General features: G+C 59.5%; 41 protein-coding genes, 2 tRNA genes, 1 pseudogene and 1 riboswitch. Of the genes and pseudogenes, 31 read left to right on the top strand and 13 right to left on the bottom strand.

What is annotated here, in order from left to right:
* Window positions 1-39: 39 nt before the first annotated feature.
* The gene (locus NTD86_RS22755; protein WP_262205633.1) at window positions 40-1,476 is read right to left on the bottom strand and encodes a TolC family outer membrane protein; all 1,437 of its coding nucleotides are present in this window, start codon (window positions 1,474-1,476) and stop codon (window positions 40-42) included.
* Window positions 1,477-1,671: 195 nt separating this feature from the next.
* Window positions 1,672-1,777, top strand: a riboswitch (TPP riboswitch).
* Between the two features lie 154 nt (window positions 1,778-1,931).
* On the opposite strand from NTD86_RS22755, the gene thiC reads away from it, so the two are divergent.
* Together thiC and cytX are read left to right on the top strand one after the other, a co-directional pair.
* Window positions 1,932-3,821, top strand: coding sequence for a phosphomethylpyrimidine synthase ThiC (thiC, locus tag NTD86_RS22750; protein ID WP_262205631.1), 1,890 nt, complete (start codon window positions 1,932-1,934; stop codon window positions 3,819-3,821).
* 104 nt (window positions 3,822-3,925) lie between these two features.
* A complete protein-coding gene (gene cytX, locus NTD86_RS22745) occupies window positions 3,926-5,191 on the top strand; it encodes a putative hydroxymethylpyrimidine transporter CytX (RefSeq protein WP_262205629.1) in 1,266 nt (421 codons plus the stop codon).
* An 88-nt stretch (window positions 5,192-5,279) separates the two neighbouring features.
* On the opposite strand, the gene NTD86_RS22740 is transcribed toward cytX, so the two are convergent.
* Window positions 5,280-6,017 (bottom strand): RsiV family protein, encoded by a 738-nt coding sequence (locus NTD86_RS22740; protein ID WP_262205627.1) that lies wholly within the window; start codon window positions 6,015-6,017, stop codon window positions 5,280-5,282.
* Window positions 6,018-6,240: 223 nt separating this feature from the next.
* On the opposite strand from NTD86_RS22740, the gene NTD86_RS22735 reads away from it, so the two are divergent.
* The 9 genes from NTD86_RS22735 to NTD86_RS22695 all read left to right on the top strand — a co-directional run bounded on the left by NTD86_RS22735 (window position 6,241) and on the right by NTD86_RS22695 (window position 15,575).
* Window positions 6,241-6,864: an NUDIX domain-containing protein gene (locus tag NTD86_RS22735; protein ID WP_262205625.1), complete on the top strand. Its 624-nt coding sequence runs from the start codon at window positions 6,241-6,243 to the stop codon at window positions 6,862-6,864.
* Window positions 6,855-7,307 carry a DUF1249 domain-containing protein gene (locus NTD86_RS22730; RefSeq protein WP_262205623.1) on the top strand — a complete coding sequence of 151 codons (453 nt, stop codon included), beginning with the start codon at window positions 6,855-6,857 and terminating at the stop codon, window positions 7,305-7,307. The genes NTD86_RS22735 and NTD86_RS22730 overlap by 10 nt, the downstream gene beginning before the upstream one ends.
* 126 nt (window positions 7,308-7,433) lie before the next feature.
* The gene (gene cpdA / locus NTD86_RS22725) at window positions 7,434-8,249 is read left to right on the top strand and encodes a 3',5'-cyclic-AMP phosphodiesterase (RefSeq protein WP_262205621.1); all 816 of its coding nucleotides are present in this window, start codon (window positions 7,434-7,436) and stop codon (window positions 8,247-8,249) included.
* A gap of 110 nt (window positions 8,250-8,359) precedes the next feature.
* Window positions 8,360-8,968, top strand: coding sequence for a YqiA/YcfP family alpha/beta fold hydrolase (locus NTD86_RS22720; protein ID WP_262205619.1), 609 nt, complete (start codon window positions 8,360-8,362; stop codon window positions 8,966-8,968).
* Window positions 8,969-9,019: 51 nt separating this feature from the next.
* Entirely contained in the window at window positions 9,020-10,924 is a 1,905-nt protein-coding gene (gene parE / locus NTD86_RS22715; RefSeq protein ID WP_262205617.1) for a DNA topoisomerase IV subunit B, read from the top strand.
* The gene (locus NTD86_RS22710; RefSeq protein WP_262205616.1) at window positions 10,924-11,904 is read left to right on the top strand and encodes an esterase-like activity of phytase family protein; all 981 of its coding nucleotides are present in this window, start codon (window positions 10,924-10,926) and stop codon (window positions 11,902-11,904) included. Before parE ends, NTD86_RS22710 begins: the two co-directional genes overlap by 1 nt.
* A complete protein-coding gene (locus NTD86_RS22705; RefSeq protein ID WP_262205615.1) occupies window positions 11,901-12,422 on the top strand; it encodes a TIGR02281 family clan AA aspartic protease in 522 nt (173 codons plus the stop codon). The genes NTD86_RS22710 and NTD86_RS22705 overlap by 4 nt, the downstream gene beginning before the upstream one ends.
* Before the next feature lie 11 nt (window positions 12,423-12,433).
* A complete protein-coding gene (gene parC, locus NTD86_RS22700) occupies window positions 12,434-14,698 on the top strand; it encodes a DNA topoisomerase IV subunit A (RefSeq protein WP_262205613.1) in 2,265 nt (754 codons plus the stop codon).
* A gap of 172 nt (window positions 14,699-14,870) precedes the next feature.
* Window positions 14,871-15,575 carry a membrane integrity-associated transporter subunit PqiC gene (locus NTD86_RS22695; RefSeq protein ID WP_262205611.1) on the top strand — a complete coding sequence of 235 codons (705 nt, stop codon included), beginning with the start codon at window positions 14,871-14,873 and terminating at the stop codon, window positions 15,573-15,575.
* Window positions 15,576-15,968: 393 nt separating this feature from the next.
* Here NTD86_RS22695 and NTD86_RS22690 read toward each other — a convergent pair whose 3' ends face one another.
* Window positions 15,969-17,507 (bottom strand): AhpA/YtjB family protein, encoded by a 1,539-nt coding sequence (locus NTD86_RS22690; protein ID WP_262205609.1) that lies wholly within the window; start codon window positions 17,505-17,507, stop codon window positions 15,969-15,971.
* 132 nt (window positions 17,508-17,639) lie between these two features.
* On the opposite strand from NTD86_RS22690, the gene serB reads away from it, so the two are divergent.
* The gene (gene serB, locus NTD86_RS22685) at window positions 17,640-18,854 is read left to right on the top strand and encodes a phosphoserine phosphatase SerB (RefSeq protein WP_262205608.1); all 1,215 of its coding nucleotides are present in this window, start codon (window positions 17,640-17,642) and stop codon (window positions 18,852-18,854) included.
* 96 nt (window positions 18,855-18,950) lie between these two features.
* Here the strand turns inward: serB and asd are convergent, their stop codons facing one another.
* From asd to NTD86_RS22670, 3 genes are read right to left on the bottom strand one after another with little or no spacing between them, the layout of a single operon-like run.
* Window positions 18,951-19,802, bottom strand: a complete 852-nt coding sequence (asd, locus tag NTD86_RS22680; protein ID WP_262205607.1) for an archaetidylserine decarboxylase — start codon at window positions 19,800-19,802, stop codon at window positions 18,951-18,953.
* Window positions 19,803-19,811: 9 nt separating this feature from the next.
* Entirely contained in the window at window positions 19,812-20,639 is an 828-nt protein-coding gene (locus NTD86_RS22675; RefSeq protein ID WP_262205606.1) for a rhodanese-like domain-containing protein, read from the bottom strand.
* Window positions 20,640-20,682: 43 nt separating this feature from the next.
* Window positions 20,683-22,221: an HDOD domain-containing protein gene (locus NTD86_RS22670; protein ID WP_262205604.1), complete on the bottom strand. Its 1,539-nt coding sequence runs from the start codon at window positions 22,219-22,221 to the stop codon at window positions 20,683-20,685.
* Between the two features lie 165 nt (window positions 22,222-22,386).
* Between NTD86_RS22670 and motA the strand changes: the two genes are divergently transcribed.
* Window positions 22,387-23,238, top strand: coding sequence for a flagellar motor stator protein MotA (motA, locus tag NTD86_RS22665; RefSeq protein ID WP_262205602.1), 852 nt, complete (start codon window positions 22,387-22,389; stop codon window positions 23,236-23,238).
* A gap of 3 nt (window positions 23,239-23,241) precedes the next feature.
* Window positions 23,242-24,246, top strand: coding sequence for a flagellar motor protein MotB (gene motB / locus NTD86_RS22660; protein WP_262205600.1), 1,005 nt, complete (start codon window positions 23,242-23,244; stop codon window positions 24,244-24,246).
* Window positions 24,247-24,357: 111 nt separating this feature from the next.
* Here motB and rsgA read toward each other — a convergent pair whose 3' ends face one another.
* Window positions 24,358-25,389, bottom strand: a complete 1,032-nt coding sequence (gene rsgA / locus NTD86_RS22655; RefSeq protein ID WP_262205598.1) for a small ribosomal subunit biogenesis GTPase RsgA — start codon at window positions 25,387-25,389, stop codon at window positions 24,358-24,360.
* Window positions 25,390-25,495: 106 nt separating this feature from the next.
* Here rsgA and orn point away from each other — a divergent pair, with 106 nt between their 5' ends.
* Together orn and NTD86_RS22645 are read left to right on the top strand one after the other, a co-directional pair.
* A complete protein-coding gene (orn, locus tag NTD86_RS22650; RefSeq protein ID WP_262205597.1) occupies window positions 25,496-26,038 on the top strand; it encodes an oligoribonuclease in 543 nt (180 codons plus the stop codon).
* 131 nt (window positions 26,039-26,169) lie between these two features.
* A complete protein-coding gene (locus NTD86_RS22645) occupies window positions 26,170-26,781 on the top strand; it encodes a trimeric intracellular cation channel family protein (protein ID WP_048366606.1) in 612 nt (203 codons plus the stop codon).
* A gap of 65 nt (window positions 26,782-26,846) precedes the next feature.
* Here the strand turns inward: NTD86_RS22645 and queG are convergent, their stop codons facing one another.
* Window positions 26,847-27,920 carry a tRNA epoxyqueuosine(34) reductase QueG gene (gene queG, locus NTD86_RS22640; RefSeq protein WP_262205596.1) on the bottom strand — a complete coding sequence of 358 codons (1,074 nt, stop codon included), beginning with the start codon at window positions 27,918-27,920 and terminating at the stop codon, window positions 26,847-26,849.
* 62 nt (window positions 27,921-27,982) lie between these two features.
* Here queG and NTD86_RS22635 point away from each other — a divergent pair, with 62 nt between their 5' ends.
* The 13 genes and pseudogenes from NTD86_RS22635 to NTD86_RS24410 all read left to right on the top strand — a co-directional run bounded on the left by NTD86_RS22635 (window position 27,983) and on the right by NTD86_RS24410 (window position 42,391).
* Entirely contained in the window at window positions 27,983-28,843 is an 861-nt protein-coding gene (locus tag NTD86_RS22635; RefSeq protein WP_262205595.1) for an NAD(P)H-hydrate dehydratase, read from the top strand.
* Window positions 28,831-29,301 (top strand): tRNA (adenosine(37)-N6)-threonylcarbamoyltransferase complex ATPase subunit type 1 TsaE, encoded by a 471-nt coding sequence (gene tsaE / locus NTD86_RS22630; RefSeq protein ID WP_262205594.1) that lies wholly within the window; start codon window positions 28,831-28,833, stop codon window positions 29,299-29,301. Before NTD86_RS22635 ends, tsaE begins: the two co-directional genes overlap by 13 nt.
* Window positions 29,302-29,303: 2 nt before the next feature.
* A complete protein-coding gene (locus NTD86_RS22625) occupies window positions 29,304-30,740 on the top strand; it encodes an N-acetylmuramoyl-L-alanine amidase (protein ID WP_262205637.1) in 1,437 nt (478 codons plus the stop codon).
* 11 nt (window positions 30,741-30,751) lie between these two features.
* The gene (gene mutL / locus NTD86_RS22620) at window positions 30,752-32,647 is read left to right on the top strand and encodes a DNA mismatch repair endonuclease MutL (protein ID WP_262205635.1); all 1,896 of its coding nucleotides are present in this window, start codon (window positions 30,752-30,754) and stop codon (window positions 32,645-32,647) included.
* On the top strand, window positions 32,647-33,627 hold the full coding sequence (gene miaA / locus NTD86_RS22615) for a tRNA (adenosine(37)-N6)-dimethylallyltransferase MiaA (protein ID WP_262205593.1): 981 nt from the start codon (window positions 32,647-32,649) through the stop codon (window positions 33,625-33,627). Before mutL ends, miaA begins: the two co-directional genes overlap by 1 nt.
* A gap of 89 nt (window positions 33,628-33,716) precedes the next feature.
* Window positions 33,717-33,977: an RNA chaperone Hfq gene (gene hfq / locus NTD86_RS22610; protein WP_048366600.1), complete on the top strand. Its 261-nt coding sequence runs from the start codon at window positions 33,717-33,719 to the stop codon at window positions 33,975-33,977.
* 12 nt (window positions 33,978-33,989) lie between these two features.
* Window positions 33,990-35,291: a ribosome rescue GTPase HflX gene (hflX, locus tag NTD86_RS22605; RefSeq protein ID WP_262205591.1), complete on the top strand. Its 1,302-nt coding sequence runs from the start codon at window positions 33,990-33,992 to the stop codon at window positions 35,289-35,291.
* Between the two features lie 96 nt (window positions 35,292-35,387).
* Window positions 35,388-36,569, top strand: coding sequence for an FtsH protease activity modulator HflK (gene hflK / locus NTD86_RS22600; RefSeq protein ID WP_262205590.1), 1,182 nt, complete (start codon window positions 35,388-35,390; stop codon window positions 36,567-36,569).
* The gene (hflC, locus tag NTD86_RS22595; protein WP_262205588.1) at window positions 36,569-37,441 is read left to right on the top strand and encodes a protease modulator HflC; all 873 of its coding nucleotides are present in this window, start codon (window positions 36,569-36,571) and stop codon (window positions 37,439-37,441) included. The genes hflK and hflC overlap by 1 nt, the downstream gene beginning before the upstream one ends.
* 343 nt (window positions 37,442-37,784) lie before the next feature.
* A complete protein-coding gene (locus NTD86_RS22590; protein ID WP_262205586.1) occupies window positions 37,785-38,972 on the top strand; it encodes an ATP phosphoribosyltransferase regulatory subunit in 1,188 nt (395 codons plus the stop codon).
* A 54-nt stretch (window positions 38,973-39,026) separates the two neighbouring features.
* A complete protein-coding gene (locus NTD86_RS22585; protein WP_262205585.1) occupies window positions 39,027-40,316 on the top strand; it encodes an adenylosuccinate synthase in 1,290 nt (429 codons plus the stop codon).
* 425 nt (window positions 40,317-40,741) lie between these two features.
* Window positions 40,742-41,485, top strand: a pseudogene (locus NTD86_RS24415) (methyl-accepting chemotaxis protein); the annotation flags it as partial.
* A gap of 21 nt (window positions 41,486-41,506) precedes the next feature.
* Entirely contained in the window at window positions 41,507-42,391 is an 885-nt protein-coding gene (locus NTD86_RS24410) for a methyl-accepting chemotaxis protein (RefSeq protein WP_410017011.1), read from the top strand.
* Between the two features lie 176 nt (window positions 42,392-42,567).
* Here NTD86_RS24410 and NTD86_RS22575 read toward each other — a convergent pair whose 3' ends face one another.
* The 5 genes from NTD86_RS22575 to NTD86_RS22555 form a co-directional block, all read right to left on the bottom strand.
* The gene (locus NTD86_RS22575; RefSeq protein ID WP_262205581.1) at window positions 42,568-42,825 is read right to left on the bottom strand and encodes a DUF3077 domain-containing protein; all 258 of its coding nucleotides are present in this window, start codon (window positions 42,823-42,825) and stop codon (window positions 42,568-42,570) included.
* A gap of 465 nt (window positions 42,826-43,290) precedes the next feature.
* Complete coding sequence (locus NTD86_RS22570) at window positions 43,291-44,844, bottom strand: ABC transporter permease (protein WP_262205580.1); 1,554 nt, start codon at window positions 44,842-44,844, stop codon at window positions 43,291-43,293.
* Window positions 44,844-45,866: an iron ABC transporter substrate-binding protein gene (locus NTD86_RS22565; protein WP_262205579.1), complete on the bottom strand. Its 1,023-nt coding sequence runs from the start codon at window positions 45,864-45,866 to the stop codon at window positions 44,844-44,846. Before NTD86_RS22565 ends, NTD86_RS22570 begins: the two co-directional genes overlap by 1 nt.
* A 216-nt stretch (window positions 45,867-46,082) precedes the next feature.
* A tRNA-Leu gene (locus tag NTD86_RS22560) sits at window positions 46,083-46,169 on the bottom strand.
* Window positions 46,170-46,343: 174 nt separating this feature from the next.
* Window positions 46,344-46,430 (bottom strand) — tRNA-Leu (locus NTD86_RS22555).
* Between the two features lie 223 nt (window positions 46,431-46,653).
* Here NTD86_RS22555 and rnr point away from each other — a divergent pair.
* Together rnr and rlmB are read left to right on the top strand one after the other, a co-directional pair.
* The gene (gene rnr, locus NTD86_RS22550) at window positions 46,654-49,317 is read left to right on the top strand and encodes a ribonuclease R (protein ID WP_262205577.1); all 2,664 of its coding nucleotides are present in this window, start codon (window positions 46,654-46,656) and stop codon (window positions 49,315-49,317) included.
* Entirely contained in the window at window positions 49,314-50,081 is a 768-nt protein-coding gene (rlmB, locus tag NTD86_RS22545) for a 23S rRNA (guanosine(2251)-2'-O)-methyltransferase RlmB (RefSeq protein ID WP_262205576.1), read from the top strand. Before rnr ends, rlmB begins: the two co-directional genes overlap by 4 nt.
* The last annotated feature ends 194 nt before the right edge of the window (window positions 50,082-50,275 follow it).

Here is a 50,275-nt window from a genome sequence, read left to right as displayed (position 1 = left end):
ACAAAGCCGCCCCGCCCACCCCCGCTCCTACAGAGTTTTTTACTTACCGGCGTTACGAATGTTGGCAGCAGCTTCCTGGGCCAGGTCTGGCGGCAGGAAGTCTTTGTCCGGGTTGTAATCGGCTTTCAGATAACGCGACAACGCATCCAGATCGCCTGGGTTCAAGGTGCCCGCCGCCTGTTTAAGGCGCAGGTTGTCGAGGATGTAGTCATAGCGGCTGTTGTTGTAGTCGCGCACCGAGTTGTACAGCTGACGCTGGGCGTCGAGCACGTCAACGATGTTGCGTGTTCCCACCTGATAACCGATTTCCGTGGCTTCCAGGGCGCTCTGGTTCGAGATGATCGACTGCTTGCGTGCTTTGACTTGCTCGACATCGGTATTCACCGCGCGGTGCAGGTTGCGGGTGTTTTCTACCACTTGGCGGCGCAGTTGCTCACGCTGTTGCTCGGTCTGGTCCAGTCGTGAATACGACTCGCGCACCTGTGAGCTGGTCAGGCCGCCGCTGTAGATCGGGATATTCAACTGAATGCCGATGCTGGTCTGGTTGACCGGGCCACCGTAGCGCTGGTTCAGGGCGTTCGGGTTGGTCAGGCCGAATGCGTCGTTGTCACCGGATTTGTATTGCGCCACGGCGTCTACTGTCGGTGCATGGCCGGCCTTGCGCTGCTTGAGGGTGTCTTGCGCGGCGTCCACCGCGTAGTTACTGGCCAACAAGTTAAGGTTCTGCTGCGCGGCGGTGTCGACCCAGGCTTTGGCGTCGTTCGGCGTCGGCGGCAAAATCGGCAGGCTGTGGCGCATGCCCTCAATGGCGTTGTACTGGCGGTTGGTCAGCGTGACCAGCGCTTCAAAGGCGTCTTCGACCTGGCGCTTGGCAAGCATGCGGTTCGCCCGCGCAGTGTCGTAGCTGGCCTGGGATTGAAGCACGTCAGTCTTGTCCGACAGACCCACATCAAAACGCTCGCGGGACTGGTCCAGTTGACGCTTGAACGCTGCTTCTTCGGCCTTGGTCGCGGCCAGGGTGTCCTGGGCACGCAACACCGAGAAGTAAGCATTGGCGCTTTGTAGAATCAGGTTTTGTTCAGTGGCCGAGAGTTGCAGCGCAGCCTGTTCATTGATCGACTCGGCGGCCTTGAGCTGGAACCAGCGGTCAATGCGGAACAGCGGCTGGGCCAATGTGGCCTGGTACACCACCGCGCTGCGGTTGGTGGTCATCGACGGCCTGTCGATGGAGGTGCGCACATTACTCGACTCGGCGCCGCCCGACAGATTAGGCAGCAAGCCGGCGCGGGCCTGGGGTACAACTTCCTTTTGTGCCGAGTAGCTGGCACGTGCTGCCGCGAGATCGGCGTTATTGTCGACAGCTTCCTGGTAAACACTGACCAAGCCGTTCTGGCTGGATAAAGGAGCGGGCGAGTCCACAGCCAAAGCGTTGGTCGCCCAAGACACGGCGATAGCCAGCGTGAGTTTGCGCAGCATGAGCGATCCCTAGTTCAATAGTGCGAAATTGATTAGCGAGGCCGTGTTCTGGCTCTCGTTCTTGCAAGACGTAGCGAGTGTAGTAGCTTTGGGTGCAGAGAGCAGCCGCAAGTTGCAAGCTATAAGCGGCAAGTCAGATCCACACCAAAATCTTCCCGCGTGTAGCTAAAAGCTTGCCGCTGACATATATTGGCCGTGTTCTTGTCGGGGTGCCTTGATATGAGGCTGAGATCGAATAATTTCGGATCCCGTTGAACCTGATCAGGTTAGCGCCTGCGTAGGGAACAAGATTTCTCGTCTCCCGGCGAGTCCTCTTGAGTGCCGTCCGGGATCGATTGTTCAAAAAATGATCAATCGTTCGAGGTCGCCACTCAGCACCCAGTCCTTGGGTGCGTCCGTGCTTTTTTCAGGTTCTCCCTCCGACAATCCACCTGGATGCAGTCTGGAGAGCCGTGATGAGTACAACACTAAAAAACGCGATCAATCTCAGTGATTCGGCCAAGGTCGATGAGCAGTCGGTCAAGCCGTTTACCCGCTCGCAAAAAGTTTACGTACAGGGTTCGCGCCCGGACATTCTGGTGCCGATGCGTGAAGTCAGTCTCGATGTCACGCCGACCGATTTTGGCGGTGAAATCAACGCCCCGGTATTGATCTACGACACCTCCGGCCCTTATACCGACCCATCCGTGCAGATTGACGTGCGCAAAGGGCTGGGCGATGTGCGTTCGGCCTGGATCAACGACCGTGGCGACACCGAGCGCCTGTCGGGCTTGAGCTCCAACTTCGGCCAAATGCGCCTTGAAGACCCGGAGCTGACCAAACTGCGCTTCGCCCATGTGAAGAATCCGCGTCGCGCCAAGGCCGGGGCCAACGTGACCCAGATGCACTACGCGCGCCAGGGCATCATCACCGCCGAGATGGAATACGTTGCCATCCGCGAAAACATGAAGCTGCAAGAGGCGCGTGCCGCGGGCCTGCTGGACCAGCAACACGCCGGTCACAGCTTCGGCGCCAACATCCCGAAAGAAATCACCCCGGAGTTCGTGCGCGAAGAAATCGCCCGGGGCCGCGCAATCATCCCGGCCAACATCAACCACGTTGAGCTGGAGCCGATGATCATTGGCCGTAACTTCCTGGTGAAGATCAACGGCAACATCGGCAACAGCGCGCTGGGCTCCTCCATTGAAGAAGAAGTGGCCAAGCTGACCTGGGGTATTCGCTGGGGTTCGGACACGGTCATGGACTTGTCCACCGGCAAACACATTCACGAAACCCGCGAGTGGATCATCCGTAACTCGCCAGTGCCCATCGGCACCGTGCCGATTTACCAGGCGCTGGAAAAGGTCAACGGCGTGGCCGAAGACCTGACCTGGGAATTGTTCCGCGACACCCTGATCGAGCAGGCAGAGCAGGGCGTGGACTACTTCACCATCCACGCCGGCGTCTTGCTGCGCTACGTACCACTGACCGCCAAACGCGTGACCGGCATTGTGTCGCGCGGTGGCTCGATCATGGCCAAGTGGTGCCTGGCGCATCACAAAGAGAACTTCCTCTACACCCATTTCGACGAAATTTGCGAAATCATGAAGGCCTACGACGTCAGCTTCTCGCTGGGCGACGGCCTGCGTCCGGGCTCGATTGCCGACGCCAACGACGCGGCGCAGTTTGGTGAACTGGAAACCCTCGGCGAATTGACCAAAATCGCCTGGAAGCACGATGTGCAGTGCATGATCGAAGGCCCTGGCCACGTGCCGATGCAGTTGATCAAAGAGAACATGGACAAGCAGCTGGAGTGCTGCGACGAGGCGCCGTTTTACACCCTCGGCCCGCTGACCACCGACATTGCGCCGGGCTACGACCACATCACCTCGGGCATTGGCGCGGCCATGATCGGCTGGTTCGGGTGCGCCATGCTTTGCTACGTAACGCCCAAGGAACACCTGGGTTTGCCGAACAAGGATGACGTGAAGACCGGGATCATCACCTACAAAATCGCCGCCCATGCTGCCGACTTGGCCAAAGGCCACCCCGGAGCGCAAATCCGCGACAACGCCTTGAGCAAGGCGCGTTTCGAGTTCCGTTGGGAAGACCAGTTCAACCTGGGTCTGGACCCGGACACCGCGCGTTCCTACCACGACGAAACCCTGCCCAAAGACTCGGCCAAGGTCGCGCACTTCTGCTCCATGTGCGGGCCGAAATTCTGCTCGATGAAAATCACCCAGGAAGTGCGTATCTACGCCGCCAACCAGCGCATTGAAGCGGTTGACGTCGACGTGGCCAAAGGCCTGGCGGAACAGGCCGAGCGCTTCAAGCAGGAAGGCAGCCAGTTGTATAAAAAAGTCTAGCGACAGGCTTTTAGCTGCAAGCGGCAAGTTAGAAGCCAAAGCAGGTCCCGCTTCTTCTTGCCGCTTGTGGCTTGTGGCTAACCACTCTTTTCGAGACTGCATCTTTGAACATACAGACTGATAGCTATTCCCCTGGTAAAGCGATACCCCTCGAAAAGCGCGTCTTCGGGGCCCGCGATCTGTTCTCCCTGTGGTTCTCCCTAGGCGTGGGGCTGATGGTGTTGCAGACCGGTGCCTTGCTGGCGCCGGGGCTGGGCCTGTCGGGTGGGTTGCTGGCGATTTTTCTCGGCACGCTGGTTGGCGTGGCGTTATTGGCCTCGGTCGGGGTGATTGGCAGCGATACGGGGCTGTCTTCCATGGCTGCTTTAAGCCTGAGCCTGGGCAGTCGTGGCGCCATGCTGCCCGCGCTGCTCAACGTATTGCAGCTGATTGGTTGGGGGGCGTTCGAAATTATCGTCATGCGTGACGCTGCCAGCCTGCTGGGTGCCCGCGCGTTCAGCGAAGGCAGCGCGTGGAGCAATCCCGTGCTCTGGACACTGGTCTTCGGCGCTTTGGCCACGTTGCTCGCGGTCAGCGGGCCGCTGGCGTTTGTGCGCAAGATCTTGCGCAAATGGGGCATTTGGCTGCTGTTGGCAGCATGTCTGTGGCTCACCTGGAACCTGTTTGCCAAGGCTGACTTGCCAGCGTTATGGGCGCAGAAAGGCGACGGATCGATGCCTTTCGCGGTGGGTTTTGACATCGCCATCGCCATGCCGCTGTCGTGGCTGCCATTGATCGCTGACTATTCTCGTTTCGGCAAACGCGCCAAAAGCGTATTCGGCGCTACAGCGCTGGGCTTTTTGATCGGTAACTTCTGGTTGATGAGCCTGGGCGTGGCCTACACCTTGGCATTCGCGCCGAACGGCGAGGTCAATGCGCTGCTGTTGGCGCTGGCAGGTGCGGGGCTGGGGATTCCGTTGCTGCTGATCCTGCTCGACGAATCTGAAAACGCCTTCGCCGATATTCATTCGGCAGCGGTCTCCAGCGGGTTTTTGCTGCGCTTGAAGGTTGAGCATCTGGCATTGGTGATTGGCATCATCTGCACCTTGATCGCCTTGCTGGCGCCGCTGGCGCAGTACCAGAACTTCTTGCTGTTGATAGGCTCGGTATTTGCGCCGTTGTTCGGCGTGGTGCTGGTGGACCACTTCATTGTGCGTAAACGCAGCGCCGACGTAACGCCGGGCCTGCTGCGCTGGCCGACCTTGCTGGCCTGGTTGGGCGGAGTGGCGACGTATCACCTGCTGGCCAACTTCTACCCGGATGTCGGCGCAACCTTGCCGGCATTGTTGCTGGCCGGGCTGCTGATGTGGATGTTGGGCCGAAAAGCCTGACTCACAACCCACTGTAGGAGCTTGCCTTGCGATCTTTTGATCTTTTTAAAAGATCGCGAGGCAAGCTCGCTCCTACAGACGTTTGAGGTTAGCCGCGGCCCGGCAACCACTCCGGCTTGATAATCCCGTTCAAGCGCGAATAAGGGATGCTCAGTTCAACGTTGCCTTCAGAGTACGGTGCAATGCTGTACACGTCGTACTTGAGCACAACTTTGTCTTTGAGCAGCGCCACATTCGGGGTTTTCTGGAATGGCCAGTCTTTGACAAATTGCGGGTCGTTGCCAAGGTGTGAGTTGATCAACCAGCTGTTGTGCGCCACTTTGGCCGCACCCCAGAAGGCGTTCTCCTGGCCCGGGAGGAGCATGTCCTGCAGGGTCACTGCTTTCTGGTCCTTGCGTGACCAGTTGATGAAGCCACGTCCCGGCATGCCGTGTGCGCCGCCGGTGTCCAGGTAGCTGATCAGTTCAATGATCACCAAGTCGTCATGCTGCTCACGTACCTTGGCCTGCAAGTACATGCTGTTGCGGGTGTCGGCGTTACGCAAGAACTGCTCACGGTAGGCACTCAGCGACGGCGCGAGCTTGTCGTCGGGCGAGTTGACGGTCATTTTCAGCAGACTTTGTTCGATCAGGGCGTCCAGCTTCGGGTCGGCCGCAAAGTGAACGGTTTCAATGTTGACCAGCGGGCAGTCATCCCCTTTGCAGCCGGCTTTGACCTGTTCGGAGGCATCGGGAGTAAACGCCAACGGCTTGGGTTGGAAAACACTCTGGCAAGCACCCAGCGCCAGGGCGATGCAAGTCAGGGAAGCCAGTTTTAACAGTGACATGGTCGTCCTTCATCAACGAAAGAAAGGTGAACGTAGGCTCGTTCGACTGCCAACGCGGGCGTCAGTTCGCCGCTAAGCTTTAAGGTGCCAATTAGAGTTGGTTTGCAGGCAATCCGTCTATCCCCACGTTATAAAAGGGGCTGCATCCAGAACCACAGGCGCGTTAGGATGCGCGATGCCGTGGGGGCCACCCCGGTGTGAATCTGCCAGCAAGAGGTTTTACATGACTGATATCACCAAGGCCACGCCCAGCGCTGTCGAGATCGTAAAGCGCGAGAACGGCTATCAGGGTTTTTACAAACTGGACCGGGTCTTCCTGCGCCATGAGCTGTTTGACGGTGGCATGAGCCGTGAGATCAGTCGTGAAGTGTTTGTACGTCATGATGCGGTATGCGTGTTGCCCTATGACCCGCAGCGCGACGAGGTGGTGCTGATTGAGCAATTTCGCGTCGGCGCCATGGGTAAGATCGAAAACCCGTGGTTGATCGAACTGGTGGCCGGTCTGATCGACAAAGAAGGCGAAGATGACCCTGAAGACATTGCCCGCCGCGAAGGCGAAGAAGAGGCCGGGCTGACGTTCTCGGCGTTGTGGCCGATTACCCGCTATTTCCCGTCACCCGGTGGCAGCACCGAGTTCGTGCATGTGTTCCTGGGGCGCTGCGACAGCTCTGACGCAGGCGGTATCCACGGCCTGGACGAAGAAGCCGAAGATATTCGAGTCACTAAATGGGCGTATGAAGATGCGCTTCAAGCAGTACGCGATGGACGTATTTCTAACGCGGCGAGCATTATTGCCCTGCAGTGGTTGGCGCTTAATCGCGCTGAAGTGAGGGGGTTATGGCTGTAAATGGGGTCCGTGAGCGTTACCGAGTTGACTTGATTGGCTTGCAGGCTGCCTGCGAGGCCAACTATGCGCGTTTGATGCGCTTGTTGCCCGATATGCGCGAGCAACCGAGCGCGCGACAGATTGCGGTCACTCAGGGCGAACAGATGCTCGGTGTCTTGACCCTTGAGGTGATGCTCGACTGCCCGTATACCAGCACTTTGCGCGTGCGCCAGGAACACAGCCTGCCGTGGCTGCCGGTGCCGGAACTGCAGGTGCAGGTGTACCACGATGCGCGCATGGCCGAAGTGATCGGCGCTGAGCATGCGCGGCGCTTTCGCAGCATCTATCCTTACCCGAATGATGCGATGCATCAGCCAGACGAAAAGGCCCAGCTCAATGTGTTTCTGGGTGAGTGGCTGAGCCATTGCCTGGCCTGCGGGCACGAGTACGCCGACGTCCGCTAGGGACCTTTATCTGTAGGAGCCTCGCGATCTTTTAAACGAACAAAAAGATCGCAAGGCAAGCTCGCTCCTACAGAGGGATAGGCAGTGGCATAATCGCGCCATTCATCGACCCACCGGGAGAACGCCTTGCCCAACGCTTCCACGCTGACCACCGAAGACCCGGTGTTGCTGGTGCAACTGACCGACAGCCATTTGTTTGCCGACGCAGACGGTTCGCTGCTGGGGCTAAACACTGCGCACAGTTTGCAACGGGTGGTCGACAAGGCGCGTGCCGAGCAGCCGCAGATCGATCTGCTGCTGGCCACCGGTGATTTGACCCAGGATGGCAGCGTTGCAGCGTATCGGCGGTTTCGGCAATTGAGTGAGCCGCTGTGCGCGAAAGCACGCTGGCTCCCCGGCAATCACGATTATCGACTGCATATGCACGAGGCGGCCGTGCAAACCCGTCTGCTGGACCCGGTACTCGATATCGGCAACTGGCGCATTATTCTGCTCAACTCGCTGGTTCCCGGCGAGACGCCCGGTTACCTGGAGAGCGATCAATTACAGTTGCTCGCCCAAGCGTTGAGCGAAGCCCCGCAGCGTCATCATCTGGTCTGTTTGCATCACCACCCGGTGCCGGTGGGCTGTGAGTGGATCGAACCCATCGGCCTGCGCAATGCCAAGGAATTCTGGGCTGTGCTGGACCGCTTCCCACAGGTCCGTGCCGTGCTCTGGGGGCATATTCACCAGCCGTTCGATCAACAGCGCAATGGGGTTCGCCTGCTGGCCACACCGTCAACCTGTGTTCAGTTCACCCCTGGCAGCAAAGACTTTGATGTGAGCGGCGAGGCGCCCGGCTATCGCTGGATTCGGCTTGAGCCAGAAGGCTCGCTGGACACCGGGGTGTCGCGGCTGGAAGACTTTGTGTTCACGCCCGATTACAGCGCGAACAATTATTGAGTGGCCCGGCCCGGAATCATCTTGAAACGCCAGCACGCCCTTGAGTCAGGCTAAACTGCACGTCTTTAGGGATACTGCGTTCGGCTAAATCTGTACTCGGGAGTAAATGCATGTCGGGTTCCATCTTGTATATCCATGGTTTCAATAGCGCTCCCGAGTCGAAAAAAGCCACCCAGCTCATCTCGGTGATGGAGCAACTGGGCTTGGGCGATCAATTGCGGGTGCCGGCCTTGCACCATCATCCGCGTGAGGCCATGGCCCAATTACAGGCGGCAATCAGCGAGCTGGGCCGTCCGCTGCTGGTCGGCAGCTCGCTCGGCGGCTACTATGCGACCTACTTGGCCGAACAGCACGGGCTCAAGGCCTTGCTGGTCAACCCGGCCGTCAGCCCGCATCGGATGTTCGACGGTTACCTGGGCACGCAAACCAACCTGTACAGCGGTGAAACCTGGGAGTTGACCCACGACCACGTGGTCACCCTGGGCACTCTTGAAGTGCCAGCGCCACAAGACCCGCAGCGTTATCAGGTATGGTTGCAAACCGGCGACGAAACCCTGGATTACCGCCATGCCGAAAAGTACTACGCAGCGTGTGCGTTGCGCATTGAGGGCGGTGGGGATCACAGTTACCAGGGCTTTGCCCGGCAACTGCCTGCATTGCTGAGTTTTGCCGGCATTGCTTCACATCAGTTTCAAGCCATCGACTTCGCAGCCCTTTAAGGCGGCGGTCAGATGGACCTTATTTTTATTGACGACTAACGACGAGACCCTATGGCCACTCCCAGCGCTAGCTCTTATAACGCAGACGCCATCGAAGTCCTCTCGGGCCTCGACCCGGTGCGCAAACGCCCCGGCATGTACACCGACACCAGCCGGCCCAACCACTTGGCCCAGGAAGTCATCGACAACAGCGTCGACGAAGCCCTGGCCGGTCACGCCAAATCGGTGCAAGTCATCTTGCACGCCGACCACTCGCTGGAAGTCAGCGACGACGGGCGCGGCATGCCGGTGGACATTCACCCGGAGGAAGGCGTTTCAGGTGTCGAACTGATCCTGACCAAGCTCCACGCGGGTGGCAAGTTTTCGAACAAGAACTACCAGTTCTCCGGCGGCCTGCACGGCGTTGGGATCTCGGTGGTGAACGCCTTGTCGACCCAGGTGCGGGTCAAGGTCAAGCGCGACGGCAACGAATACCAGATGACCTTCGCCGATGGCTTCAAGGCCACCGACCTCGAAGTGGTCGGCACGGTCGGCAAACGCAACACCGGGACCAGCGTGTACTTTGCGCCGGACCCCAAGTATTTCGATTCCCCCAAGTTTTCGGTCAGCCGTCTCAAGCACGTGCTCAAGGCCAAGGCAGTTTTGTGCCCGGGCCTGCTGGTCAGCTTTGAAGACAAAGGCGCCGGCGAAAAGGTTGAGTGGCACTACGAAGACGGCCTGCGTTCGTACCTGGTCGATGCGGTCAGCGAGTTCGAGCGCCTGCCGGACGAGCCGTTCTGCGGCAGCCTGGCGGGTAATAAAGAAGCCGTCGACTGGGCGCTGCTGTGGTTGCCGGAAGGCGGCGACAGCGTGCAGGAAAGCTACGTCAACTTGATCCCGACCGCTCAGGGCGGCACGCACGTCAACGGCCTGCGCCAAGGCTTGCTCGACGCCATGCGCGAGTTCTGCGAGTTCCGCAGCCTGCTGCCGCGAGGCGTCAAGCTGGCGCCCGAAGACGTGTGGGAACGCATTGCCTTTGTGCTGTCGATGAAAATGCAGGAACCGCAGTTCTCCGGCCAGACCAAAGAGCGCCTGTCGTCCCGTGAAGCGGCGGCGTTTGTTTCAGGTGTGGTCAAAGACGCATTCAGCCTGTGGCTCAACGCCAACCCCGAACTGGGCATGCAATTGGCGGAGCTGGCGATCAACAACGCCGGTCGTCGTCTCAAGGCCAGCAAAAAGGTCGAACGCAAGCGCATCACCCAAGGGCCGGCCTTGCCGGGCAAACTGGCCGATTGCGCCGGGCAGGACCCGATGCGCTCCGAGCTGTTCCTGGTGGAAGGTGACTCCGCAGGCGGTTCGGCCAAGCAAGCGCGGGACAAAGAGTTCCAGGCGATCCTGCCGTTGCGCGGCAAGATCCTCAACACCTGGGAAGTGGATGGCAGCGAAGTGCTGGCCAGCCAGGAAGTACACAACATTGCCGTGGCCATCGGTGTTGATCCCGGTGCGGCCGACATGAGCCAGTTGCGCTACGGCAAAATCTGCATCCTCGCCGACGCCGACTCCGACGGCCTGCACATTGCCACCTTGCTCTGCGCCCTGTTTGTGCAGCACTTCCGGCCACTGGTCGACGCCGGTCATGTGTACGTGGCCATGCCGCCGCTGTACCGGATCGACCTGGGCAAAGAGATTTTCTACGCCCTCGACGAAGCCGAGCGCGATGGCATTCTCGACCGCCTGGTGGCCGAAAAGAAACGCGGCAAGCCGCAGGTCACGCGATTCAAGGGGCTGGGCGAAATGAACCCGCCGCAACTGCGCGAAACCACCATGGACCCGAACACCCGGCGCCTGGTGCAGCTAACCCTGGAAGACTTTGCCGCGACCTCGGAAATGATGGACATGCTGCTGGCGAAGAAACGCGCCGGTGACCGCAAGTCCTGGCTGGAATCCAAAGGCGATCTGGCGCAGGTGCTGGCCTGATGCGCAGTGCCTTGTTGGCACTGCTGTGTGTGAGCGTGGCCCCGGCCATGGCTGACACATGGCCGGAGCTGGCATTGAAATCCGAGCATCCGGTCGACGGCATGCGCGGGGGCAACCTGTCCGGCCTGGCATTGTGCCAGGGCGAAGTCTGGGCGGTGTCGGATCGCGATGATGATCAGATTTACCGTCTGGACACCCGTAACACGCAATGGCAGGCCGAGGCGGTGGCCATTGACGTGCCGCCTGCGCCCGAAAGCGGCTTGCCGTGGGGCGTGCGCATGATGGGGAAGGTCGTCAGCTCGATGCGTGGTGGCCACCTGGATTTTGAAGGCATCACGTGTGATGACGCGGGTAACCGTTACGTGGTCAGTGAAGGCCATGCTGCGGTGCTGTTAGTGCCGCCGATAGGGGCGCCTTCGTGGCTGAAAATCGATCCGTCGCTGGTGCGTCAGGCCCGTGCCAGCGGCATGTTGCTGCACTTCAATGCCTTGTTTGAAGGCATTGTGGTCAACCCGCAGGGCAATCAGATCTGGCTGGCGGCCGAGCGCGAGCGCCGGGGGCTGCTGACCATTCGCAAAAAACAAAGCGTGTGGGACTGTGAAAACGGCTGCGTGTTGATGAGCGAAGGCGGGCCTGAACAACCGCCGCCGCAACTCAAGGCCAAACCCCAGCAGAAGGACTTTTCTGATCTGGCGCTGTTCGAGGGCAAGCTGTTCACCCTCGAGCGCATGGCTTACCGCGTGTGCCGTCGCACCCTGGACACCGGTGAAGTCGAGCGCTGCTGGTCGTTTGCCAACGACGCCCTGACCCCGGAGCGCTTGTACAAAAGCCCGTATGGCAACGCCGAAGCCTTGATCATCGATGCCCAAGGCGCCTGGATCGGCGTGGATAACGGCAACCATGTGCGGGCCGATGGGGAAAAACGGCCCATCGTTTGGCGCTTTGATGCGCCGCAAGGTGGCTGGAGCGCCAAGTCATGAGCCAGCAAGCTCCGGGCAAGGGCGTGGGGCGCGTCTTCATGATCGTGGCCTGGTGCGCTGGCCTGTACCTGGCCACCCAGTTTTTCGGGCGCTGGGAACAGCGCCAGCAAAACCCCAATAGCGAAGTCACTTCGCAGCAGGGCGAGGGTTATATCGAAGTGACCTTGCGTGGCAACGTGCAGGGGCATTTTGTCGCCAGCGGCCGTATCAACAACGTGCCGGTGGAGTTTTTACTGGATACCGGGGCCACCGATGTGGCGGTCCCGCAGGAACTGGCCAGGCAACTGGCCTTGCCCAAAGGTGTACCCGTGACCCTGAGCACCGCCAATGGCCGGGTTCAGGGCTACCGCACCCAGATCGACCGCCTGCAACTGGGCGCCATCGTGTTGCGCGACGTGCGTGCAGTGGCGGCCCCGGGGCTTGAAGGCGAGCAAGTGCTGCTGGGCATGAGCGCGTTGAACAAACTTGAATTTACCCAGCGCGACGGCACCATGCTGTTGCGCCAGACAACGAACTGAATGAGGTCCGCATGAGCGACTCCCTTGATCTCAGCCTGGACGGCGTAGAACGCCGGTCACTGGCCGACTTCACAGAACAGGCCTACCTCAACTACTCCATGTACGTGATCATGGACCGGGCCTTGCCGCACATCGGCGACGGCCTCAAGCCGGTACAGCGGCGTATCGTGTACGCCATGAGCGAGCTGGGGCTGGACGCCGACGCCAAGCACAAGAAATCGGCGCGTACCGTCGGTGACGTGCTCGGCAAGTTCCACCCGCACGGGGACTCGGCCTGCTACGAAGCCATGGTGCTGATGGCCCAGCCGTTCAGCTATCGCTACACGCTGGTTGACGGGCAGGGCAACTGGGGTGCGCCGGATGATCCCAAATCTTTCGCGGCCATGCGTTACACCGAGGCGCGGCTGTCGCGCTATTCCGAAGTGCTGCTCAGCGAACTGGGCCAGGGCACGGCGGATTGGGTCCCGAACTTTGACGGTACCCTCGACGAACCGGCGGTGTTGCCCGCACGTTTGCCGAATATTCTGCTCAATGGCACCACCGGCATCGCCGTGGGCATGGCCACTGACGTACCGCCGCACAACCTGCGCGAAGTCGCCAGCGCCTGTGTGCGTTTGCTCGACGAGCCCAAGGCTACGGTCGAGCAACTGTGCGAGCACATCAAGGGCCCAGACTACCCGACCGAAGCAGAAATCATCACCCCGCAGGCTGATCTGCTGAAGATCTACCAGACCGGCCGTGGCTCGGTGCGCATGCGTGCCGTGTACCACGTTGAAGACGGCGACATCGTTGTGACCGCCTTGCCGCACCAGGTCTCGGGCGCCAAGGTGCTGGAGCAGATCGCCGCGTTGATGCAGGCCAAGCCGACCAAGCTGGCGATGGTGACTGACCTGCGTGATGAGTCCGACCACGAAAACCCGTGCCGCATCGTGATCATCCCGCGCAGCAACAAGGTGGATGTCGACGAACTGATGCAGCACCTGTTCGCCGTGACCGATCTGGAGTCGACCTTCCGGGTCAACATCAACATCATCGGCCTGGACGGCAAACCGCAGCTGAAAAACCTGCGCTCCCTGCTGGTGGAGTGGCTGGAGTTCCGGGTGCAAACCGTGCGCCGCCGCCTGCAGTTTCGCCTCGATAAAGTCGAGCGCCGCCTGCACCTGTTGGACGGCTTGCTGACCGCTTACCTGAACCTCGACGAAGTGATCCACATCATTCGCACCGAGGAACACCCCAAGGCCGAGCTGATCGCCCGTTTTGACCTGTCTGAAACCCAGGCCGATTACATCCTCGACACGCGTTTGCGCCAATTGGCCCGCCTCGAAGAGATGAAACTGCGCGATGAACAAAACGCGCTGTTGAAAGAGCAAGCCAAACTGCAAACCTTGCTGGGCAGCGAAGCCAAGCTGAAAAAGCTGGTGCGCAGCGAACTGCTGGCCGACGCCGAAACCTATGGCGACGACCGTCGTTCACCGATCGTGGCCCGCGCAGAAGCCAAGGCCTTGTCGGAAAACGAACTGATTCCGACCGAAGCCGTTACGGTGGTGTTGTCTGAAAAAGGCTGGGTGCGTTGTGGTAAAGGTCACGACCTGGACGCGACCGGTTTGTCTTATAAAGCGGGCGACGGTTACAAGACTGCTGCGGCCGGGCGCTCCAATCAGTTTGCCGTGTTCATTGACTCCACCGGGCGTAGCTACTCGGTGGCAGCGCACACGCTGCCATCGGCCCGTGGTCAGGGCGAGCCACTGACTGGGCGTCTGACGCCGCCGCCAGGAGCTACCTTTGAATGCGTATTGCTGCCTGAAGATGACGCGCTGTATGTGATCGCCTCGGATGCCGGTTACGGTTTTGTGGTTAAAGGTGAAGACCTGCAAGCCAAGAACAAAGCCGGTAAAGCCTTGCTGACCCTGCCAAAAGGCGCGCAAGTGATGCTGCCGCGCCCGGTAGCTGATCGTGAAAACAACTGGCTGGCTGCGGTGACCACCGAAGGTCGGCTGTTGATCTTCAAAGTCAGCGACCTGCCGCAGTTGGGCAAGGGCAAAGGCAACAAGATCATTGGCATCCCGGGCGAGCGCGTGGCCAGTCGCGAAGAATACGTGACTGACCTTGCCGTGCTGCCGGGCAACGCCACGCTGGTGTTGCAGGCGGGCAAGCGCACCTTGTCGCTCAAGGCCGACGATCTTGAACACTACAAAGGCGAGCGTGGACGTCGCGGTAACAAGCTGCCGCGTGGCTTCCAGCGCGTGGACGCGTTGTTGGTAGAGACGCCTGCCTAAGCGCAGTGCGCCGATCTGCGTTTTTTCGCGCAGATCGGCGTTACGGTGCTGGAGTCATGCCCGATATTCACGGATGATATGGCGCTCTTTCGCACAGCTAATGGCGATTTGCCCTAATATTTTCTGAGAATGACACTGTGGCGTGCCGAGCGGCGGCCACCTGGATGGAATGATGAACGTTCTGCGCCTTCCTTTAATTGCGTTGCTGGCCGGTGTGCTTGGCCTGGCGGGGTGCAGCGTGCACCAGCCAGCGTCCCTGTACCAACTGGACAGCGGCAACCCTGGCCAGCCTAAGCAAAGTGCTGGCATGGCAGTACTGCTTGGCCCGGTGACCGTTGCGGACTACCTGCAGCGCGAAACCCTGTTACAGCGTCAAACCGATGGCAGCCTGAGCGCAGCGACCGATGGTCGTTGGGCGGGCAGTTTGTCATCAGACATTGACCAACTGCTGGTCCGCCAACTGGCATGGCGTTTGGACAGCCAGCGTGTAGTGTTGGCTCCGGCCACGGCGGGTTTTGCCCCGGACGTACAAGTGCTGCTGTCGATCACCCGGTTAGACTCTGGCAAAAGCCAGCCTGCGATCCTCGATGCACAATGGCGCTTGCTTGACCGTCGCGGCCAGGTGCGTGACAGCCGCATGGTGCACCTTGAGCAAAAGCACGATGGCAGCACGGCTGATCAGGTCCGCGCCCAGGGTGAGTTGTTGCAGCAACTGAGCGAGCAACTGACCGTGGCGCTCAAGCCGTTGGCCAACCAGCCGCCCTTGATCGAACCGCGCAAGCCCGAAGCCAAGCCAGCGCCCAAGCAGGATGTGAACAGGCCGAAAATCCCGACGGCTTCACCGATTCGCACCGACATGGAAGTGTTTCGCTTCTGAGGTGATGGCCAGAAAGCAAAAATCCCGCATGTGTGCGGGATTTTTTTTGTAGATCCAAAACCCCTCACCCCAACCCTCTCCCGGAGGGAGAGGGGGCTTTGCGAGGTGTTCTCAGGTTTAGCGCAAGAGCTTCAGGTTGCTGATGCCCTTCAGGGGCCGCCAATCAGTTCCTCGCCAGAGGGAAAGGGCTTTGCGAGGTGTTCTCAGGTTCGGCGCAAGAACTTGAGATTGCTGATGTCCTAGGGTCCGCCAATCAGTTCCTCGCCAGAGGGAGAGAGCTTTACCAAGGTGTTCTCGGGTTCGGCGCAAGAACTTGAGGTTGCCGATGTCCTTCAGTATCCCCCAATCAGTCCCCTCTCCCTCTGGGAGAGGGCTAGGGTGAGGGCTTTGGCTTTACACGCGGTTCTCATGCATCCGCGCCAGTTGGCGTTCAAGCATGGACGGATAAGGCTCCATCAAGCGCTCAACGCAGCAGGCGCCTTCAGGGCTGGCAATCGGGCGGATGCGGGCACGCTGGCGGATCAGCGCGTCGTCACTGATCTTGCGCTCTACCAACAACAGGTTGCGGCTGTGCTGCGACAACGCCAAGGCGTCTTGGGCCGTCTCTGTCAGCAGCAAGTCGATCTGGCTCATGCCGCTCAAGCCTTCGCCCAAGACCAGGCCTAACTGCAGTTGCAATGTTATGCCGCTGTCCGCGACTTCAATTTGCAAGGCATGGCCCAGCGCACGCAGCAATTCGCCGCAGCAAATGGCGTTGGTGAGGTAGTCTTCGCCGCTGTCGTCACTGTGAAATAGCATCAGCGTGCTGCCATCGTTCAGCGTGTGCAGTTCGCTCTGGTACAACGAGGCTGCCTGATTCAGGCAGTCGCGATAGCGCTCCAGCAGTTCCATCAGGCGGGCACGTGGCAGGCGGCGCAGTTGCTCTTGAGCGCCCAGTTGCACGGCCAGTACAGCGCTCGGCTGCGGTGCGACCGGCTTGGTCGGCTGCGGTTTGGCCACCACCGCCGGTGCATCCGGAGCGGTGTCGCGCAAGTCGGCAAACGGGTCTTCGTCGTCGTTTTCGTCTTCTTCAGCAGTGATGACCTGGCGTGGCGCAGCTTTGGGCGCCGGTGCAGGCGGGGTTTCATCAAAGCCCGGGTCACGCAGATTACGGACTTCAAACGCCGGCTCGTCTTCTTCGGCCTCTTCGTAGTCGTTCTCGTCGTATTCCGGTTCTGGCTCGGGTTCCGGCTCAGGCGCTGGCGGGGCCAGGCGCGTGTGCAACTGACGGGCGAGGTCGCCGATTTCATCCTGGCGGTTGATGGCCGGAGTGTAAGGGTCCGGCTCGCGCAGCCAGACACGCAGCTGCAACAATGGTGTCGTAATGTTTCTGCCCAAACGCAAGCTCAAGGCCAACGCCAGTGCCAGCAAAATGGCACTCAGGATGCCCATGCTCTGCAAGCTGATGGTCATCGGCTGTTCGAACTGGTGCATGTCCAGGCTGATACGCAAATGCCCGGCTGTCACATCCTGAAAGGTGATCTTGGTCTGATACACGCCTTCGGTTTCGCCCAGCAGACTGCTTTTTGGGCGTTGTCCGGCTTCGGCGAGGATGCGGTTGTCGACGCTATAAATGGCAGCGTGCGCGACCAGCGGGTTTTTGGTCAGGTTATTGAGCAGCACATTGAGGCTGAGGATGTCGTTGGACACCAACAGCTCTGTCGCCGAGGTGGCTGTTTGAGTGGTCAGGCTCTGACCCAGCGCATCGGCTTGTTCGTGCATGGCCTGTTTGAACTGCAAGCCCATGACTACCGCATAAATGACCAACGCCAACGCGACCAGAATCACGTTGTGGCTGGCAATACGCAGAGCAATCGGAACGCGTCTATCGCGCAGGGCCCGGAAGATCAGCAGGAAGAAGTTATCGGTTTTGACAGGCGATGGCCGGTTCACTGAGCGCGGCTCTTAGTCCGTTAAGTTGGTGCGCAGTATAGCGAGCAGCCCTGAGGCGGCAAAGCCTTGGCGATGCCCGATGGTCACTGAAAGTGGGTAGAATGCGTTTTTTTTAGCGAATGGGGGTGTGCCTTGCGCGAAATCGTCCTGATAAACATCACCGGTGAAGACCGTCCGGGTCTCACTGCGGCCATCACCGGCGTGCTGGCAAGCAATGGTGTGAATATTCTCGACATCGGTCAGGCCGTCATCCATGGCGTTTTGTCGTTGGGTTTTTTGGTGGATATTCCCGAAGCCGAGCAAGTCTCCGCCGTGCTTAAAGACCTCCAGCCCTTGATTGCCAATGAGGGGCTGCAGCTGCGTTTTGACCCGATCACTGAAGAGCATTACCAGCGCTGGGTCAGCGAACAGAGCCAGAAGCGCCATGTGGTCACGCTGATGAGCCGGCAGGTGACGGCCACTGAGTTGCAACGCGTGACGTCGGTGATCAGCCAGCACGGGCTGAACATCGAGCAGACCGATCGTCTGTCGGGCCGCGTACCGCTGGATGCTCCGACCGAGTTGAGCAAAAGCTGCATCGAATTGCGAGTGGTCGGCGAACTGGCCGACATCGACGCCTTGCGCGCAGCCTTCTTCAACCTGGCGCAAGAGCTCAAGGTCGACATCGCCTTGCAGGAAGACACCCTGTTCCGTCGCAATCGCCGCCTGGCGGTATTCGACATGGACTCCACACTGATCGAAGCAGAAGTGATCGACGAGCTGGCCAAGGCTGCGGGCGTGGGCGACAAAGTGTCGGCCATCACCGAGCGCTCCATGGCCGGTGAGCTGGACTTCAAGGCCAGCTTCAAAGAGCGTCTGGCGCTGCTGCAAGGCCTGGACGTGAGTGTGTTGGACTCGATCGGCGCTTCGCTGCGGCTGACCGAAGGGGCAGAAGTGCTGTTTGCCGAGCTCAAGCGTCTGGGCTACAAAACCGCCATTCTGTCGGGTGGCTTTACCTACTTCGCCAAGCAATTGCAGGCCAAGCTGGGTATCGACTATGTGTTCGCCAACGAGCTGGAAGTGGTGGATGGCAAAGTGACTGGCGTGGCAGTCGAGCCGATTGTGGATGCACAGCGCAAGGCAGATTTGCTGACGGAGCTGGCGCGCAAGGAAGGCTTGAGCCTGGAGCAGACCATTGCGGTCGGTGACGGCGCCAATGACCTGCCGATGCTGGCCATTGCGGGTTTGGGTGTGGCGTTCCGCGCCAAGCCGCTGGTTAAAAAATCGGCTAAGTACGCGATCACGACCCTGGGTCTGGATGGCGTGTTGTACCTGCTGGGCCAGCGCGACCGCAACAGCCAGGGCTAAGCGTTGACGCAGCCCCTGTAGGAGCGAGCTTGTCTCGCGATCTTTTGATGGTTAAAAAGATCGCGAGGCCTGCCCGCTCCAGCAGAGGTAAAGGCGTTATTCGCCGATCTTCTGGCCCATCATCACCGGCGAACCTGCCGCCAGGCTTTCAGCCCATTTCACTTGCTCCGGGCCAAACAACACGATGGCCGTCGAGCCCAGTTTGAAACGTCCCAGCTCTGCACCTTTTTCCAAGTGGATCGGCGCACGGGCAGCTTCGTCGTAACGGAAGGTTTTCAGCTCGCGTTTAGGCGGCGTCACCAGACCGGCAAATACCGTTTCAATCGAGGCCACGATCATCGCGCCCACCAATACCACGGCCATTGGGCCGCGTTCGGTATCAAAAATGCACACTGCACGCTCGTTGCGCGCGAACAGCTCTGGCACGTTTTCGGCGGTGGTCTGGTTTACCGAAAACAGGCGGCCTGGCACGTAGATCATCTCGCGCAGGGTGCCCGCCAAGGGCATGTGCACGCGGTGGTAGTCTTTTGGCGACAGGTAAATCGTGGCGAATTCGCCGCCCATGAACTGCGACGCAACGGCCGCATCGCCGCCCACCAGTTCCAGCACGCTGTAGCTGTGGCCTTTGGCCTGGAACACGCGGCCGTGTTCAATCGCGCCCAGCTGGCTGATTGCACCATCGGCCGGGCTCAGGATGGCTCCCGGGGTTTGGTCTAGTGGGCGGGCGCCGTCTTTCAGGGCGCGGGTGAAGAACGCGTTGAAGTGCTCGTACGCCGTTACGTCCTCAATCAGCGCCTGGGACATGTCCACTTGGTAACGCTTGGCGAACCAGGTGGTGAACGCATTTTTGAACCAACGCACGCGGCATTCGGCAACACAGCCTGCCAGGCGCGACAACAGGTGATGCGGCAACAGGTACTGACTCAAGAGGAACAAACGCTTTTTCATGCAAAATCCTTAGTGTTTTACAGACGGCTCAACAGGCGTGTCAGGGTGGTTGCCCCATTCGCCCCAGGAACCGGCATAGGCTTTGACGCGCGGGTAACCGAGCGCTTTTGCGACCAGATAGGTAAAGCCAGAGCGGTGGTGGGTCTGGCAGTGGGTAATCACTTCTTTGTCCGGCGTGATCCCGAGGTCCTTGAGGATTTCAGGCATGTCGGTGCGGATGCGCAGGCTGCGGGTTTGATCCATGCCGGCGGTCCATTCAAAGTTCTTCGCCCCCGGAATGTGGCCGCCCTTGGCTGCCAGCACTTTTTCACCGCGGTATTCCGCTGCGCTGCGGGCATCCCAGATGGCCAGGTCAGCCGCGCCCAGACGGCTTTGCAGGTACTCGCGGGTGGCGGTGGGTGCGTCGTTAATGGTCAGAGCAACCGGACCGCCCACGGCAGGCGGTACGTCTTGAGTGACCTCGTAGCCTTCAGCAATCCAGGCGTGAATACCCCCGTCCAGGTAGTGATAGGCACCGTGCCCGATTACATCCAGTAACCAAATAAATCGCCCGGCCCAGCCACCGCCTTCGTCGTCATAGACCACGTACACCGCGTTGGGGTTATGCCCCAGTTCACCCAACAGCGCTTCAAGCGCTGCCTGGCTCGGCATCAGCCCCGGGGCCGGTGGCAGGCCCAGTTGTGTGCGTTTTGGCTCGACAAAACGGGCGCCTGGGATATGCCCGGCTTCGTAGCGTGCAGCGCTGCTCAGGTCGACCACGATCAGATGGGGCGCATCGAGCCGGGCGTGCAGGTCCCGGGGTTCGATGACTAACGGCAAGCCAGAGAAGTCAGGCATGGGTTCTCCAGAGCAAAAAAAGGGCTCAATTGTAGCGCAAGCGCTAGCGCCCGCGAGTAGTAAAGGTGTGCAGCGCCCGCTCGATGCATTGAGCAGTTTTACCGAATGCCTGCACGCTGGTTTCCGAAAACGGTCTGCCATCCTGGTCGGCCAGCACCAGCATGACTACGCGCCCGTTATTGCTGAGCGAGCGTAACAGCAGATGCTCACCGGGGAACAGGCTGCGCAACTGAGCGGGCAGGGCGGCCGAAATCACGGCGTTGTTCTCGGGTGTCAGGCGCACTTGCACCGGTTGCGCCATCAAGCGTTGCAGAGCGGCACTGTGGCTGACATTGAAAGTCAGGTCGAACGCTGACGTGGGCAGCCCGAAGAGTTGAAAGGCCCGCAGGGCGCTCGAGGTTTTATCGGCCATCAGCACCATGATCCGGCGCATGCCGCACGCCTGCAGCGCTTCGCGGGCGCACAGGGTCAGGTGCATCGGGTTGGCGAAGGCCGTTGGTTCTTCCAGCAATTGACCGCAGAGTTTGCGCCAGGTCTTCAAGTCTTGCGCCGACGGTGGCGGAGCGGGTTGGCCGTGGGTGTTGACGCGGCGTTCATCCCAGGGCATGAGCAAGGCCAGAGCCGGGTGCCAGAGCCCCGGTGTTGAATGATAGCGGGCACTGCTCGCGGCATTCTGGTGCACTTGCTGCTGCACGTCATGCAAGGGCTGTTGCAGGTACAGGCTGGTCAAATATTGCCAACGCAGATTATGCGGCGTGTCCCAGCCCTGTTGCGCCGACAGTGCCAGGCCATTGGCCAGCAACAGGCTGTTGGCGGGGTGTCCCAGCCAGCGGCGCAGGGCCGGATCGGCGTCCAGATGTTGCTGCTGCAGCAATGGCCGATGGTTGTCGCGGGCAATATGCAGCACGCGAATCAGCGTGCGTTTGTCATCAGTGATCACCGCGTAGCCCTGCATCACCCAGTCGGGCAACCGCCACAGCTGGGCCAGTGCGCGGCAGATCTCGAACAGACGTACGCCAAACAGCGCCCTTTCAACTTTGCTGGCGCACTCGCCTTTGTGAATCACCCGGGCTTCCCATGCTTCAAGCTGCTGGGGATGGCTCACGGCCATGGCCCACAACGGCGAGAAGAACAACAAACTGCCCCAGTACACTTCTTGCCACAATCTGGCCAGGCGGTTGCCGAACAGGCCAATCCCTTGCTGGGCCGCGTGCTGGCTGATGAGTAGAACTTGGCGCAAGGCGACAGGGATGTCTTGCGCCGGCAGCACGGGCATGCGCTCAAGCAGTTCCTGGGTGCGTTTCAAACCCAGCCGGTTCAGCGCCACTTCTAGGCTTTCGGCCGGCTCGGTCAGGCTATTGTGGGTGTGTTGATTAGCTTCGCGGATCAGGCTCAGCGCCAGTGCCGGGCTGTCTTGCATGACTTCGGCAATGTCGCGCAATGAACGGCGACTGTCAGCGAGGGTCTTACTCACCAGCGTGTGGCTTTGCTGCGGGATCGGCAAAGGCACCGCGTCCAGGAGGGTGACCCACGCATCCAGGGAAGAAGGTGTGACAGTCGATGCAGCGTTTTCATTAGCCATGATGGTCGCACGGTCATGATCAAATGTTGAAAGGCCTTACAGGGCCAAATGGCTTTTCGCCTTGAACGGCTATAGTCTGGCGCAGATTTGCCGATAAGAATAAGAAGAGTTTTAGCGACGCTGGAATATGACCTTGAATCGGACTCAATAAGTACCCTATGACCTATGGCTAAAATTATCGGCATCATCGTCGTGTTTGCGAGTGTGCTCGGCGGCTACGTACTCTCTCACGGCAAGATCGGAGCGCTGATTCAGCCTTTCGAAGTCATGATCATTGGTGGGGCCGCGTTTGGTGCATTCCTGCAAGCCAACCCCGGTTACATGACCCTGCACGTGATCAAAAAATCACTCAGCATGTTCGGTTCGCGCTTTACCCACGCTTTCTACCTGGACGTGCTGGGGCTGGTGTACGAGATCCTCAACAAGAGCCGCCGTGAAGGCATGATGGCCATTGAGGCGGATATCGAAGACGCGGCGGCCAGCCCGATCTTCGCCAAATACCCGGCTGTATTGAAAGACGAGCGCATGACCGCGTTTATCTGCGATTACCTGCGCATCATGTCTTCGGGCAACATGGCTCCCCACGAGTTGGAGGGGCTGTTCGATATGGAATTGTTCAACCTCAAAGAAGAACTTGAACACCCTTCCCACGCGATTACCGGCATTGCCGACGGGATGCCCGGCTTCGGCATTGTGGCAGCGGTACTTGGCATTGTTGTGACAATGGCCTCGCTGGGTGATGGCGACCAGGCGGCGATCGGCATGCACGTAGGGGCGGCGCTGGTGGGGACGTTCTTCGGTATTCTCGCGGCCTACGGCTTCTTCGGCCCCCTGGCGACCTCGCTGGCGCATGATGCCAAAGAAGAACTCAACGTGTATGAGTCGATCAAAGCTTCGCTGGTGGCCTCGGCTTCTGGCATGCCGCCGTCGCTGGCGGTCGAGTTTGGTCGCAAGGTGCTTTACCCCAAGCACCGGCCGAGCTTCTCGGAGCTGGAACAAGTGGTTCGCGGTCGCTGAGTTATGGAAAACAACCAGCCGATCATCATCAAGCGCGTCAAGCGCTATGCCGCAGGCCATCATGGCGGCGCCTGGAAGATCGCCTTTGCTGACTTCGCCACGGCAATGATGGCGTTCTTTCTGGTGTTGTGGCTGATCACTGCGGCGACACCAGAACAGAAACTGGCCATCGGCGGTTACTTCAAAGACCCGATCGGCTTCTCCGACAGTGGGACGCCGTATGTCATCGACCTGGGCGGCACGCCTGCCTTGGCGCCGGAAAAAACCCTCAACCCCGACGAAAAGCTGGAACCTGTGCCGGACAAGGTCAAAATTGACGAAGACCAGATCCAGAGCATGGCCGAGCAGGTTGAGAAAGAGCGCCTCGAGCTGCTGCTACAAGAGTTGCAGAACAAGGTCGAAGAGAACCCTCAGCTCAAAAAATTCAAAGACCAGTTGCTGTTTGAAATCACCCCGGACGGCCTGCGGATTCAGATCATGGACGCCGCCAACCGGCCGATGTTTGATGTGGGCAGTGCGCGCCTCAAGCCGTATTTCGAAGATATCTTGCTGGCCATGGCCGACACCATTGGCGCGGTGCCCAACAAGATCAGTATCAGCGGCCACACCGACGCGACGCCGTATGCGGGCACCGGTGATTTCGGCAACTGGGAATTGTCGGCCAACCGCGCCAATGCGGCACGGCGTACGCTGGTGGCGGGCAGTTACCCCGATAGCCAGGTGGCGCGTGTGGTGGGCTATGCCTCTTCAGTTCTGTTCGACAAGGCCAGCCCGACCAACCCGATCAACCGCCGGATCGACATCGTGGTGCTGACTAAAAAGGCCCAGCAGGCGATTGAGGGCGAGCAGGGGGCTGAGCCGGTCAAGGCTGAGCAACTGCCCAAAGCGCCGGCAGACCCGATCACCTTGCCGCCCGAACAACAGCCAAAGCCGATGCATGAAGAACGCCAGAAGCTGAACTTGTTTGATGACCCGGCGCCGCCCTCACCCGGAGGGAGAGGAGGCTAACCGAGTAAATTTCGAGGGCGCCGCCAGGCGTTCAGACCAGAGAAAATCTGCCGGAACCCCCAATCGGTTCCCTCTCCTTCGGGAGAGGGCCAGGGTGAGGGCTCTTGATCTTTAGTAACTGCTTTCCGGCAAGCTCGCAATGATCGAGCGATAGCTGTTCATGCGCTGTTGCTGCACACGGCCATCTTCGAGGGCCATCAACAGCGCGCAGCCCGGCTCGCGATCGTGCTTGCAGTCGCGGAATCGGCAACGGCCAATCAGGTCGTTGAACTCGATAAAGCCCGCTTCAACATCGGCGCGGCTCACATGGCCCAAGCCAAATTCACGAATACCCGGTGAGTCGATCAACTGGCCGCCGCCCGGGAAGTGGAACAATCGCGCGGTGGTGGTGGTGTGCGTGCCTTGGCCAGAAAGCTCCGACAGCGGCCCGACCCGCAGGTTGACCTCAGGTAGCAAGCTGTTGACCAACGAAGATTTACCTACGCCCGACTGCCCCACAAACACACTGATACGACCGTTGAGTTGCTCTTTTAACTGCTGCATGCCGTCGCCGTGGTGTGCGGACACTTCCAGCACCGGGTAGCCCAACTGACGATACACATCCAGCAAGGCATTGAGTGCCGGGGCGTTTTGATCATCGATCAAGTCAGCCTTGTTCAGCAGCAGGAACGGGCGGATGCCGGCGTGCTCGGCGGCGATGAGGTAGCGGTCGATCAGGTTGGCGTGAGGCTCGGGCATTGGCGCGAACACAATCACGATCATGTCGACGTTGGCGGCTACCGGCTTGAGCTGGCCGCGGTTGTCGGGGCGGCACAGTTCGGTTTTACGCGGTAGCTGGGCGACGATAACCCCGATGCCCTGATTGCCTGCGCGCCACACCACGGTGTCGCCGGTAACCAGCGCAGGCAGGTTGGCGCGCAGGTGGCAGCGGAACGTCTGGCCTTTCAACTCGCCTTCCTGAGCCTCGACTTCGACCTGCACACCAAAGTGCGCGATCACCAGGCCGTGTTGCTCAGGGCCCAAATCGCCGCCCTCAAGCGCTTCGAGGGCGCTGGATTCACGTTTGGCGGCGCGGGCAGCGCGCTCGCCCTGGATCTTTTCGATGCGCCAGTTTTGGCGACGGTTGAGCTGGCGTTTGGCCATGGGTGTTCCGTGTTGATAAAACGATAAGAAGGGTAAAACGCCGGGGAGTTTAGCACGTGGGCCGGGCGCCTAAGCTAAACTGCGCGACTAAGCTCTGGAGGCCTTTATGAACAACGCGCAGAACCTGATCTGGATCGACCTGGAAATGACCGGCCTTGATCCGGACAACGACGTCATTATCGAAATGGCCACCATCGTCACCGACAGCAATCTCAATACCCTGGCCGAAGGCCCGGTAATCGCCATTCACCACAGCGACGAAGTGCTTGCCCGCATGGACGAATGGAACACCCGCACCCACGGTGCCAGTGGCCTGACCCAGCGGGTCAAAGACAGCACCATCAGCATGGCTGAAGCGGAAAAACAGACACTCGCGTTTCTGGAAAAGTGGGTACCCAAAGGCAAATCGCCGATCTGCGGCAACAGCATCTGCCAGGACCGGCGTTTTCTGTACACCCACATGAAAACCCTCGAAAGCTACTTCCATTACCGTAATCTCGACGTGTCGACCCTCAAGGAACTGGTGGCCCGCTGGGCGCCCGAGGTGCGCGACACCCTGAAGAAGAACGGCGCGCACCTGGCACTGGACGATATTCGTGAATCGATTGCCGAGTTGAAGCACTACCGCGAGCACTTCATCAAGTTCTAAAGACGGCTGTTTGCTTTAAAGATCAAAAGATCGCGAGGCAAGCTCGCTCCTACAGGGGGTGTGTTTTTTGCCCCCTTTTGGTGCTTGCGCCAAGTGAGTAGACTGCGCGCCTTCTTGCAAGGATCGCCGCCATGTTGCTGATGCTCTATTTAGTTGCCATTACTGCTGAAGCCATGACCGGCGCGCTGTCTGCCGGGCGTCGCGGCATGGACTGGTTTGGCGTGGTGCTGATTGCGTGCGTCACTGCGCTGGGCGGTGGTTCGGTGCGTGACGTGCTGTTGGGGCATTACCCGCTGACGTGGGTCAAACACCCGGAATACCTGGTGCTCACCACCTTTGCAGCTTTGGTGACGATTTTTATCGCCCCATTGATGCGCCATTTGCGCTCGCTGTTTTTAGTGCTCGATGCACTGGGCTTGGTGGCGTTCACCTTGATCGGCTGCATGACCGCCCTGGAAATGGGCCAGGGCATGCTGGTGGCGTCGGTGAGCGGGGTCATTACCGGGGTCTTTGGTGGCATCCTGCGTGACATCTTCTGTAACGACATCCCGCTGATCTTCCGTCGTGAACTCTATGCCAGCGTGTCCTTTGCGGCGGCGTGGTGCTTCCTGCTGTGTACCTATCTGAACATGCCTAACGAACAGGCGATTTTCGTCACGTTGTTCGGCGGCCTGTTGCTGCGTCTGTTGGCTATTCGCTTTAACTGGGAAATGCCCAAGTTTGTGTACAACGACGAGCATTAATAGGCCAGTAGCGAATTCGCCAGAGCGGGAAGGCTGATTGGGCGATCTGGGTGAGGGCCAGAGATTTACACAGAAGCCCGCTCAGCATGCTGCTTTAGCGCCCATTCCACATGCTCTTGCACCAGCTCGGAAGGGTATTCACGCCGCGCTTTCAACGCCTCCAGCACCGGAATGGTCGACGGTGCATTGCCCAACCCCACGGCCAAATTGCGCAGCCAGCGCTCGTAACCGGCCCGACGCAGGGGCGAGCCTTCGGTGCTGCTGAGGAACGTGTCTTCGTCCCACATAAACAGTTCGGCCAACTGGGCGTTGTCCAGGTTATGCCGGGGCTTGAAGTCACCCTCACTGGTGCTGCGGGCAAAGCGGTTCCACGGGCAGACGATCTGGCAGTCGTCGCAGCCAAACACCCGGTTGCCCATCATTGAGCGCAGCTCTTCAGGGATCGCGGTTTTCAGCTCAATGGTCAGGTAAGAAATACAGCGCCTTGCATCCAGCACATATGGCCCTACAAACGCATTGGTCGGGCAAATGTCCAGGCACGCGCTGCAGCGTCCGCAATGCTCGGTTTCGTGCGGGGCGTCCACCGGTAGCGGCAGGTCCACAAACAGTTCGCTCAAAAAGAAGTAACTGCCGGCCTTGCGATTGAGCACCAGAGTGTTTTTGCCGATCCAGCCCAGCCCGGCTTTTTGCGCGATGGCTTTTTCCAGCACCGGAGCGCTGTCGACAAAGGCACGAAAGCCGAAAGGGCCGATATCCTTCTGAATGCGGTCAGCCAGTTGCTGGACGCGTTTGCGCACCAGCTTGTGGTAGTCGCGGCCTAATGCGTAACGCGATATGTAGGCTTTTTCGGGTTGGGCCAATACTTGCGCCATATGTGTGTCGCCGGGCAAGTAGTCCATGCGCAGCGAAACCACGCGCAACGTACCGGGCACCAGTTCTTCAGGGTGCGAACGTTTGCTGCCGTGAGCGCCCATGTAATCCATCTCGCCGTGATAACCCGCGGCCAGCCAACGTTCCAGATGCTGTTCGTGTTCTCCCAGGTCAAGGCCGGCAATGGCGACTTGTTGAAAGCCCAACTCGCGGCCCCATTCCTTGATGGACTGAGCGAGAGCGGGGAGGTCGGCGGTAATAGCAGGCATGAGGCAAGAGAAACCAGAGCTGAGATGCGTATAATTCTGCCAGACATCGGAGCCCGACACGCATGCCGCAGACCAAACACACCTTTGCTGACCCAAAACCGCTCATGGCGGACACGCTGCCGCGACTGCCTGCGCGCCCATCTGACGCCCATAAAGGCCAGTTCGGGCATGTGTTGCTGATCGGCGGAGACCGGGGATTTGGCGGCTCCATAACGCTCAGTGCGCAGAGCGCCTTGCGCTGTGGAGCGGGCCTGGTGTCACTGGCGACCCGCCCTGAGCATGTGCCGGTGGCCTTGACCCGCTTGCCGGAGGTGATGGCCTTGGGTGTGTCGTCGGCTAATCAACTGATGGGTGCGCTGGATCAAGCGTCTGTGGTCGTGGTTGGGCCAGGCTTGGGGCAGGCGGCCTGGGGGCGCAGCCTGCTGTCGGCGGCGGCCCAGGCAAAAATGCCGCAAGTCTGGGACGCCGATGCGCTGAATCTGTTGTCCAACGCAGGCTTTACTGCGCCGGCAGGCGCAGTGCTCACCCCGCACCCCGGTGAAGCCGCGCGTTTGCTGGGCGTGAGTACCGCGCAAGTGCAGGCGGATCGCCCGGCGGCTGCACGTGCGCTGGTTAAAAAATACTCAGTGGTGTGCGTTCTTAAAGGCGCGGGCACTTTGATCGCAGGGCTGCAGGGCGAGTTGGCACTGTGCACCCATGGCCATCCAGCCATGGCGACCGCGGGCTTGGGCGATGTGTTGGCCGGGGTAGTCGGCGCGTTGTTGGCGCAAGGCATGAGCGCATTCGATGCGGCGTGCCTGGCGGTGTGGCTGCATGCCCGTGCAGGAGAGCAACAGGGGCAATTGGGCCGTGGGCTGGCGGCCAGTGATTTGATTCCAGCCATTCGTCAGTTGTTGGAGGAGCAAGCACCGTGTCTGAATTAACACTGCATCTGGCGGATGAAGACGCCATGGTCGCTTTTGGCGGGCAATTGGCGCGTATCACCCAGGGGCATGGCCTGATTTTTCTGGAAGGGGACTTGGGGGCGGGTAAAACCACCCTGTCACGCGGCATTATTCGCGGTCTCGGGCATACGGGGGCTGTAAAAAGTCCTACATTTACATTAGTCGAGCCCTATGAGATTGGTGCGATCAAGGCATTCCATTTCGATTTGTATCGCCTGGTTGACCCGGAAGAGCTGGAGTACATGGGGATTCGCGACTATTTCGACGAGGACGCCCTATGCTTGATCGAATGGCCCCAGCAAGGTGCGGGCTTTTTGCCAAAGCCCGACCTGACCATTACCATTAGGCCGCATAACACCGGGCGCTGGCTGACGTTGTCGCCCCAAGGCGCGCGTGGCGAGTCTTGGTGTGCCGCAGTGGCGCTGGAATACAAATAATGATGGGGTTTGGTATGCGCTTTCGCGCGTTAGTGAGTGTCGTGGGTGTGTTGCTGAGTGTCATGGCGGTGAATGCCATGGCGGCCACTCAGGTAAAAAGTGTGCGCTTATGGCGTGCCCCGGACAACACGCGGCTGGTGTTTGACCTGACCGGCCCGGTACAACACAGCGTGTTCACGTTGACGGCGCCTGACCGACTGGTGATTGACATCAACGGCGCAACCCTGGGCGGGCCCTTGAACGTGGCGACGGCCAACACGCCGATCACCAGCTTGCGTTCAGCCCAGCGCACACCGACCGATTTGCGGGTGGTCATCGACCTGAAAAAAGCGGTGACTCCCAAAAGCTTTGTACTGGCGCCCAATGCCCAGTACGGCAACCGCCTGGTGGTCGACTTGTTCGATCAGGGCGCAGACCTTACCCCGAGTTTGCCAGCGACCACCGTGGCCAAGGCTCCCGCTGTGCCGGTTCCGGTGCCGGTCACGCCAGCCCAGCCTGATATCAAACTGCCGCCCGTGCCGAGTGGCAAGCGCGAAATTGTCGTGGTAATCGACCCCGGTCACGGCGGTGAAGACCCGGGAGCCTCAGGTTCTGCGGGCCAGCACGAGAAGAACGTGGTGCTGGCGATTGCCAAAGAGTTGCAGCGCCAAATCAACGGGATGCGCGGCTTCCGGGCTGAGCTGACCCGCACCGGCGACTATTTCATCCCGCTGCGTGGCCGCACCGAAATCGCCCGCAAGAAGGGCGCTGACCTGTTTGTCTCTATTCACGCTGACGCTGCGCCGTCCAAGGCGGCGTTTGGTGCGTCGGTGTTTGCCTTGTCTGAACGCGGGGCCACGTCGGAGACGGCGCGTTGGTTGGCAGACAGTGAAAACCGCTCTGACTTGATCGGCGGCGCGGGTAACGTGAGCCTCGATGACAAAGACAAAATGCTCGCCGGCGTGTTGCTCGACCTGTCGATGACCGCCTCGTTGACCTCCAGCCTCAATGTGGGGCAGAAGGTGTTGAGCAACATTGGTCGGGTCACGCCGCTGCACAAGCAGCGTGTGGAACAGGCCGGATTCATGGTGCTCAAGTCGCCGGATATCCCTTCGATCCTCGTCGAAACCGGGTTTATCTCGAACGCCAACGAAGCCTCGAAGCTGTCGTCGGCCAGCCACCAGCAAGCGCTGGCGCGGTCGATCAGCAGCGGCGTGCGTCAGTTCTTCCAGCAAAACCCGCCACCGGGCACTTACATTGCCTGGCTGCGTGACACCGGCAAAATCGCCCAGGGCTCCCGCGAGCACACGGTTCGTCCTGGTGAAACCCTGGCAATGATTGCCGTGCGCTACCAAGTGGGCGTGGCAACCCTGCGCTCCAGCAACGGTTTGAAAAGTGATGAATTGAAAGTGGGCCAAAACCTGAGCATTCCGGCGACTGAGCTGGTGACCAAGCAATGAGTGATGAGGTCATGAGCAGCGCACGCATTGAACTGCTCAGCCCGCGCCTGGCGAACCAGATTGCCGCGGGTGAAGTGGTTGAGCGCCCGGCCTCGGTGATCAAGGAGTTGCTGGAAAACAGCCTCGATTCGGGCGCCAAACGCATTGATGTGGACGTCGAGCAGGCCGGGATCAAGCTGCTGCGGGTACGTGACGATGGCAGCGGTATTTCCAGTGACGACTTGCCGCTGGCGCTGGCGCGCCATGCCACCAGCAAGATTCGCGACCTTGAAGACCTCGAGCGGGTGATGAGCCTGGGGTTTCGCGGTGAAGCGCTGGCATCGATCAGTTCGGTAGCCCGCTTGACCCTGACTTCGCGCACCCGGGGTGCCGATCAGGCGTGGCAGGTCGAAACCGAAGGTCGCGACATGGCCCCGCGGGTTCAGCCAGCGGCGCACCCGGTCGGTACCTCGGTGGAAGTACGCGACCTGTTTTTCAACACCCCGGCGCGGCGCAAATTTCTCAAGACCGAAAAAACCGAGTTTGATCACTTGCAAGAAGTGATCAAACGTTTGGCCTTGGCGCGTTTTGATGTGGCGTTCAACTTGCGTCACAACGGTAAAAGCATTCTCAATCTGCACGAAGCCCGCGATGCCACAGCCCGCGCCAGGCGTGTGGCGGCGGTGTGCGGCCCGGCGTTTCTTGAGCAGGCGCTGCCCATTGAAGTGGAGCGCAATGGTCTGCATTTATGGGGCTGGGTGGGCTTGCCGACCTTTTCCCGCAGCCAGGCCGACTTGCAGTACTTCTATGTGAATGGCCGTGCGGTACGCGACAAGCTGGTGGCGCACGCGGTGCGCCAGGCCTATCGCGATGTGTTGTTCAATGGTCGGCATCCGACCTTTGTGCTGTTTTTTGAAGTCGACCCCTCGGTGGTCGACGTGAACGTTCACCCGACCAAACACGAAGTGCGCTTCCGTGACGGGCGCATGGTGCATGACTTTTTGTACGGCACGTTGCACCGCGCCTTGGGTGATGTGCGCCCCGAAGATCAGTTGGCAGCACCTGCGCCGGTGCCGGGGGCTGAGCGGCCTACCGGGCTTGAGGCCGGTGAATTCGGCCCACAAGGCGAAATGCGCCTTGCCGCGCATCTGCTCGAGCCGCCTCAAGCGGCGCCGGTTGCGCACGTGCCCGGTTCGGGCGCAGGGGCGGGTTATCAGTCGTACTACCGTCCACCGGCGGCAACGCCATCGGTGTCGACCGCTGAAGCGAAAAATGCCTACCGCGAGTTTTTCGCGCCTCTGCCCGAGGCCTCGGCAGCGCCGATGCCCGAAGGCCAGGGTGATATTCCGCCGCTGGGCTTTGCCCTGGCGCAGCTCAAGGGCATTTATATCCTCTCTGAAAACGCCCATGGGCTGGTGCTGGTGGACATGCACGCGGCCCACGAGCGGATCATGTACGAACGCCTCAAGATCGCCATGGCCAGCGAAGGCCTGAGTGGCCAGCCGCTGCTGGTGCCGGAATCGATTGCGGTCAGCCAGCGTGAAGCCGATTGCGCCGAAGAACACGGCGACTGGTTCCGCCGCCTGGGGTTCGAATTACAACGTCTGGGCCCGGAGTCTCTGGCCATTCGCCAGATCCCGGCCCTGCTCAAGCAAGCCGAGGCGCAGCGGCTGGTGCATGACGTGTTGGCGGACCTGATGGAATACGGCACCAGTGACCGGATACAGGCGCACCTCAACGAATTGCTAGGCACCATGGCGTGCCACGGCGCGATCCGCGCTAATCGCCGTTTGGCGATACCGGAAATGAACGGCTTGTTGCGTGACATGGAAAATACCGAGCGCAGTGGTCAGTGCAATCATGGTCGTCCCACCTGGACCCAAATGGGCCTGGACGACTTGGACAAACTCTTTTTGCGCGGTCGCTGATGACAGGCTCCAAGGTTTTACCCCCGGCCATTTTTTTGATGGGCCCCACGGCGGCTGGCAAGACTGACCTGGCGATTGAGCTGAGCAAGGTACTGCCATGCGAGCTGGTCAGTGTCGATTCGGCGCTGGTCTATCGCGGCATGGACATCGGCACGGCCAAACCGTCCAAAGAAGTTCTGGCGGCGCATCCGCACCAGTTGATCGACATCATTGACCCGGCCGAGAGCTATTCTGCGGCCGATTTTCGCCGTGATGCGCTCGCGGTCATGGCGGACATCACCGCGCGGGGCAAGATTCCGCTGCTGGTGGGCGGCACCATGCTCTATTACAAGGCGCTGCTAGAAGGGCTGGCCGACATGCCGGCCGCTGATCCACAGGTGCGTGCGCAGCTCGAAGAAGAGGCCCAGCGCCTCGGTTGGCAGGCACTGCATGACCAGTTGGCGGCGGTTGATCCTGAGTCTGCGGCGCGCATTCATCCCAACGATCCGCAGCGTCTGACACGTGCTTTAGAGGTTTATCGGGTCAGTGGTTTGAGCATGACCGCACATCGTCATAAACAATCTGAAGAATCTACTAAAGCAGCAGCTTCTGGTGGCGGGCAATTGCCCTATACTGTCGCCCAACTGGCCATCGCTCCGGCGAACCGGCAGGTGCTGCATGAAAGAATCGCGCAAAGATTCGTGCAAATGCTGGAACAGGGGTTCATTGACGAGGTCTTAGCCCTGCGAGATAGAAGTGACCTGCATGCCGGGTTGCCGTCTATACGTGCAGTGGGCTATCGCCAAGTCTGGGATTATCTGGACGGCAAGCTGACGGCAACCGAGATGCAGGAGCGCGGCATCATTGCTACGCGCCAATTGGCCAAGCGTCAGTTCACCTGGTTGCGCAGTTGGGATGATCTACATTGGCTGGACAGCCTGGACTGTGACAATCTGCCACGAGCCTTGAAATACTTGGAATCGGTCTCCATATTGAGCTGAGTCCCGGAAATTGCCGTCTATCCTATGGGTATGGCGACACAGCCATCTAATTTTTGTTTCTATTTTTTATCCTTACAGGAGTGCGGCACATGTCAAAAGGGCATTCGCTACAAGACCCTTACTTGAATACTTTGCGTAAAGAGAAGGTTGGCGTTTCCATCTACCTGGTCAACGGGATCAAGCTGCAGGGGACCATCGAGTCTTTCGACCAGTTCGTCATCCTGCTGAAAAACACCGTGAGCCAAATGGTTTACAAACACGCTATCTCGACAGTCGTACCAGTACGTCCTATTCGTCTGCCTAGCGCTAGCGAATCTGATCTGGCAGACGCTGAACCAGGTAACGCTTGATAGGAGTCTCCTTTGTTCTTTGAGCGCCACGGAGGTGGTGAGCGGGCTATTCTCGTTCACTTGGAAGTTCAGGACCCTGAGGCGCACGAAGATCCGCAGGAGTTCCAGGAGTTAGCTGTATCGGCTGGCGCCGAGACCGTCGCGTTTTTTAACGTGCCGCGTCATCGGCCATCGGCCAAGTACCTGATTGGCAGTGGCAAGGTCGAGGAGTTACGCGACCTGGTCAAGGCCGAGAAGGTCGATATCGTGATTTTCAATCACGTCCTTACGCCCAGTCAGGAGCGTAACCTGGAGCGCGTGTTCGAGTGTCGCGTGCTTGACCGTACCGGGCTGATTCTCGACATCTTCGCTCAACGCGCCCGTACCCATGAGGGCAAGCTGCAGGTCGAACTGGCCCAGCTTGATCACATGAGCACGCGTCTTGTGCGTGGCTGGACTCACCTTGAGCGTCAAGGGGGCGGTATCGGGATGCGTGGGCCGGGTGAAACCCAGCTCGAGACCGACCGCCGTCTGTTGCGTATCCGCATCAGTCAGATCAAGTCCCGCCTGAAAAAAGTCCGCAGCCAGCGTGAACAGTCCCGCAGAGGGCGCCAACGCGCCGATATTCCTACGGTGTCGCTGGTGGGGTATACCAACGCCGGCAAGTCCACGCTGTTCAATGCAGTCACCCAGTCTGAGGTGTTTGCCGCAGATCAGTTGTTCGCCACACTCGATCCGACCTTGCGCCGTGTTGATCTGGACGACCTGGGGCCGATTGTACTGGCCGACACGGTGGGCTTTATTCGTCACCTTCCGCACAAGCTTGTTGAAGCATTCCGGTCTACGCTCGAAGAATCGAGCAATTCGGATTTGTTGCTGCATGTGATTGACGCGCATGAGCCTGAGCGCATGCAGCAGATCGAACAGGTGATGGTGGTACTCAACGAGATTGGCGCGCAGGACTTGCCGATCCTTGAGGTCTACAACAAAATCGATTTGCTTGAGGGTGTAGAGCCGCAGATCCAGCGTGATGCCGATGGCAAACCGCAACGGGTCTGGTTGTCGGCCCGTGAAGGCCAAGGCCTGGAGTTGCTGGAGCAGGCCATTGCCGAGTTGCTGGGCAGTGATTTGTTCGTTGGCACCTTGCGCTTGCCGCAACGTTTTGCTCGACTGCGTGCACAGTTCTTCGAACTGGGGGTTGTGCAAAAAGAAGCGCATGACGAAGAGGGCTCCAGTCTGTTGGACGTACGCCTGCCGCGTTCCGAGCTCAATCGCTTGGTCAGCCGTGAAGGGATGCAGCCGCTGGAATTCATCGAAGAACACACTTTGCAATAAAAGCCTCTCAAAGCGGTCGTGCCGCTGTGGTAGGCATTCTGTAGCATTGGTCGGCGCGCCGTGGGCGCGTCTTTGCTTTATCAGATGGAGAGCGCTATGGCTTGGAATGAGCCGGGTGGCAACTCGAACAATCAAGATCCCTGGGGTAGCAAACGCCCTAAAAATGGCGACCGCAAGGGACCACCGGATCTCGACGAGGCCTTCCGAAAGCTGCAGGAAAGCCTGAATGGGTTGTTCGGTGGTGGAAAAAAACGTACCGGTGGCGGTGGCAACGAAGGTGGCTCTGGCGGTAAGAGCGCCGGCTTCGGTGTGCTCGGCCTGGTATTGGTCGTTATGGCAGCCATCTGGCTGTACAGCGCGGTCTATGTTGTCGACGAACAGGAGCAAGCCGTGGTGCTGCGCCTGGGCAAGTACTACGACACGGTGGGGCCGGGTCTGAACATCTACTTGCCGCCGTTCGATAAAAAGTACATGGAAAACGTGACGCGTGAGCGTGCGTACACCAAGCAGGGCCAGATGCTCACTGAAGACGAAAACATCGTCGAAGTGCCGTTGACCGTGCAGTACAAGATCAGCAACCTGCGCGATTTCGTGCTGAACGTTGATCAACCGGAAGTCAGCCTGCAGCAAGCCACAGACAGTGCCTTGCGTCACGTCGTGGGTTCCACGTCGATGGACCAGGTGCTGACCGATGGTCGTGAACAAATGGCGGTAGAGATCAAGGAGCGCCTGCAGCGTTTCCTCGATACCTACAAAACCGGTATCACCGTAACTCAGGTCAACGTACAGAACGCGGCTGCCCCGCGTGAAGTGCAAGAGGCCTTTGACGACGTGATCCGTGCCCGTGAAGACGAGCAGCGTGCCCGCAACCAGGCTGAAGGCTACGCCAATGGCGTTGTACCGGAAGCTCGTGGTCAGGCTCAGCGCATCATCGAAGATGCCAACGGTTATCGGGATGAAGTGGTTTCTCGCGCCAAGGGTGAAGCGGATCGCTTTACCAAGCTGGTGGCCGAGTACCGCAAGAACCCAGACGTGACCCGTGACCGTCTGTATCTGGACACCATGCAGGACGTCTTCAGCAACACCAGCAAAGTACTCGTGACCGGCAACAAGAACGGCCAGAGCAACCTGCTGTACTTGCCGTTGGACAAAATGATTGAAGGCCGTACTGGCAGTACCCCGGCAACGGGTTCGGCAGCTTCGGCAAGCAGTTCTGATGCGATGCCGCATATCAACACTGATCTGCCGACACCACCGCGTACCAGGGAGAGTCGCTGATGAGCAATAAATCGCTGATCGCCCTTATTGTTGCCGTTGTCGTGGCGATCGTTGCCTGGAACAGCTTCTACATCGTCTCGCAAACCGAGCGTGCAGTGCTGTTGCGCTTCGGCCGTGTGGTTCAGGCGGATGTTCAGCCGGGCCTGCACGTGAAGATTCCTTACGTCAACCAGGTGCGCAAGTTCGACGCCCGCCTGATGACGCTGGACGCGCCGACACAGCGTTTCCTGACGCTGGAAAAGAAAGCCGTGATGGTGGATGCCTTCGCCAAGTGGCGTGTGAAAGATGCCGAGCGCTTCTATACCGCGACCTCGGGTATGAAGCAGATTGCTGACGAGCGGTTGTCGCGTCGTCTGGAATCGGGCCTGCGTGACCAGTTCGGTAAGCGCACCCTGCACGAAGTGGTGTCGGGTGAGCGTGATGCACTGATGGCTGACATCACCGCATCGCTGAACAAAATGGCCGAGAAAGAGCTGGGCATTGAAGTGCTCGACGTTCGCGTCAAGGCCATTGACCTGCCCAAGGAAGTCAACCGCAGCGTGTTCGAACGTATGAGCACCGAGCGTGAGCGTGAAGCACGCGAGCACCGGGCCAAGGGTAACGAGCTGGCAGAAGGCATTCGTGCTGACGCCGACCGTCAACGTCGTGTTCTTTTGGCCGAGGCTTATCGCCAGTCTGAAGAAGCGCGCGGTGATGGCGATGCCCAGGCAGCGGCGATTTACTCCAAGGCTTACGGTCAGGATCAGGAGTTCTACAAGTTCTATCGCAGCCTGCGCGCTTATCGCGAAAGCTTTGCGAACAAGAGCGATGTATTGGTTCTGGACCCAAGCAGCGAGTTCTTCCGCTACCTGGACAAGTCCAAGGCGCAGTAAACCTGCAGGAGCGAGCTTGCCTCGCGATCTTTTGATCTTGAAAGCTCGCTCCTGTAGCAAAAAAGCATCCTCTACATGCGCTCCGCCGGGCGGGCAAATTGCCTCGCGGGGTGATCCTTTTAGAAAACGTGTGTATGATGCGGCAGCCGGGAAATTCCCGGCTTTTTTGCGTCTGCATGTTTGATTGACCGAATGGCTGTGACAGCGTCGGTAGATTTTTCGAGGAATGTGCTGAGCCTGTCATTCAGGCTTTTTTGCTGTGCGCGCTAAAGACGCAGCCACGTTCTGCTTTACTCAAGGCTTGCCTGCTGGCTGGCCACCCGGATCATAGGGGAATGGCGTAATGGCAACGGTAGACCGCTGGCTTCTGCCAGATGGCATCGAAGAAGTACTTCCACCTGAAGCGGCCCGCATCGAAGTTGCGCGGCGTCAGGTGTTGGATCTGTTCCAGAGCTGGGGCTATGAGTTCGTCGTCACCCCGCATATCGAATACCTGGAGTCCCTGCTGACAGGGGCCGGCCAGGACCTCGACCTGCGGACCTTTAAGGTTATTGACCCCAAGACGGGTCGCCAGATGGGTTTTCGTGCCGACATCACGCCGCAAGTGGCGCGCATCGATGCGCATACCTTGCGTCATGAAGGCCCAAGCCGTCTGTGCTACGCCGGTAGCGTGCTGCATGCTCAGCCGCGTGCGTTGTCGTCCTCGCGCAGCCCGATCCAGTTGGGCGCCGAGTTGTATGGCGATGCCAGCCCGAGCAGCGACGTAGAAGTGATCAGCCTGATGCTGGCGATGCTGCAACTGGCCGATGTGCCGGACGTGCACATGGACCTGGGGCATGTAGGTATTTACCGTGGGCTGGCCCGTGCGGCCAACCTGTCGGTGGAAGTGGAACAACAATTGTTCGACGCCCTGCAACGCAAGGCGATCGATGAAGTAACAGCCTTGACCGAAGGTTTGCCGGCTGAATTGGCCGACATGCTCCAGGCTTTGGTGGGGTTGTGTGGCGGCCGTGAAGTGCTGGTTGCTGCACGTGAGCGTCTGGCCAAGGCTCCGGCTCAGGTCATGGCGGCTCTGGACGACCTGCTGGCGATTGCCGAGCGGTTGTCTGTGCGTTTCCCGCAGTTGCCGCTGTATTTTGACCTGGGTGAGTTGCGTGGGTATCACTACCACACAGGTGTGGTGTTTGCGGTGTTTGTTCCGGGTGTTGGGGATTCCATCGCCCAGGGCGGTCGTTACGACGATATCGGTGCTGTATTTGGGCGTGCCCGCCCGGCGACCGGATTTTCGACCGATTTGAAAACCCTGGTGACCCTGGGGCGTGCTGAAGTCGAGTTACCGTCTGGCGGTATCTGGATGCCTGACAGCACAGATGCGGCACTCTGGCAGCAGGTCTGTCAGCTTCGCAGTGAAGGTCAGCGTGTGGTTCAGGCATTGCCTGGCCAGCTTCTGGCCGCCGCCCGTGATGCGGACTGCGACCGCCAATTGATTCAGCAGAACGGCTTGTGGCAAGTCGTGCCGCTGGCTTCTTGAGTTTTCCTGCCGGCGGTTGCCGGCACCAAGTTTGCGCGAATGAGGACAAGTGTTATGGGTAAGAATGTCGTAGTCCTGGGCACCCAGTGGGGTGATGAGGGCAAAGGCAAGATCGTTGATCTGCTGACCGAACATGCTGCCGCTGTAGTGCGCTACCAAGGTGGCCACAACGCTGGCCACACCTTGGTGATCGACGGCGAAAAAACCGTTCTGCACCTGATTCCGTCGGGCGTACTGCGCGAAGGCGTGCAGTGCCTGATCGGTAACGGCGTGGTGGTTGCTCCCGACGCTCTGTTGCGTGAAATCGTCAAGCTGGAAGAGAAAGGCGTACCGGTGCGTGAGCGCCTGCGTATCAGCCCGTCCTGCCCGCTGATCCTGTCGTTCCACGTTGCACTGGACCAGGCCCGTGAAAAAGCCCGTGGCGAGCTGAAGATCGGTACCACCGGTCGCGGGATTGGCCCGGCTTACGAAGACAAGGTTGCTCGTCGCGGTCTGCGCGTGGGCGATCTGCTGAACATGCCGCGCTTTGAAGCCAAGCTGCGTGAGTTGGTGGACTACCACAACTTCATGCTGGTCGGTTATTACAAAGAGCCAGCCATCGACTTCGACAAGACCTTGGCCGAGTGCAAGGAATACGCTGAGCTGCTCAAGCCGCTGATGCTGGACGTGACCGCCGAGCTGCACGACCTGCGTCGCGCTGGCAAAGACATCATGTTCGAAGGCGCGCAAGGTTCGCTGCTGGACATCGACCACGGTACCTACCCGTACGTGACCAGCTCCAACACCACGGCCGGTGGCGTTGCGACTGGTTCTGGCGTTGGCCCGATGTTCCTGGACTACATCCTGGGCATCACCAAGGCTTACACCACCCGCGTAGGTTCGGGCCCGTTCCCGACTGAGCTGTTCGACGACGTCGGCGCTCACCTGGCCAAGCAAGGTCACGAGTTCGGTGCAACCACCGGTCGTGCCCGTCGTTGCGGCTGGTTCGATGCCGTTATCCTGCGTCGCGCTATCGATGTGAACAGCATCTCGGGCATCTGCCTGACCAAGCTGGACGTACTCGACGGTCTAGAAACCATCAACATCTGCGTCGGCTACAAAGACGCCAACGGTGTTGAAGTGGCGCCGACCGACGCTGACAGCTACGTCGGCCTTGAGCCTGTGTACGAAACCGTACCGGGTTGGACCGAATCGACCGTGGGTGCCAAATCCCTGGAAGAGCTGCCAGAAAACGCCCGTGCTTACATCAAGCGCGTAGAAGCACTGATCGGCGCGCCGATCGACATCGTCTCGACAGGTCCGGACCGCAACGAAACCATCGTTCTGCGTCACCCGTTCGCGTAACACGTCGCGATGTAAAACACAGGGCCCTTCGGGGCCCTTTGTTGTTTTCGGCTACCCCTCGCCCCACGGCACGACCCTTGCTTTGAAAAACGCCATAAGAGTGCCATCAAAATAATGGCACGGTTGTGGAGGGGTTTTCTGTGTCTGCCGTACTCTCATTGTTACAAAGCCGTTTGTTGCGGCCGGTATTCGTTACCCTAGGTATCGCTCTTTTGGTGCAAGTGCTGGTGGCTGTAGCGCTGACACGGAGCACGGTCACGGCCCTTGAGGCTGATCTGGATGCGGGGCTCAGTGCAGACAGCAACCATCTGACCCAGGAACTGGAGTTGGCTGGCCGTGAGGTCAAGAGCAACCTTGAGGGCTTGTCGGTGAGTACTCGCCAACGCCTCACAGCCGGGCTTGAGCCGCGTCTTAAAGACGAGCAGATGCAGCTCTGGGAAATGCTTGAACAGAGCCTCAAAGATTCAGCGAACGACATGGCGCAACTCTTGGCTGCCGTCTCGCCGCGTGCCATTTGGGACAATGATGTTCCAACGCTGTCAGATTTCGCTCGTCGTGCTCAGCGCAATCCCAATGTGCTATTCGTGGTGTATGACGACGCCGCTGGGCAGCATCTGACGCGCTACCTCAACCGAGATAATCCGATCAACAAGGCGCTGCTGGAGAAGGGCAAGGGCGACCGTGCGCTGGATAAAGTGCTCGATGCGGCGCGCAATGATCCGGCGGTGTATTACCTCGAAGCGCCGATCAGCCCGAACGGCGTTGAGATCGGCAAGGTCTTGATGGGTGTTTCCACGGCCAATATCGAGCAGTCGCTGGCGGCGCTGGATAAGCGCTTTGCAGCGCTGATTGTGAATAGCGACAAGCTGGTCGACGAAAGCCTGCAAGGCGCGGCCAGCGACAGTTCCAAAGCCTTGAGTGCGCGTTTGGAGTCGGCGCAAAAGGCGGCGGCACAGATGCAGGGCAATACCGCACAAACCGTGCGCGAAGCGGCGGACGCCTTGCGCTGGCGAATTGGCTTGAGCCTGGCGCTGGTCGGGCTTGGCGTTTTGCTGTTACTGGCGGTCGTGCTGGGGCGGCGTGTGGTGAGCAAATTGCTCCTGCTCAACGCGGCCTTGAATGACTTGGCGGCGGGCGAGGGTGACCTGACCAAGCGTGTAGGTCTGAACAGCAAAGACGAGATTGGCGACATGGCGTCGGCGGTCAACCGCTTTGTCGACAAATTGCAGCCCATCGTGCGCGAGGCGGGGGATGTGGCGCAGCGAACGGGGGTTGAGATAGGCGTGATGACCCTGCGCAATGCCGGGGCGGATGCAGCGGCGCAGTTGCAGCGCGATGAGGTGGCGCAAAGCCTTGAAGCGCTATCGACCATGGCCGATGCGGCGCAGTCTGAAAGCCAGGCGATGCAGGCGGCGCTCAAACAGGTGGTGGATATTCGTCAGGCCACGGATGAAAACACTCGGACCTCGGCGCAGGTGGGTGGTCTGATTGAGGCGTTGGCTGGGCAAGTGGGCGAGGGCGCGAAAGTCATCGAGCGGCTGGCGCAGCAAAGCCAGCAGATTGAAGTGGTGTTGACGGTGATCCATGGCATTGCCGAGCAGACCAACCTGCTGGCGTTGAATGCTGCCATTGAGGCAGCGCGGGCGGGTGAAACGGGGCGTGGCTTTGCGGTAGTGGCCGATGAAGTCCGTGCGTTGGCGAGCAAAACACAAAGCTCTACCGGCGATATTCAGGCGCACATCGTGGCCTTGCAGCAGGGCGCTAAAGAAGCGGTCGCGGCGATTGCGCGGGCGGGGCGTCAGGCGGATGAAGGTTTAGCGGTATTGCGCGGCAGCGTGCAGCTTCAGAAGACCGTGCAAGCGTCGGTGGAGCAGGTACACACGGCGATAGACGATGCGACCAAGGCGGCAGCGCATCAAGCTCAGGGCGCCCATGCGGTGCGCGGGCGGGTCGAAGTGATCCATGCCCAGGCCGAACGCGCGGCCGAGGCCGTGACGCAGACCACGGCCAGCGGCAAGGTGCTGGACAGTCTGGCGGGGCAGTTGAAGGCCAGTTTGGGGCAGTTCAGGGCTTAAAATCAGAAGGCCCTCACCCTAGCCCTCTCCCGGAGGGAGAGGGGACTGATTGGGGGATCTTGGTGATGGTGTGCGGTCTGCAAGCAATGGCGTTGAATCCGAACATAGCTCGGTAAAGCTCACTCTCCATCTGGAAGAGGGCTGGCGGGTACGCAGAAGCGCATCCATGGTGTGCATTAATCAGTCAGCAGCGAGTCCACCAGTGCTCGGGCCATTTCCATGCTGTGGATAACATTCCACAGCTGCTCGGCTTCAAGGCCTGAAAGGTGGGCGCTTATGTCATCGGCGTTTAACTCTGCACCTTTGAGCAGCAGCGAAACGTGTTCAAGTGCGTCTCGTGCGGGGATGCCAGGGTGTGTGGTGAACAGCAACGTGCCGCGATGGGCGCTGGTGTGGAAGGTGTCTAGGGGTGGGTCGGGGACTGGTTTGTTCATATGCGCATACCTTGAGCAGTCTGAAAGAGGCTGCCACTGCCCGCTGTCATACGGATAAGGTGGCAACTGCATGCGGGTGACAGACCGGGAAGGTATGCAAGCCCGGTGCACTCGGAAGTGCCCCGCACACAGCCGCCATAACGCGTGCTGGCATTACCTTGTTCGCAGTCTGTCAAAACCGGCCACTGAAATCAGTGACCCGGCGAGACTATCCGCGCAGCTCCAGCGCCACAAGGCGGTGAGGATTCTCTAGGAAAGGTCCTGCGAATGAAAGGGACGAAGCTGGTGCAGGCGTTGCGAATTGTGTGGGAAAAAGCCCCTCACCCTAGCCCTCTCCCGGAGGGAGAGGGGACTGATTGGGGGATCTTGGTGATGGTGTGCGGTCTGCAAGCAATGGCGTTGAATCCGAAACCACCTCGGTAAAGCTCCCTCTCCCTCTGGGAGAGGGCTGGGGTGAGGGCGGTTTCAGCGGCTCAAATACATCCGCGTCGTCAACAAATACACCGGTAAGCCCGACACCACGATCAACAGCGCCGCATAAGGCGCCGCTGCCGCAAACTCGACGTTCGAGGTGTGCGACCACACTTGTGTAGCCAGAGTGTTGAGCCCGGTCGGGCTCAGCAGCAAAGTGGCGGTCAGTTCTTTCATGGCGTCCAGGAATACCAGCGCAAACGCTGCGCCCAGCGCCGGGAAGATGATCGGCAAGGTGACCCGGCAAAAGGCTGTGAACGACGAGGCGCCCAAGGTGCGCGCAGCCTCTTCCAGTTGGGGGGCCGCCTTGTTCAGCGCCGTACGGATCGGTGCCTGCGCCAGTGGCAAAAACAGCAGCGCATAAGCAATCAGCAGCAACGCCGATGTCTGATACAGCACCGGCACGTAATGCAGCGAGAAGTACACCAGCGCCAGCGCAATCACCAGCCCCGGCAGGGCATGCAGCAGGTATGGCAGGCGCTCGGCCCAGATCGCCAGTTGGCCTTTATAGCGCACCACCAGCAGCCCCACCGGGACTGCTAGCACCAGGCACAAGGCAGCACCACCAAGCGACAGCGCCAGCGACGAGAACAGCGCCTCGCTAATCGCCGCCACCGGGAAGGCAGCGGAACTGCCCTTGATCAGCCAGTACGCCAGCATGCCCAGTGGAATGCCGCTGCCAATCACGGCCAGCAACAGGCAATACACTTGCCCCAGTGGTGCCCACTTGCCCAGGCGTACTTGCTCGGCATGTCGCGCCGCGCCCTGGCCGATACGAATGTGACGGCCTTTGCCGCGCACTTTCAATTCCAGCCACAACAGGCTCAAGCACATCACCAGCAGCACCGCAGACAGCATCGCCGCATTGGCGTTGCTGAATTCCAGTTCAAATTGCTGATAGATCGCCGTGGTGAACGTTTGCAGGCCGATGATCGACAGCGCGCCGAACTCCACCAGCATGTGCAGGGCAATCAACAGCGAGCCGGCCAACAGCGAGGGCCAGAGCAATGGCAGGGTGATTTTGAAAAACACCCCCCAACGGTTCTGCCCCAGGGTACGGGCTGACTCTTCCAGTGCCGGGTCAAGGTTGCGCAGGGTGGCGGCGACCGGCAGAAAGATCAGCGGGTATTTGGACAGGCTCATCACCAGAATGGCGCCGCCCAAGCCTTCGAAGCTGGCACTGAGTGACACCCAGGTGAAGCTGCTAACGAACGCCGGGACGGCAAACGGCAGACACAAAATCACGCCCCACAGGCGCCGCCCAGGCAAGTTGCTGCGCTCCAGCAGCCAGGCCAGCGACAGGCCGACCAGTGCGCAGGTCACGGTGACGCCCACCATCAGCAGCAGCGTGTTGCGCATCAGGCCGAACACGTAAGGGCGCCACAGCAGGTTGAGCGCTTGCGTCCAGCCGGCTTGCCAGGCTTTGGTCGCGACATACAGCAACGGCAGCAGGCTGAGCCCGATCAGCAGCAGGACCGGTAGCAGCAGCCAGATCGAAGGCCGTTTGCGTGTCAGGGCGTGGCGCACGGTATGGGCGGCGGTTAGCATCAGAGCAGGCCGGTTTCGCGTTCGAGGTCCAGCGCTTCTTCGGCATTGCCCAAGTCGGCCGGGGTGATTTTCGGAGCTTGCAGCTCATCGAAAGGCTTGAGACCCCGCTCCGACACCATGCCTTTGCGCATCGGGTATTCGGCGGTGGTGTTGGTGATCACGCGCTGGCCTTCTTCGCTGGCCATGTAGGCGAGCAATTGCTGGGCCTCTTTAGGGTGCTTGCTGGCTTTGAGTACACCCGCGCTGGATACGGTGATCAGGCCGCCGGCATCACCGTCGGTGAAGTAGTGCAGCTTGGAGTCCAGCTTGCCTTTTTCTTTTTCCAGGGCGAACCAGTAGTAATTGTTCACCAGCACGGTGGCGACCTCGCCGTTTTCTACGGCTTTGAGCGCCACCATGTTGTTGGTGTAGGTCTTGCCGAAGGCGCGCAGCCCGGTCAGCCATTCTTCTGCAGCATCGCGCCCGTGCAATTTGATGATAGCCACGGCCTGTTCCTGGAACGCGCCGCTGGTAGGAACGAAGCCGACTTTGCCTTGCCACTCGGGGTTGGCGAAATCGAGAACCGACTTGGGCAGGTCTTCTTCCTTGATCAGCTTGGGGTTGAACGCGACAACACGGGTGCGCGCCGTTACGCCGATCCAGGTGCCGTTGGCGGCCACGTATTCCTTGGGCAGCGCTTGCAGAGTGGCGTCGTCGGCCTTGGCCAGAAAGCCTTGCTCGCCAAGGTTGTTCAGTGGCGGCGATTCTTCGGCGTAAAACACGTCAGCCGGGGAGCGGTCGCCTTCTTCCATGATCTGGCTGGCCAGTTGGTTGCTGCTGCCCTTGCGCACATTCACGTGAATGCCGGTCTTGGCTTCAAAGGCGGCGGCCAGGTTGTCGCCTACTTCTTTGTGCTGGCCGTTGTACAGCGTCAGAGTGACGGGGTCGGCTGCGTGGGCGGGAGAGGTCAGTACAAGACCGAGGATGGAGAGCGTCAGGCCACGCAGTAGAGCGCTTGCAAGCCGGGTATTTCGGAGCATCATTCGCTGGGTTCCTCACTTTGGTACTACAAAACTTGTAACAATGATAAACGATATTGTTTCTCAAGTACGCTTGAAGGTTGGGGCGATAGTCGTATAGGGGGAAGGCTTGGGAGCATTGAGGTTGGGTATTTGCAGACCCCGGAAACGCAAAAACCCGCTTTCGCGGGTTTTTGTGAGGCTTCAAATGTTTTGAGTCAAAACACTTGAATCTTGAATTGGTGCCCAGAAGAAGACTCGAACTTCCACGGCCTTGCGGCCACCAGCACCTGAAGCTGGCGTGTCTACCAATTTCACCATCTGGGCAGTATCAGCAGCGTTGCCGCTGTTGATGTGGCGCACTATACGGAGAGCAGTTTGATCTGTAAACCCCTGTTTTGATTTTATAAATCAAATTTTTTAGCGGGCTCCGAAATGCAAAAAACCCGCTTTCGCGGGTTTTATGTGAGATGAAGAATGTACTAATCTTCAACTCTAAATTGGTGCCCAGAAGAAGACTCGAACTTCCACGGCCTTGCGGCCACCAGCACCTGAAGCTGGCGTGTCTACCAATTTCACCATCTGGGCAGTATCTGCAACGTCGCCGTTGTCGATGGCGCGCACTATACGGATGGCCCTTTGACCTGTAAAGCGTTGTGATTAAAAATATTGAAAATATTTCGCGAATGGTTGGTCAAAGCCAGCAAAGTGTGCCGGAACGGGCTAATACGGCGCCGTATGAGTCTGAAATTTCCCGTTTCAATACGCGTATGCCAAACTAACCGCATATAGACAAGGTGAAAACTATCTAATGGCCGATTGGCAGACCCTCGATCCCGAGGCCGCACGTGAAGCGGAAAAATACGAAAACCCTATCCCAAGTCGTGAACTGATTCTTCAGCATCTGGCTGAACGCGGTTCGCCTGCTGCTCGCGAGCAGTTGGTCGCAGAGTTCGGGCTGACGACCGAAGACCAGATTGAAGCCTTGCGTCGTCGCCTGCGTGCGATGGAGCGTGATGCTCAACTCATTTATACCCGTCGCGGTACCTATGCGCCGGTCGACAAGCTTGACCTTATTCTGGGCCGCATCAGCGGTCACCGCGATGGCTTCGGCTTTCTGGTGCCGGATGACGGCAGCGATGACCTGTTTCTGAGCCCGGCGCAAATGCGTCTGGTGTTCGATGGCGACCGCGCGCTGGCTCGTGTGTCGGGGCTGGATCGCCGTGGCCGTCGCGAAGGTGTGGTCGTTGAAGTGGTATCCCGCGCTCACGAAACCATCGTGGGTCGTTATTTTGAAGAAGGCGGCATCGGCTTTGTCGTGGCCGATAACCCGAAAATCCAGCAAGAAGTGCTGGTGACTCCGGGGCGCAACGCCGGTGCGAAGATCGGGCAATTTGTTGAGGTGAAGATCACTCACTGGCCGACTCCGCGCTTCCAGCCGCAGGGCGATGTGCTTGAAGTCGTGGGCAACTACATGGCGCCCGGCATGGAAATCGACATCGCGCTGCGCACCTACGACATCCCTCACGTCTGGCCAGAGGCGGTGCTCAAAGAGGCCGGCAAGCTCAAGCCAGAAGTCGAAGAGAAAGATAAAGAGAAGCGCATCGACCTGCGTCATCTGCCGTTCGTCACCATTGACGGCGAAGATGCTCGCGACTTCGATGACGCGGTGTACTGCGAAGCCAAGCCCGGCAAGCTGCGCCTGTTCGGCGGTGGCTGGAAGTTGTACGTGGCGATTGCCGACGTTTCCAGCTATGTGAAGATCGGCTCGGCGCTGGATGCCGAAGCCCAGGTTCGCGGCAACTCGGTGTACTTCCCCGAGCGCGTGATCCCGATGCTGCCTGAGGAACTGTCCAACGGCCTGTGCTCCCTGAACCCGAAAGTCGACCGTTTGGCGATGGTGTGCGAGATGACCATCTCCAAGACCGGCGAAATGACCGACTACCAGTTCTACGAGGCGGTGATTCATTCGCAGGCGCGTCTGACCTACAACAAGGTCAGCACTATCCTCGAACATCCGAAGACCAACGACGCCAAGCAACTGCGCAGTGAATACGCTGATGTGGTGCCGCACCTCAAGCAGCTGTACGCGCTGTACAAAGTGTTGCTGGGCGCCCGTCATACCCGTGGCGCGATTGATTTTGAAACGCAGGAAACCCGGATCATCTTCGGTTCCGAGCGCAAAATTGCTGAAATTCGCCCAACTACACGTAACGACGCCCACAAGCTGATCGAAGAATGCATGCTGGCGGCCAACGTGGCCACGGCCGAGTTCCTCAAGAAGCATGAAATTCCGGCTTTGTACCGTGTGCACGATGGTCCGCCGCCTGAGCGTCTGGAAAAACTCCGCGCGTTCCTCGGTGAGCTGGGTCTGACCCTGCACAAAGGCAAGGATGGCCCTTCGCCGAAGGACTATCAGGCGCTGCTTGAACACATCAAGGATCGCCCGGATTACCACCTGATCCAGACCGTGATGCTGCGCTCGTTGAGCCAGGCGGTGTACAGCGCTGAAAACGAAGGCCACTTCGGCCTTAACTACGAAGCCTATACCCACTTCACGTCGCCGATTCGTCGCTACCCGGACTTGCTCACCCATCGGGCGATTCGCAGCGTTATCCACTCCAAGCTGGATACGCCGCACGTTCGTCGGGCTGGCGCGATGACCATCCCGAAAGCGCGCATTTACCCGTACGACGAAGTGATTCTGGAACAGCTCGGCGAACAATGTTCCATGAGCGAGCGCCGTGCTGATGAAGCGACCCGTGACGTGGTCAACTGGCTCAAGTGCGAGTTCATGAAAGATCGCGTGGGCGAGACCTTCCCGGGTGTGGTGACTGCTGTGACCGGCTTTGGTCTGTTCGTGGAACTGACCGACATCTATGTCGAAGGTCTGGTCCACGTGACGGCTTTGCCGGGCGATTACTACCACTTCGACCCTGTGCATCACCGCTTGGCGGGCGAACGCACCGGTCGTAGCTTCCGCTTGGGCGACACGGTTGAAGTGCGCGTTATGCGGGTTGATCTGGACGAGCGCAAAATCGACTTCGAAATGGCTGAGAAAACCCTCAGCGCACCGATTGGTCGTAAAAACCGCACCGACGAAAAGCCTGTACGCAAAAACGCGGGCAAATCCGGGACCAAGGCCACTGAGCCGCCTCCGGTCGAAGCGGCTAAACCCGCTCGCCGCAGTGCGCCAGCCAAACCCGTGAAAACCTCTGATGGTGCTTACCGTTCCAGCGACGCGGCGGCCAATAACGCCGAAGTGCGCAAGAGCCGCGAAGTGAAAAAGGCGCTCTTGGCCGACGCGAAAAACGGCGGTCGGACATCGGAGTCGGGAAAGTCGGGGAGGGCAGCACCCGCTAAAGACACGGGCAAGCCTTCCAAACCCAGCAAACATCGTAAAGGCCCGCCAAAATCGGGCGCCGCACCAGCCAGCAAAACCGGCGGGTCGCGCAAACCTAAGGCCAAATCATGAGTCAGTTGGAAAAAATCTACGGTATTCACGCCGTAGAAGCGTTGCTTCGTCACCACCCAAAACGCGTCAAGCAAATCTGGTTGGCTGAAAGCCGCAACGATCCTCGCGTCCAGACCCTGGTCGCGCTGGCTGCTGAGAACCGGGTCGATGTCGGCCAGGCTGAGCGTCGCGAAATGGACGCCTGGGTTGAAGGCGTACACCAAGGTGTTGTGGCTGACGTCAGCCCGAGCCAGGTGTGGGGCGAGGCCATGCTCAATGAATTGCTGGACCGCACCGAAGGTGCTCCGCTGATTCTGGTGCTGGACGGCGTGACTGACCCGCACAACCTGGGTGCTTGCCTGCGTACCGCTGATGCGGCGGGCGCTCTGGCCGTTATTGTGCCCAAGGACAAGTCGGCAACGCTGACTCCGACTGTACGAAAAGTAGCCTGTGGCGCAGCGGAAGTGATTCCATTGGTGGCCGTGACCAACCTGGCCGCGACCCTGAAAAAGCTTCAGCAGCGCGGTTTGTGGATTGTCGGTACGGCGGGCGAAGCCGAGCAAGAACTGTACGACCAAGACCTGACCGGCCCGATCATCATGATCATGGGTGCTGAAGGTAAAGGCATGCGCCGCCTGACTCGCGAGCACTGCGATTATCTGGTGCGCCTGCCGATGTCTGGCAGTGTTAGCAGCCTGAACGTCTCGGTGGCGACGGGTGTTTGCCTGTTTGAAGCCCAGCGCCAGCGCAGCGTCAAAGCCAAGGCCCCTGCCAAAAAGAAATAAGCCCCCCGCCCTCAACTGTAGGAGCGAGCTTGCCTCGCGATCTTTTGATTTAAAAAAGATCGCAGCCTTCGTTGCTCGGCATTTCCAGCAAATAAAGAGCTGCGTGGTTTTTGGTCTTGATCCGGGGCGCCGAAGGGTATTTGTAGGAGCGGGGGGGGGGGGGGGGGGTGTTAATATAAAAAAAAAAAGCCGGC

Source organism: Pseudomonas sp. 7P_10.2_Bac1 (assembly GCF_025465935.1).
In the GTDB taxonomy this organism is placed as follows: Bacteria; Pseudomonadota; Gammaproteobacteria; order Pseudomonadales; family Pseudomonadaceae; genus Aquipseudomonas.
The sequence above is the reverse complement of the archived record's forward strand: the minus strand, read 5'-3'. Positions and strand labels throughout refer to the sequence as shown.

Coding starts and splice junctions, on each gene's coding strand:
- NTD86_RS22755 (WP_262205633.1), bottom strand. CDS start 1,476: ATGCTGCGCAAACTCACGCTGGCTATCGCCGTGTCTTGGGCGACCAAC.
- thiC (WP_262205631.1), top strand. CDS start 1,932: ATGAGTACAACACTAAAAAACGCGATCAATCTCAGTGATTCGGCCAAG.
- NTD86_RS22740 (WP_262205627.1), bottom strand. CDS start 6,017: ATGTCACTGTTAAAACTGGCTTCCCTGACTTGCATCGCCCTGGCGCTG.
- NTD86_RS22735 (WP_262205625.1), top strand. CDS start 6,241: ATGACTGATATCACCAAGGCCACGCCCAGCGCTGTCGAGATCGTAAAG.
- NTD86_RS22730 (WP_262205623.1), top strand. CDS start 6,855: ATGGCTGTAAATGGGGTCCGTGAGCGTTACCGAGTTGACTTGATTGGC.
- NTD86_RS22720 (WP_262205619.1), top strand. CDS start 8,360: ATGTCGGGTTCCATCTTGTATATCCATGGTTTCAATAGCGCTCCCGAG.
- parE (WP_262205617.1), top strand. CDS start 9,020: ATGGCCACTCCCAGCGCTAGCTCTTATAACGCAGACGCCATCGAAGTC.
- NTD86_RS22710 (WP_262205616.1), top strand. CDS start 10,924: ATGCGCAGTGCCTTGTTGGCACTGCTGTGTGTGAGCGTGGCCCCGGCC.
- NTD86_RS22705 (WP_262205615.1), top strand. CDS start 11,901: ATGAGCCAGCAAGCTCCGGGCAAGGGCGTGGGGCGCGTCTTCATGATC.
- parC (WP_262205613.1), top strand. CDS start 12,434: ATGAGCGACTCCCTTGATCTCAGCCTGGACGGCGTAGAACGCCGGTCA.
- NTD86_RS22695 (WP_262205611.1), top strand. CDS start 14,871: ATGAACGTTCTGCGCCTTCCTTTAATTGCGTTGCTGGCCGGTGTGCTT.
- asd (WP_262205607.1), bottom strand. CDS start 19,802: ATGAAAAAGCGTTTGTTCCTCTTGAGTCAGTACCTGTTGCCGCATCAC.
- NTD86_RS22675 (WP_262205606.1), bottom strand. CDS start 20,639: ATGCCTGACTTCTCTGGCTTGCCGTTAGTCATCGAACCCCGGGACCTG.
- NTD86_RS22670 (WP_262205604.1), bottom strand. CDS start 22,221: ATGGCTAATGAAAACGCTGCATCGACTGTCACACCTTCTTCCCTGGAT.
- motA (WP_262205602.1), top strand. CDS start 22,387: ATGGCTAAAATTATCGGCATCATCGTCGTGTTTGCGAGTGTGCTCGGC.
- motB (WP_262205600.1), top strand. CDS start 23,242: ATGGAAAACAACCAGCCGATCATCATCAAGCGCGTCAAGCGCTATGCC.
- rsgA (WP_262205598.1), bottom strand. CDS start 25,389: ATGGCCAAACGCCAGCTCAACCGTCGCCAAAACTGGCGCATCGAAAAG.
- orn (WP_262205597.1), top strand. CDS start 25,496: ATGAACAACGCGCAGAACCTGATCTGGATCGACCTGGAAATGACCGGC.
- NTD86_RS22645 (WP_048366606.1), top strand. CDS start 26,170: ATGTTGCTGATGCTCTATTTAGTTGCCATTACTGCTGAAGCCATGACC.
- queG (WP_262205596.1), bottom strand. CDS start 27,920: ATGCCTGCTATTACCGCCGACCTCCCCGCTCTCGCTCAGTCCATCAAG.
- NTD86_RS22635 (WP_262205595.1), top strand. CDS start 27,983: ATGCCGCAGACCAAACACACCTTTGCTGACCCAAAACCGCTCATGGCG.
- NTD86_RS22625 (WP_262205637.1), top strand. CDS start 29,304: ATGGGGTTTGGTATGCGCTTTCGCGCGTTAGTGAGTGTCGTGGGTGTG.
- mutL (WP_262205635.1), top strand. CDS start 30,752: ATGAGCAGCGCACGCATTGAACTGCTCAGCCCGCGCCTGGCGAACCAG.
- miaA (WP_262205593.1), top strand. CDS start 32,647: ATGACAGGCTCCAAGGTTTTACCCCCGGCCATTTTTTTGATGGGCCCC.
- hfq (WP_048366600.1), top strand. CDS start 33,717: ATGTCAAAAGGGCATTCGCTACAAGACCCTTACTTGAATACTTTGCGT.
- hflK (WP_262205590.1), top strand. CDS start 35,388: ATGGCTTGGAATGAGCCGGGTGGCAACTCGAACAATCAAGATCCCTGG.
- hflC (WP_262205588.1), top strand. CDS start 36,569: ATGAGCAATAAATCGCTGATCGCCCTTATTGTTGCCGTTGTCGTGGCG.
- NTD86_RS22590 (WP_262205586.1), top strand. CDS start 37,785: ATGGCAACGGTAGACCGCTGGCTTCTGCCAGATGGCATCGAAGAAGTA.
- NTD86_RS22585 (WP_262205585.1), top strand. CDS start 39,027: ATGGGTAAGAATGTCGTAGTCCTGGGCACCCAGTGGGGTGATGAGGGC.
- NTD86_RS24410 (WP_410017011.1), top strand. CDS start 41,507: ATGGCGTCGGCGGTCAACCGCTTTGTCGACAAATTGCAGCCCATCGTG.
- NTD86_RS22575 (WP_262205581.1), bottom strand. CDS start 42,825: ATGAACAAACCAGTCCCCGACCCACCCCTAGACACCTTCCACACCAGC.
- NTD86_RS22570 (WP_262205580.1), bottom strand. CDS start 44,844: ATGCTAACCGCCGCCCATACCGTGCGCCACGCCCTGACACGCAAACGG.
- NTD86_RS22565 (WP_262205579.1), bottom strand. CDS start 45,866: ATGATGCTCCGAAATACCCGGCTTGCAAGCGCTCTACTGCGTGGCCTG.
- rnr (WP_262205577.1), top strand. CDS start 46,654: ATGGCCGATTGGCAGACCCTCGATCCCGAGGCCGCACGTGAAGCGGAA.
- rlmB (WP_262205576.1), top strand. CDS start 49,314: ATGAGTCAGTTGGAAAAAATCTACGGTATTCACGCCGTAGAAGCGTTG.